Origin of the sequence: Neobacillus niacini (genome assembly GCF_019749295.1) — a bacterium.
Classification (GTDB): Bacteria; Bacillota; Bacilli; order Bacillales; family Cytobacillaceae; genus Neobacillus; species Neobacillus niacini_D.
Genome location: NZ_JACWFG010000026.1, coordinates 57,672 through 115,342 on the forward strand (window position 1 = coordinate 57,672; position 57,671 = coordinate 115,342).

Here is a 57,671-nt window from a genome sequence, read left to right on the forward strand (position 1 = left end):
TGATTATTGATCTAAAAATATGGGTAACGTCATATTCTTCCTGTTCTTTCCACATATACAACATACCTCCTCACGAATAGGTGTGAAAACCTTTATTTGTCTTGCGTCCTAAGTACCCACTTCTCACCATTTTCCTTAAGAGTGGTGCTGGCCGATATTTGCTATCACAAAACTCCTCATATAAAACTTCCATTACATGTAAACATATATCTAGACCAATTAAGTCTGCTAATGCTAATGGACCAATTGGGTGATTGGCGCCAAGCTTCATGGATTGATCAATTTCTTCTATCGAGGCAACTCCTTCATCCACTAAAAACACGGCCTCATTGATCATAGGGACTAAGATTCGATTAACAACAAACCCAGGTGCTTCATTCACTTCTATCGGAACTTTATCAATGGATTGGATAAACTCTTTACTTCTTACTAAAATACCTTCATTTGTGCGTGGGCTGCGAATTACCTCCACTAGTTTCATAATAGTTGGCGGGTTAAAAAAGTGTAGTCCAATAACCTGCTCCCTTTTCTCAACAAATGAGGAGATTTCACTAATACTAATTGAGGACGTATTGGATGCTAAAATGGTTGTTTCACTGCTCCGTTTGTCCATTTCTTTAAATACGGATTGCTTAATGTCTTTTCTCTCTGGTACGGCTTCAATCATGATATCAAAAGGAACCTCTGGCCATGTAGAAATCATTTGAATACGATCTAAAGAAGCCTCCATTTCCAGCTGACTTATTTTTTCTTTGTTTACTAATCCAGCTAACTGTTTTTCTATGATGTTTCTCCCTTTTTCTAGCTGCAGAGCTGATTGATCGAAAAGAGTTACCTCATGGTTATGCATAGCGATTACTTGTGCAATTCCTGCACCCATTGTTCCTGATCCAATTACTAATACATTTGACATGCTATTCCTCCTATTTTATAGGGTTATTGGGCTAAGCATCTTCCATTTAAAACATCGATTGCCCTAGCAATCGTTTTTACTAGTAAATAGGTTAACGTACAGACGAATACATCTGTACGTTAACTTTAGTTCATTTATTTTGTTGGACTGGTCTCAGGCTCTCTGACAATTTCAGCCGCATATTTCATTTTATCTCTCCAATTGATTGAACGCTGAAGGACTACCTTTTGTGCTTGTGGTGAGCCTGCACCGTGCATACATTCAATAATTGGGGTTGAGCCGGTCATATTTTCCACTAAGCGACCCATTTTAATTCGTTCGATGGCATCCACATTTTCACCGGTACGAAAGTATTTGTGCATATACGGAGCTACTCTAGGGTTATCGAACTCTTTTTCAGATGGAATGGTCGCTACAAAACCACCTGCAATATCTTGAGCAAGCTTCGTAACTTCAGGATAATAGCGGGCAGTATTTAATTTAGATGAATTGGCCAGTACAGGATCAACAAAAGCAGTTCCGCAGCCATTCTGCGAACAGTTGAAGGAACAGGCAAGGGCCCCGCTGTACATGGTTTCAACCAAATGAGCCATTTCTGAAAGCTTATCTTTTACGTGGCTGGCTTTCATCGTACCTTGCATCCCTGCAAGTGAAGCAGTGGCCCCGATTAAGACATCCAGATTCCCAGCCTTACATGCACCATAATTTTGGCGGTGGTAGGAGGCAAAACGATCAACCAGCTTGCCTGTAAATTTGGTCTCCTTGTATAGGAACACACGGTCCCATGGAACAAAAACATCTTCAAAAATAATCATCGCTTCCCCGCCAACGACTCCATATTTGGCATTTCCTTGATCAATCTTGCCTTCCCATTTACGGCTGTCGTTCACCTGTCGGCCAAACACATAAATAATTCCTTTTTCATCGGCTGGGACAGCAAAGGAAATGGCATAATCCTCATCCTCCGGCGACATTCCCATACCAGGCATCACTAAAATTTGATGCGAGTTAATAGCTCCTGTTTGGTGCATTTTAGCCCCGCGCACCACAATTCCATCAGGTCTTTCTTCTACGACTCGAACATAGAGGTCAGGGTCATGCTGTTCAGACGGTCTCTTAGAACGATCCCCTTTCGGATCTGTCATGGCCCCATCTGTCATATAATCATTGTTTTGTGTTTCAATCAAAAACTCTTTAAATCTCTTATGATAGTTCGTACCTAGTTCTTGATCCATTTCCCATGTTGTAGAGTAAAGAGTGATTAAGCCATCCATACCTACGCAGCGCTGAAAACAAGTCCCAGTAATCTGACCTGCAACACGCAGCATCATCGCTTTTTTAACAAGATCTTCTTGATTCTGAGGAATATGGGTCCAGCGGTTAATCTTATTCCCGGTTAGATGGGAAACAGCACTTCCAAGGTGCTGATACTCTTCTTCTGTTCCTAGTTTATAGGTAACAGCCGCAGCATTAATGTGCGGTCTCATCGCAGGATGATCCACCACGTTTTCAACCTTTTCCCCCATAAAATAAACTTCCTTCTTTTGCCTGCGCAGACTATCAATATACTGTTCTGGTGTCATCATAAATTTATTTCCTCCTTTAAACTTACAAATCGGTTTTTATAGCGTTTCTGGCTTCCCTGCAAGAATAATAAAACTGTAATCGCTTACTTTTATATCATGCAAAAATCATGCCAAAATAAAAAAACACAGCTTAAATAAGGCAACTTCATACCAACCTTACAAATATATGTAAAAATAAGGCACAATACAGGTGAAACTATCTTTAACAACTTAGTGCATGAATTATATCTTGAAAAAACTATACCTGATTCTATTATTTAAGAGAATTTTTGCAGAGGAATTCCTAATATAAAGAATTTCTACTATTTACTCACTGTTAGTAATTTCTGTTTAAATTCCAAGCAACGCAAAAGAATCCACTGAAGCCAATGACAGTGGATCGTGAAGTGTATTAATCGAATTGATTTAAGTGATCGTTTGCTGCACCTGTTCATCTGCATGATAAGAAGACCGAACAAGTGGACCTGATTCGCAATGCTGAAATCCTTTTGTTAAAGCAATTTCTTTTAACTCTTCAAATTCATCAGGATGGTAATATTTCTGGACGGACAGATGTTTTTTACTAGGCTGCAGGTATTGACCTATTGTAAGGATGTTCACATCATGAAGACGTAAATCGTCCATTGTTTCAATAATCTCAGCTTTACTCTCACCAAGACCAATCATTATGCTGGATTTTGTTGGGATCCTAGCATCAATCTCCTTCGCCCGTCCTAATAATTGAAGAGAACGCTCATAGGTTGCTCTAGCTCTTACCGACGGTGTTAGACGACGAACGGTCTCAATGTTATGGTTTAATATATTTGGATTAGCATCTAGTAACGTTTTTAAGCTTTTAAACCTTCCACCCATATCTGAAGGCAATACCTCAATCGTACAAAAGGGATTCTTCCTTCTTATCGCCCTGACCGTTTCAGCAAAAACAAAGGCACCGCCATCAAGTAAATCATCCCTGGCAACAGCCGTGATGACAACGTGTTTAAGATTCATGTTTTCGACCGATTCGGCTACCCGTTCAGGCTCCTGTAAATCTAGTTCTGTTGGGAGACCTGTTTTTACTGCACAGAATCGGCAAGCACGTGTACAAACATCGCCTAAAATCATAAAAGTAGCGGTTTTCCTTTCTGCCCAGCATTCGTAAATATTAGGACATTTCGCTTCTTCACAAACGGTATGGAGCTTTTTACTATTAATCATTTTTTTTATATCTTTATAGGCATTGTTCGTTGTTACTTTTGTTATAAGCCATTTCGGTTTTGGCTGACGTTCTTGTTCTATCATGATACTCCCTCCAATTCCTACATATGGATTGGGACATCTTCAGTATCAAGAGCCACTTCGGTAAAGATTTCACTTAATGATGGATGTGGCCGGATGGCATGAGCAAAGTTCATTTGTGTCGTTTCTAAAAACGTTGCTAATCCTGCTTCAGATATTAAATCCGTTACGTTCGGACCAACCATGTGGACCCCAAGCAATTGTTTTGTTTGTCCATCAAAAATAATTTTTGCGAATCCCTCTGCTTCTCCATAAACCAATGCTTTTCCAATCGCTGTAAATGGAAACTTCCCAACTTTAACAGTAAAACCTTGCTCCTGTGCTTCTTTTTCAGTTAAGCCAACACTTGCAGTTTGCGGATGACTATAAACACACTTAGGAACACTTTGATAATTCATCGGTGAAGGGTTTAACCCAGCTATATGTTCAACGGCAATGATTCCTTCATGTGAGGCAACATGAGCAAGCTGCAGTCCGCCAATGACATCACCAATGGCATAAATATGTGGAACGGATGTTTGATAATATTCATTCGTTCGAATGACGTTATTTTCTACCTTAATATCGGCATTTTCAAGGCCAATTGATTCAATATTTGCTTTCCGTCCAACGGATAAAAGAAGCTTTTCGGATTTTATTTCTTTCACTTTTCCTTTCACTTCTATGCTCACCTGAACACCATCTGAAACAGTAAAGACGTCTTGAACCTTGGCACTTGTATAAATTTTAAGCCCTTTTTTCTTTAATATTTTTTGCATTTCCTTTGAAATATCAGGATCCTCTTGAGGTAAAATTCGATCCAAAGATTCCACGACCGAGACCTCTACCCCAAAATCAAGGAGCATGGATGCCCACTCAATTCCAATTACACCACCGCCTACAATCACAATAGAAGAAGGGAGCTTCTCAAGTTGGAGGGCATGATCCGATGTAAGAGTGGTTTTGCCATCAATTGCAAAACCTGGGATATCCCTTGGAGCAGAACCTGTAGCAATGATTACATGTTTCGCTGTTACCACTTGCTTTTCTTGTTCTTTGGTAGTAATGGTCACTTCTGCAAGATTAATAGAGGCTGCATAAGCATCAGTAATTTCGCCATACCCTTCAAAGACGTGAATTTTCCCTTTTTGCATTAAGTATTGGATGCCTCGATATAATTGATCAACGACTGTTTGTTTGCGTTCTTGTACCTTTTGAAAATTCAGAGTTACATTCGATACCTCTACGCCAAAGCTTTCCATCTTTTTTGCTTGTGAATAAACTTCTGCGCTTCTAAGTAACGACTTACTAGGAATACAACCGCGATGGAGACAGGTTCCGCCTAGTTTGCCTTTTTCAACAATTGCTACATTTAATCCCAGTTGAGAGGCTCGGATAGCAGAAACATATCCGCCAGTACCACCTCCAAGTATGACTACATCATAAGTTACTGTCACTAGCAGTCCACTCCTTTTATTAACTAATGTTATTTTTTATTAGCTCTTTTATATTCAAATCGTATTCACTTGCCCATCGATATAACGTGCTGGCGGATACACCTAGTTTTTTTGCTGCCTCAGATACGGTCTTACTATTTTTTAACGTTACGATCATTGTGTCTTTCTTCGCATCTTGAGCAACGGATTGGTATAAACTAGTTATCTCTCTCTTTTCCTCATATGCTTCAATCATATAGTCAGGTAAATCTTCTTCTGTTACGGTTTCAGTCTCACAAAAGATTTCAATCTGTTCCATAACGTTTTTCATTTCTCGTAAGTTTCCTGGCCATTCATATTCATAAAAGAATTTCAACACACCTTGGCTAAACGTTTTTGTAGGTAAAAAGTGTTTGGTAAATTGTTCAATATCCTGCTTCCTTTTCCGAAGCGCAGGAATATTCACCGAAATGACATTCAAGCGATAATACAGATCTAATCGAAATTTATCTTCTTGCACTAATTGGAATAGATCTTTATTTGTCGCAGCAATAATGCGAATGTCAACAGGTTTCGAGTGGCTGGAACCAACTGGAGTTACTTCCTTTTCTTCGAGCACTCTCAGTAAATGGGCTTGCAGTTCTAACGGCATATCCCCTATTTCATCTAAAAAGATGGTGCCTCCGTGTGCGATTTCAAATTTTCCTTTTCTGCCGCCTTTTGCAGCATTTGTAAATGCCCCTTCAGCGTAACCAAAAAGTTCACTTGCAATTAAGTCCTTAGGAATGGCTGCACAATTTATGGCTAAAAACGGTTCAGTTTGTCTAGTGCTGCCATTATGAATTGCCTGAGCAAAAAGCTCTTTTCCGGTACCACTTTCTCCGATTATAAGTACGCTTTTATCCGTCACTGCAGCTTTCGTGGCAAGTTTTAATGCCCTTTTGAAGCTAGGGTCTTCTCCCACCAGCGATGAAAATGAATATTTCGCCGTTAGTTTATTCTGTTCCTTCTTCATTTTCTTGCGAAGAATGATGATGTTTCCAATATGGTTATCTCCATCAATTATTCTTCGAGAAGTAAACAATAGCTTATATTTTTCATCGTGAGGAAGATCAAATTCATTTTGTAATATAACATCATTCCCATTAATTGTTTCTTGTAAATATTTTGAGAGAGGCTGTAAATGTTCAATGTTACTTAGTTTATTTTTTACATCCAGAGCGGGTGGGATTTTTAATAGATGAGTTGCTATCTTATTGATACGAGTAATTTCACCGAGACGATTCACAATAATGACACCGTCTGAAATTGAATCGATGGCAGCACTAAAGTAGTTATTAATCATATATCTTTCTTTTTTCATGCCTTGCTGCTCAATTAATTTTGTAATGGTATCTGATGCTGTTTTCACTAGACCTAATGAATGGGGATGTGCTGAACGAACATAGCCGACTAATGTAATGACACCAATTAGCTCATTCGTAAAAGGATCCATAATAGGTGCACTTGAGCAATGAGAGGTATGCCAAGCAACGCAATAATGCTCTGCACCAACTACTTGAATAGCTCTTCCCGTCGCAATGGATGTTCCGATAGAATTGGTTCCAATTGACTTCTCACTCATCTTTACACCTACAGTAAAGTTTACTGAAGCTGCATTTAATGCGATTTCACTATCACCACATAAATCTAAAACAACACCTTCTTTATCTGCAAAAGAAATGAGACTATCTGTTCCTTTAACAATTTCAAAAAGATCATCCATAAAGGGTCTGATAAGGGAAAGAATGTCTTTGTTTTCCTCAAGTTTTTTCATTAGCGTTTTAGTATCACAAATAGGTGCTTGAATAACATTTGGATTTACACCATATTTTTGTGAACGCCTCCATGAGGAATGTATAACATGCCGAATTCCCCCTAAGTCAATCCCCTTCTTAAAATAATTTGTCCACGTCTTTTTTAACCATTTTTCTTTCTCAGACTTTTCGGATAATTCAAAGCGAGCCTTATACGTGTATACATTTTCGATTGTAACCACTCCCTAATCATTGGTTATCACAAAGCATACATCAGGATAAGGTTAGCAGCTCATTTTTAAGCCATTCATTAGGTTTAGTATTAAAATTCAATCATAACCTTTACTGAATCATGTGGTCTCATTTGCATTTCGAAAGCTTCCTTGGCATGATCAATCGAGTACACATGGCTAATCAATTCCTTTGTTTTAACCTTATTATCTTTTAACAATTCGATTGATTGAGCGAAATCTCCTCCAAGACATCCCAAAATTCTTGGTGCTTTATGGACAATTTTCGTTGTATCGAGTGCTGCTGTTTTCTCGGGAAGACCAACAAATGCGATTGTACCAGCACTTCTAACTAACTCAAACGATTGTTCAACTGCCGATGGTGCACCTGCAGCATCGACAACAATATCCGCCATAGCTCCTACATTAAAATGATAGGCACCGACGCCTACTATTTCCTTAACCCGTTCAAGGACATCTTCTTTCAATGCATGTATCACTTCATCAGCACCTAAATCTTTAGCTGACTGCAGGCGCATGTCTGATACTTCTGTCACTACTACTTTTCCAACGTCATATGCTTTAAAGACTTGCATAACCGCATTTCCTATTAATCCTGCACCCATCACTACAACCTGGTCGCCTTTTTTCGGTTCGCATTGGCTGACTGTTAATGCCGCGACTGAAACTGGTTCAATGGTAGCTGCTGTAAAAATATCTAATTCATCTGGGACAGGAAGGAAGCTGACACCATTGATGGCATTAGGGATTAATAGATATTCTGCAAATGCACCTTGAAGGCCATAGCCTGTAGAAGCTTTAAATAAATTTGGACATAACATGAATTGTTGATTCTTACACCAATAACACTGGCCGCATACACCTGAATGAAAACCAGTACCCCTCTGTCCTACTTCGATATCCTTAACATTTTGTCCTACTTTTGCAACCTCTGCTGAAAACTCATGCCCCATGATTTGACCTTTGTTAATGTACAAACCAGTACCATAGCTATGGACATCAGATCCGCAAATCCCACAGGCGTTTATTTTCAACAAAATATCATTCGGTCCTACTTCAGGAATATCTATGGATTCCGTTCTAATATCCCTGGGACCGTAATAAACAGCAGCTTTCATTTTGGCCATTTTCAACACTCCATTTTCTAATAATTAAATAAATCTCCTAATAACCAATAAGTCTTTCTGTCAGTTTATAAGCTTTATTTTTAAAATTTTTTTCTTTGGGATTCATATGTTAAATAAAAGAAATGAAATACTGTAAGAGAAATATCTTACAGTAAGTCTTCCACCCTTAATGTTTCAAGTGCTTGTTTAACTGCAGTTGTAAACTGGGCACCTGTCACACCATCGATAAAGCGATGATCAAAACAAATAGAAAGTGTCATCATTGGTGCAATAACGACTTCATTTTCATTATTCACAACCGGGACTTTTTTGATGGCTCCAGCGAAAACTATTGTTGATTGTGGAGCATTAATAATTGGTGTGCCCGCCTCAATACCCAGAGCACCTAAATTGGATACTGTTATCGTACCATTTGCGAAATCATCTAAAGTTAATTGGTTACGATTTGCCTTATCTGCTAAAGTTCTGATCTCTTTAGAAATGGCTGACACAGATTTATCTTCCACATTTCGTACCACAGGTACGACTAACCCCTGTTCACTGTTTACTGCTACCGATACATTTACTTCATCAAACACAATAATTTCATTGTTATCTAATCGGCTATTGACAATCGAATAAGTCTTCACAGCTTTACCAACCGTTTTTATAAGTACATCGTTCAGCGACACGTTTTCGAATTCCTTCTTGACTCTTAGCGCATTTTCCATGTTGACAGAAACCATTTGTGTAAACTGAGGGACACCGGTCCAACTTTTCAACATGTTTGCTGACATCGCACGTTGAACATGATTTAGTGCAATCTTTTCTTTTATCAAAATATCTGTTCCAGAGCTTGCTGAATTGCGCACATCATCCTCTGTAATGAGACCGCCTTTTCCTGTTCCCACAATATTATCAATTTCCACACCTAGCTCTTTCGCCAGCTTACGAGCTCGTGGAGAAATGCCGCCTCTATTAACGGCTTGTGTTTGCGGTCTTTTTTCTTCTTTTACAACAACTTGCGCAGTAGCTGCTACCTCATCATTTGCTGAAGCATTTTCATCGTACTTAGATAAATCCACTTCTTCATCTTCTTCTGCAATGACGGCAATAATTGTATATATAGGTACTTCAACTCCTTCAGGAACAATGATTTTCTTTAAAACTCCTGAAGATTGCGCTTCGATTTCTAATGTTGATTTTTCTGTTTCTAACTCAAATAGATAGTCACCTTTTTCAACAGTATCTCCTTCATTAACCAGCCAATTTGTGACCGTTCCATTTTGCATTGTTACACCTAAGCGCGGCATTTTTACTTCTAACATATTCTCCACTCCCATTCATTCACTAAATAATTTATATATCATTCTTTTTCGGTTTAAAGCAGTCCCATTCCTCCATCAATGTGGATGACTCTCCCTTGAATCATTTGTGCTTGTGGACTAGCCAAAAAAGCAATTGTTTCCGTTACGTCATCAAAATTAATCCCTCTACCGCTAGGATTTTTACTATTTTCCATTTGTACGTATTCTTCTGCCTTTCCTGGAAAAACCTTCTTTAAAGCATCAGTTAGTAAAGTCCCAGGCGAAACAATATTAATCCTAATACCCTTAGGTGCTAGGTCCAGTATCAAATAACGTACAATCGACTCGGTAAATGCTTTGGTTGTCCCTAATGCTGCATAATTTGGAATGGCATCCGTTGATCCACGACTCGATAATGCAATAATAGTAGATCCATATGATAATAATGGCATTGCTTCTTTTATTACTTCTATTAGCGAAAGATTGCTGACTGCTATTGCTCTCTGCCAGTCTTCAAATGAAACCTCCAACACATTTCCCTGAATAATAGCTACCGCACAGTGCACGATAAGATCAATGGATTCAACTTCGTTTTTTATGACTTCTAACATGCGTTTGATTTGTAACGGCTCTCCAACATCGGCTTTCAATAAATGACACACAGCCCCATGTTGGCGGATTTCATTTGCTGTTTCGAAAGCTGTTTGATCATCACTCACATAATTAACAAAAATTATATTTCCAGGCTGGCTAAAGCGGAGAGCAGTCGACCTGCCGATACCTTTACTTCCTCCGATTATGAGAACATTCATTAAGTTCCTCCGTTCACCTTTTTCGCTTTCCCTGGTATGTTAGAAGGCTGTTCCTCCTATTCGATAGGTATAGAAACAGCCTGCCTAACTATTAAGCTATTAATACTCCATTAATTCTTTAACAGTATCTACTATTTGCTTCTCACTAGGACGATAGAATTGCTCTAAGTATAAACTTTGTGCAATCGGTACATCTGGAGCCCCAATTCGTTTTATAGGTGCTTGCAGATCAAATAATGCATGCTCCGAAATTCTAGCAGCAATTTCTGCACCACATCCGCCGGTTTTTTGCTCTTCATGGACGATTAATACACGGCCTGTTTTCCGAACTGAGTTTAAAATTGTATCCATGTCAAGTGGCGCTAATGTACGAGGGTCAATAACTTCAGCCTCGACACCTTGCTTTGCTAATGTTTTAGCAGCATCTAGTGCAGTATGAACTTGTAAAGCTGTTGCTATAATGGTTACATCATTACCTTCACGTTTAACATCTGCTTTCCCTAATGGGATTAAGTATTCTCCTTCTGGTACTTCACCTTTCAAATCATAAAGTACTTTATGTTCAAAGAAGAGGACGGCGTTATTGTCACGAATGGCTGTTTTAAGCATGCCTTTTGCATCATATGGGGTAGAAGGAACCGCAATCTGTACACCAGGTGCGTGCATAAAGATAGCTTGTGGACTTTGGGAGTGCTCTGGGCCAGACCCGCCTGCAATACCGATTGGCAAGCGCAATGTTACTGGAATTTCCATTTGTCCACCATGCATATAGCGCCACTTGCCTAATTTATGAAAGACTTCATCAAATGCAACTCCAACAAAGTCTCCAAATTGCAGTTCAGGAATAGGCCTTAATCCACCAGTAATAGCCATACCTAATGCTGCAGCAACAATTGTTGACTCAGTAATCGGAGTATCAAAAACACGCTTTCCAAATTTTTCATAAAGTCCTTTAGTCGCTCCATTAATACCGCCAAACTTTCCAACGTCTTCCCCAAACAATACCGTACTTGGGTCTCGCTCCATTTCTTCCGTTAATGCTTCAAGAATCGCATCACGCATGGTAATCGTTTTTACTTTAACTTCACCTTTAGAAATTGTACTCATTCTTTTCATCCCCCTTATGCGAATAGTCCTTCATAAATTCTTTCTGGTCCTGGTAACGGTGCATCTTCAGCCTTTTTGATAGCAGCAGCAATTTCTACATCGACTTGTTCGTTTAAGGTTGCGAGCTCATTTTCTGTACAAATACCTTCTTCTAATAATCTAGCTTTGTAGTTCTTAATTGGGTCTCTATTTTCCTTCCAATCTTTTAAAACTTCTGGATTAACATAGTCATATGGATCTCCCTCAAAGTGACCGCGATGACGGAACGTTTGCGCCTCAATAAATGTTGGACCTTCTCCTCTTCTAGCACGTTCAACAGCTTCTTTCGTTGCTTCATGCATGAGGACAACATCATTTCCATCTACAACATAGTTAGGGATACCATAACCTTCTGCCCAATCCGCGATATGCTCTTTCACTGAATGTGTTTCAGAAACATGGCATGAAATTGCATATTCGTTATTTTCACAAATATAGACGATTGGTAACTTATAGAGACCTGCCCAGTTTAATGAACCATGCAACGGTTCCCTTGAAGCTGCTCCATCCCCGAAATAAACCACCGTTACTTGATCTGTACCTCTAAATTTTGAAGAGAAGGCAGAACCTACGCATATACCTAATTGTGAACCGATTGTTCCTGCCTGACCTAACACTCCCCTTGAAGGATCAGCACTGTGTACAATCCCTGCTCCCAAACCTCGTGTTGTTCCTTCAATCGTGCCCATAAAGTCACCATATAATTTAGAAAGCGGTACCCCTTTTGCAATTTTTTGATTACAACCTCGGTGATTATAGAAGATATAATCGTCATCTCTTAAATTATGAATAATGGAGCCCGCTGATAAGCCTTCAGATCCGATTCCTGAATGGTAGAATCCTGATACCTTACCATCTTGAATCAATCGAATTAAATCTTCATCAAATCTTCTAATTTTTACCATTGTTTGATAAAAATCCAAAAGAGATTTTTTACTGTAATCTTTTAAATTAGTTGGTTTTTGATATATTTTTGCCACTTGATTCACTCCTTTTATATAGTAAAAACTTACGAAAAGATATTTTGCGCATTGTTGTATACGTTTACAAAAGTATATCTATAAAAATATCTATTTGTCTACGAAACTTAATTACTAGACTGCGTGCCAACCGCCATCTACTGGCATAATTAAGCCCGTAATATAACTTGAATCATCAGATGATAAGAATAATGCTGCAGTTGCAATTTCCTCCGGCCTTCCAACTCTGCCAAGCGGCCCTGCTTCGTAGTTCTTTGCGATTTCTTCGATACTTAATACCTCTGCAATCATTGGGGTATCAATGGCTCCAGGACAAATACAATTGACCCGAATATTATACTTACCATAATCAACAGCCATGACTCTTGTTAAGGCAACAACACCCCCCTTCGATGCGGTATAAGCGTCAGCACCTGTCACACCTAGTAATCCATTCAAAGAAGAGTTATTAACAATGCTGCCACTTTTTTGCTTCATCATAATTGGAATTGTATATTTAGACATTAAATAGACCCCATTTAAATTAATGCCTAAAATGTTATTCCAATCCTCAAGCGGAGTTTCTAGCAAGGGAGCCATTTTATATTTTGAACGGGCAGAAAACCCGATTCCCGCATTATTAAACAAAACATCAATTCTTCCATAATGGTCAACTACTTGGCTAATAACTGACTGAACATTTTCTTCATTAGAGACATCCGTCTTCATAAAGATTGCCTCATAACCGTTAGCTATAATTTCCGCTTCCACACGCTTCCCGTTTTCCTCATTCCACTCAGCAATCACTACCTTTGCACCTTCACGAGCAAAGAGTTTAGCAGCTGCTTCTCCCTGACCGCTTCCTGCTCCTGTGATAATTGCTACTTTGTCTTTTAATCTCATAAAATCTCCCACTCCTAGTCTATTAAAATTCAAAACAAACCTTCACAGATTCATTCGCCTTTAATTGTTTTTCAAAGGCAGCTGTTACTTCGTCAATAGGATATAGGTGTGAAATTAATGCCTCCGCATTGACCTTGCCGCTGCTTAATAAATCAATAGCCGTTTTGAATTCTGTATTATAAGCAAATGAACCTTTCCAGCTTATTTCTTTTTGAACGAGTATGGTAGGATCTAAGGAGACATTCTCCTCAAATAGTGCTAGAGAGATGATTTTTCCCCCGTGACGGACAGCCTCCAATGACTGATTTACTGTTATCGGCACTCCGGCACATTCGAACACAACATCTACAGAAGCTCCTGCACCGTAGTTACCGGCCCCTGTAATTTCAACTAATCTTTCCATGACATTTTCCTCTTGGGCATTGATAACTACATCTACACCCAGCTCTTTCGCTAACTCCAGTCTTTTATTCGAAATATCGATTTGTGTAACATGACAGTTCCCAATCGTTTTAAGTACTTGTGCAACAAAAAGACCAATTGTTCCTGCACCAAAAACGACAACTTTATCTGCTAAATCAACATTCGCAAGCTTCACCCCATGGACAGCTACTGCCAGTGGCTCTATCAATGCAGCTTCTTTCGTTGAGACGTTGTCGGGTAATGGAAACACGACTTTATTCACCAACGGTTTAGGAACAATAATATACTCTGCAAAAGCACCAGGTCTTCCATAACCAATACCATCAACTAATCCATTCGCACATAGGTGCGGCATTCCTGCTAAGCAGTGTTGACAGCTTCCACATTCGATTAATGGTCTGATAACGACTTTCTGATCGATTGTTAATCCACTTACATTTGCCCCAATTTCTTTTACTACACCAGCAAATTCATGTCCCATGATTTGACCGGGATTAACATAAAGCCCTTTCGTATAGGTGTGTAAATCAGAACCACAAATCCCGCAATAATCAACCTTAATTAAAATTTCATCTTCTGTTGGTTTCGGTACAGGAATTTCAGTAACCTCTAGTTTTCTTGCTTCCTTAAAAATAGCAGCTTTCATAACTTCCTCCTTCTAAGCTCCTAAGTATGCCTTTTTCATAAAATCATCTTCTAATAAGGCTTGTGCATGTCCTTCAAGGGCTACACGGCCAGTTTCTAGTACATAGGCACGATCTGAAAGTTTCAATGCCATTCTGGCATTCTGTTCGATTAATAGAATCGTCATCCCCCTTTCTTTTAGTTCCAGTATGAGTTTTGCAATCTCATCTATAATCAATGGGGCTAACCCTAATGATGGCTCATCAAGCATTAATATTTTGGGTTTTGCAATAAGGCCTCTAGCAATTGCAAGCATTTGCTGTTCTCCACCGCTCAATGTCCCTGCCATTTGTTTAGATCTTTCTTCTAATCTAGGGAAACGCTTGAAGATCTCTTTAATCTCACCTGCTATATTTGACTTATCCTTCCTTAGGGTCGCACCCATTTCAATATTTTCAAGTACGGACATTTGTGGAAAAACCCTTCTTCCCTCGGGCACTTGAATAATTCCTTCTTTCACGATGCGATCCGGCTCCATTTTTGTTAAGTCTAAATCTCCTAATTTAATTGAACCTGTACGACATTTAACTAAGCCTGAAATTGCCTTTAACGTCGTAGACTTACCGGCACCATTCGCACCAACAATTGAGATCGTTTCACCTTCTTTTAGTTCCATTGATACATTTTCAATTGCAATGACATTCCCATAGTTTACTGAAACATTTTCGAGCTTAAGCATCGGGATCACTTCCTAAATAAGCGTTAATTACTTCTGGATTATTTTGAATTTCCTCTGGTGTTCCTTCTGCGATTTTTTCACCGTATACAATGACCGAAAGTCTGTCACAAATTCGCATCATCGCTTTCATATCATGCTCAATGATTAAAACCGATGTACCATTTTCTTTAATTTTGATAATAAAATCGGAGATTTCTTCCGTTTCGACTGGATTCATACCTCTCATCGGTTCATCCAATAAGAGGAGCTTTGGTTCCGTTGCTAGAGCAATCGCAATTTGCAGCATGCCCTGATGCCCATGATCCAAGTTCTTCGCAAGTTCATCAGCATATTTATCAAGATCAGCCAACTTTAATATCTCAAATGCCTTTTCTTTTTCATCCATTAAGGTTTTCGGAGATTTAAAGCTTTTCCAGATCGTCCCCCAAAAGCTTGGTGAGATTCGGCAATAGTTTGCCATGAGAATGTTATCAAGGACAGTACTCTCATTAAAGAGAGTAACATGTTGAAATGTTCTTCCTAATCCAAGCATCGCAATATGGTGCGGCTTTTTTTTTGAAATATCGGTATTATTAAAGATTACTTCCCCTGTATCTGCTTTAATCATGGAAGTTAGTAGATTAAATGTGGTAGATTTACCAGCACCATTCGGACCTATCAAACCGTAAATTTGACCTTCATTTACTGTGAAGGAAACATTGTTAACTGCCTGTACTCCACCGAAACGTTTACTAAGATTTTGCACTTGTAATAGTCCCATCAAGCTTCCTCCCTTTCTTTTTCATGGAAGTGGCTAACCTTTTAATACCTCCAACAATTCCACCAGGGAAGTACTTTATGACTAAAATGAGGACTAGCCCATAAATCATTAATCGTAGTTCAGTAAAGGTTGCAAGATATTGGCTTAATATTAAGAGGAAAAATGCCCCGAAAACCGGTCCAATTAACGTTCCAGCTCCACCGATGATGATAATAACAATGAGCTCTAACGATGTATTGACCGTAAACGATAACGGACTTGCAAAACCAACTAAGTGTACGAGTAAGGCACCGCCAAATCCTGCAATTACACAAGAAAGAGTAAAGACGAACTGTTTCATTCTTAAGATATCAATACCAATACTTTGTGCAAGGTTTTCATTTTCTTTCGTAGCGATGAGGGCTTTACCTACTGGTGAGGCAGCCAAACGATAGATGATAAAACCGATAATGATTAGAAAAGCATACACAAAGTAAAAGTAGAGCTTTAAATTAGGAAACAGTGCAGGTACACCAATTAACCCATAGACCCCGCCGGTTACACTTTCCCAGTTTGTAAAAATAATATTAACGATTTCTGCAAATGCAAGTGTACCGATAGCAAAGTATGTCCCCGTTAGTCGAAAGCTGGGTTTACTTATTAAATACCCAATAACTCCAGCTAATATGGCGGCGATAGGAAGTGACACCCAAAATGGAGCACCAAACTTCATCACCAATATGGCTGATGTATACCCTCCAATACCAAAATAGGCGGCATGGCCAAAGGATACATAACCTGTGTATCCCACAAGTAAATCAAGACCTAAAACGACGATAGCCCATATCCCAGCAACCACTAAAATTTGCAAATAAAATGCATTATTAATAAATAAAGGTAAAAGGAGCACGATGACTAAAACGATCAGTAACGATAGGAGCTTTTTATTACTTGTTATTTTACTCATAGGACTTCCTCCCGAATAACCCATTTGGCATAACCATTAATGTAAGGAAGAGAATTAAATATAATAAGATATTTGATAGAGCACTAGAGAAGTAGGTAACGCTTAAAGATTGGACGATCCCAATGGTTAAACCACCGACAATCGCACCTATTACACTTCCTAATCCTCCAAAAATAACGACAATAACCGCCATTAATAATGGTGCAAAACCCATTGCTGGATTGATAGACTGCATATCTCCCATCAATGTTCCTGCTACAGCTGCAAGTGCTGCTGCAATAAAAAAGGCAATTACACCCATTCGATTTACATTGATCCCCATCAACTGTGCAGCATGTTTGTCTTGAGCAACTGCTCTCATTTGTTTCCCTGTTTTTGTATGGAAGTTAAAGTAATGAAGCGCCACAATTAATATGACCGTAATAATAATGATGAATAAGCGCTGCTGGGAAATATTAAGTCCGAGAAAATTAAAGGTATTCTGTTCAAATGGTCCTTGAATCGATCGAATATTTGGAGTAAAGACATACATGGCTAGATTGGAAATGAAAAACAATAAACCAACTGTTACAATTAAAAAGTCTGCCTCGCCATGATTTTTCATTGGTCTAAAAACAAGTCGTTCCAAAATCATTCCAATTACTCCTGATGCAATCATAGAAATGACAATGGCCACAAAGAATGGAACATTTAAATACGACATACTAAAAAATGAAATAAATGCGCCGAGCATATAGATTTCTCCATGTGCCAAATTTAGGATCCGATAAACACTAAATATGACGGTTAAACCCAGTCCAGTCAGTGTATACGCAGATCCAACGGCTATTCCATTGACAATGCTTTGAAAAAATTCAACCATCCCTCTACCCCCTAAATCTGGTTAGGATATACAGACTCTATATCCTAACCAATTCATAAATTACTCTACGATTTCATTTGCAGCACCATAATATAGCTCTTCTAAATACGTAATTCCCGTATCCTTGACAACACCATCTTCAATTGTCAACATAAATTCCGGTTGAACTAACTGACCGTACTCATCCACCGTCATCTTAAAACGAACACCATCATATTCTGTCTTCTTAATTGCTTCAATAATCTTATCCGTATCTGTAGTGGTCCCTGCTTCTTCCAATCCTTTGAATACCATCATAGTCGCTTCATATGTCTGTGCAATTCCTGAAACTTGTGCATCCTTACCAAACTTCTTTTTGATTCGCTCATAAAGGGCATCAATTTCTGGAGTTGTTCCGACAGCTGCAGCGGAAAATGTAATTGCTCCATCAACATTAATTCCCTCTTCTTTTGCTGTGTCAGCAAAATGTTGAGTCCCCATGACATCGTTTCCAAGAAGTAGGATGTCGCCTTTTGTCCAGTCAAGTCCGCCTATTTGAAGCATTTCCTTTAACGGCGGGAGCATAAGTTCATACGAATAGGTATCTAAAATAACCGCATCCGGTTTTAGTTCTTTTAGCTTCGTTACAAACGGAAGGAAATCTGTTGTGCCCGGAGGGAATAACACATCTCCAGCCCATTCAAATCCATGTTTTTCTGAAGCTTCTTTTGCACCGGCAACCCCTTGTTTTACATACATTTCATTTCTTCCAAAGAGAGCTACACGTTTTACATCTTTAATACGGTCAACATCTAATCCTGCTTTTTCTAACACTGCAGGGTCATCCGCTAATAGTTCAATTAATGAATGCTTCTCAATCGCACCGTTATCTGTAAAGTTAAAGCCGTATTTTGCCCCAACAGATAGTAATGGAGTAGAAGCGGTTGCGTTGAAAACAATTACTTTAGCTGGATCGGTGATTTTTAATTCACCAGCTAATTGTGTGTTTTCTCTTGCACCAACAATCATATTAACTTTGTCATTATTAATAAGACGCTGTGTATATTCAACCGCTTTTGTTGGATCTTCCCCAACATCGTAGGGAATGAATTCCACCTTTACTTTTTTCCCATTAATGTCTAATCCACCCGCTTCATTGATTTCATCAATTGCCAAATCTACCCCTTGCTTTTCAGAAGTTCCTAATAAGGCAGCGGCCCCAGTTAAAGACATTAAACCGCCTAATTTAAATACATCTGAGTCACCATTTGAATTGGTTGATGTAGAGCTGTTACTGCATCCTGCAAGTATTAAAGAGAAGATTAATAGAGACATAAACGCACTCATCATAAATTTCTTTTTATTTATCATATATACCTCTCCGCGTTTTTATTTTTTGAAAATTACGTCTATTCTTCCTCTACTTGAATTTACTCTGTGGGTAAAATACAATTAAACTCTAGATATTTTTTAATTGGAAATTCTCTTACTGCCAGGTTTAGAGGATTTCCTTTTTTTACAGTTTGATTCAAATCCCCCCTAGTATTTCGCTCAAAATCTGCCACCAAAGAAAGGCTCCTCACCTCCTTTCAATAATCATTCGCGAGCTAATGGAAATTTTTCATATTAGGTAATAAATTGTTACTTCTTTCGAATTCGATGGTTGAGTTTCCGCCATGCCCTGGATAAATACTTATTTCCCCTGGCAGACAAAACAGTTTTGATCTAATTGAGTCTTTTAATCTATCTCTATCACCAAAAGGAATATTGGTGGGGCCAACTACACCTGAAAGTAATGTATCCCCTGTGAATAAATACTTGCCATTTAGAAGAAAACAGGTACTACCTGGTGAATGGCCCGGAGTATGAATCGCTTTAATGGTAAGAGCTCCACATTGAATCAATTCATCCCCCTGCAGCAATATATCTGGCCATTCGCTTACTATTGGTAATGTGGTTTCTATAGAACGATTTAGAGATGGTTCTAGCAGCCATTCGGCCTCCGATTGGTGAACGACCACTGAAGCATCCGTATAATCTTTAACCATTGTTAATCCTGCAATATGATCAAAATGACAATGTGTTAACAATATATAATCTACTTTTCTCTTCCTTACAAAGTCCATCATTTCAGAGGGATTTTCGCCTGGGTCAATAATAATGGAGAATGTCTCATCATCCGTGACCACATAACTATTCGTGTGAAGTGAACCCAACGTAAAACGTCGTATCGTCAAAGGTTTCATAGAAGCTTCCTCCTAATATCATTTAAAAACGAGAAAGCGTTTGCAAAAAGACCAAAACCTTCTTTTTCAATTTTAAATTTTATATGTCAGTCTTAATGCATTGACTACATACAAGTTAGAAGATTTTGTATCATCAAATGCTACACTTTTTATTAATGCAAGTACTGTGCCAAAATCCAAATCACTTAATTTTCTGAATTTACAAAGGTAAACACCCCTATCAATCTCTCCTTAGTAAGAATTTTCTTATCATTTTTCTTATTCTCAAGAGAAAAACAGGAGATATAGTCGAAAGGGTTGATATTCCTTATACTTATTGAGCTAACCAGCCTCCATCGACATAGATCGTTTGACCTGTAATAAAACTACTCGCGTCAGAAGCAAGTAACATAACAGCACCTTCAAGCTCTTCCGGATTTCCTAATCGTTTAAGCGGAGTTTTACTAATAATTTTATTTCTTACTTTTTCATTACTTAGTTCCTCCTGATTCATTTCCGTTTCAATATAGGCTGGGCCGATTGCATTGACAGTAATTCCATATCTAGCCCACTCTAACGAAAGGGATCTAGTTAAATTAATAACCGCTCCTTTACTTGCCGTATAAGCACTGATCCCTATATCACCAACCGCTCCTACAACGGAAGCAATATTAATAATTTTTCCATAACCTTGGGACTTCATCGTCTTAGCTGCTACTTGTGAACAAAAGAATAATGATTTGACATTCAAGTCCATCACCTTATCCCACTCTTCCTCTGTCACCTCTAACGCAAATTTTGTTTGAGAAATACCCGCATTATTTACTAAGATATCCACTGACCCAAATTCTTCAATTACCTTTGAGACCATTTCCTGAATGGAATTAATATTAGTTAAATCAGTAGATAAAGCAATCCCTTTATTGCCTAATTGTTTAATTTCATTGACCACCTGAGCATTTCTAGTTTTATCACGACCAACAACCGCTACATTTGCACCCTGCTTCGCTAAAGCTAATGCAATCGTCCTGCCTAAACCGCGGTTCCCCCCCGTAACAATAGCTGTTCTGTTCCTCAAATGAAAGATTTCCGGCATTCTTCTCACTCCTATTTTTTAGATATTCTTCGTATCCAATTACCAAGCAAGAATCATGCCAAATTGTAAAAATCAAGCCCCAGAAGGCATTGGAACTCTCATCTAAGAACTCCTTTCTTATATGGAGTAAGATGATCGGACCAAAAAAATGGGCTAAAAGATAAAAAAACTCTCTGAATATCTTTCAGAGAGGAGTATTTCTTATTATTAATAAGAATTTTTTTATTATCTTTATTATTGCTGACTATCCTATGTGAATATAAAAATGTATTTTCAATCCCGTTATTCATCTATTTAATTACTTTTCAGGGATTTCACAACCATCATCATCACAGTTAAGACCGTCTTGGCTGTTTAATACGGTAATCTGATTTTCTGCAATTACCTTTTTCAAAGCCTGAACAAACGTCTCAGTAGGCTGAGCACCCGTAAGGGCATATTTTTTATTAATTAGGAAGAATGGGACACCTGTAACCCCATATTGTTTGGCTGTTTGCTCATCAGCGCGAACAACGTCACTCATCTCATCACTAGCGAGCATTTTCGCTGCTTCTTCCCTGTTAAACCCCACTTCCACTGCTAGGTCAGTTAGGGTTTCATGGTCACCAATATGCTTGGATTCGGTAAAATACGCTTGTAAAATCCGCTCCGTCATTTCTTTCATGAGTCCCTTTTGTTTAGCAAACATGGTCAAACGATGGGCATCGAAGGTATTCGTTAAGATTAAGGTATCCATTTGATAATCCAATCCTACTTCCTTCGCCATCTGTACCATTCTTTGGGTGTTTGCCTTTGCTTGAGCGATACTCATGCCATATTTCTTGGCTAATCCTTCATAAATGTTTTCTTTAATATCCCGTCCTATTGTCGGATCCAATTCGAAGCATCGATACGTCACTTCAACGGGTTGGTCAATCTGTTTAAGGGCGTCCTCCAGACGCCTTTTGCCAATATAGCAAAATGGTCAAGCAAAGTCAGTCCACATTTCAATATGCATACTTGTCCCTCCAATTCATTATTCTCATATAGTATAGAAGGTAAGCATGTTTTTTACACGTAATTTGATTTAGTTTCACCAATTGTTACTACCTATTTATTACTATATGTTAACGGACATTGGGTTTAATTAGACTACTATACGCCTTCTGAAAGATATGGATTTATTTTTTTTATCATACTTTCTAACTCTTTTGATTGATTAAAATACATTTTCTTTGCATTTTTATCTTTTGTTTGAGAAGCAATGCTTTCTATATCTGCTTGTACCCTTCGCAGTTTAGCAGCAATGTCTGGCTTACGTTTTTCCTGTTGATTTTTTTTCTCATCCTGATATAAATCAACATACACACTTCCATCAGAGTTTATCTGTGCTAAAAAGACATCTTCTATTTTATTTGCACCTTGTTTCTTAATCTCACTGAGAAGCCAATCCTCGCTATAGTTTAAATAATTTAAGCGTTTGAGTAACAGAGTTCCATCAATAATAATCAAGGAAGGGGCATGATCCTCTTCCATGCTCAGACCAATATCACTTGGAGTCAGCGACTGATATTCAGGTTTTTTCAAAACACTAATCTGGCCATTTGTTTCCAAAATGGCCATTTCAACCTCATCAAGCTTGAACGCATCTTTTTCTCTTAAGCCATTCATTAGATCATCATAGGTCATCTTATGCTTAAAAAGATTTTTCTCCAATATATTCCCATTTTTAACTAGGATGGACGGACTGCTCTCTACCAAATCTCTAAACTTGAAGGATTTAATGGCACCATATGCAAGGATAACCGAAAAGAGCGTGTAAACCACTAATCCGATTAAGCCATTAGTAATCTTCATTTCAGTCTCAATTGCCATTGTAGAAGCCATATCCCCGATTACGATTCCAACCACATAATCAAAGAAAGTAAGGTGTGATATCTGCTTTTTACCAAGTATTCTTGCAAGAGTAAATAATACGATAAATGAAAATATAGCTCGAAGTGCTACTTCAATATAATCGGGCATTGCTAACCTCCAGGAATTATTACTCCACCTATTTTTCCCGATTTCATCGTAAATATCATTGTTTGCATAAAATAAGCAATTAGCACTATGCCTTTAGTAGAAGGATTAGAGATTTCCCGCATTTTTCATCATTTGATTTTCGGTCATGGACCTTATTTTCCTGATATCGAGACGGATAAGGAGTGAAAGAGTTAGAGCGACAATAAAGATTCCTGAAAAAATAACTAATGTCCCCTGATAGCTTCCGGTTGTTTCCCTGACCCATGATACAAAGATCGGTCCCGCTAAACCGGCCGCTGCCCATGCTGTTAAAATATATCCATGAATCGCCCCGAGCTGCTTGGTTCCAAATAAATCGCCGATATAGGCAGGTATTGAGGAAAAACCTCCTCCGTAACAAGTCATGATGATATAAACCATAATCGAAAACAGAATAGCTACTGTGATATTTGGAAGCATAAAAAAGGCAACAATTTGAAAAGCGAAAAATAGTGTGTAGACATTTGGTCTTCCGATGTAATCAGAGATGGTCGCCCAAACAATCCTTCCTCCTCCGTTAAATAACCCCATAATTCCAACCATGGTTGCTGCCCCTGCTGCTGACATTCCTACTAGTTCTTGAGCCATTGGCGATGCAACGGAAAGAATCGCTATCCCACAGGTAACATTGATAAATAACATCAGCCACAAAGCCCAAAACTGTCTGGTTCTGACTGCCTCATTGGCGGTTAACTGACGCAAATCTGTTTTTACTTTCATACGTTCTGATTTTTGACCTGCTGCCTCGATTTCCTTAGGTACCCAGCCTGCTTTCGGCGGAGCAAGATACTGAGCGGAACCAAAGATAATAATGAAGTAGGCCGCTCCTAGTAGATAGAAGGTGTTAGAGATTCCATAGTTCACGATTAAATAATTCATAATCGGACTACTGATTAAGGACGCAAATCCAAATCCCATAATCGCTAGTCCTGTAGCCAGACCTCTCCTGTCAGGGAACCACTTTACCAGCGTAGAAACTGGCGTAATATATCCCACCCCCAGCCCAATTCCAGCAATCATTCCATAAAACAGATAGAGTAGTATCAATGATTCTAATTGGATAGCAAAACCTGCCCCTGCCACTCCCACTCCAAAAAACACTGCGCTTAGCGTTCCAGCTGCTCTAGGACCAAACTTTTCTACAAAATGGCCTAGAAAGGCTGCAGATAAACCTAAGAATAAAATGGCCAAGCTAAACGTGAATGAAATTTGCTTTAATCCCCAGCCCATTTCTTGTTGAAGCGGTTTTGTGAAAACACTCCAAGCATAAACCGAACCAATTGAAATATGTATTCCAACCGCTGATAAAGCGATTAGCCAACGATTTTTTGTTTGCATTCTTCCATCCTTCTTTCCGCATTGTTTTGTCTTGTTGCCGATGATCCAAGTTATTCTTCGTAGGTAATCTTCATTTTTGAAGCTGCAACTTCAGCTCTCTCTCTTGCTTCATTCACAGTTACCCCATTGCTTAATGCAACTGCCATCCGTCGTCCCACTTTTGTATCCGGTTTTCCAAATACCCTAACCTGTGTATGTGGGATGGATAAGCTTTCAGCGATTCCAGTAATGTGGTAAGTCTTACTTTCCTTCTTGGCCTTAATCGTATGACTTGCACCAGGGCTCAATAGTTGTATATCTGGAATGTGATAGCCTAAAATGGCCCGAACATGCAGGGCAAATTCGGATAGATCTTGCGTAACCATGGTAACCATCCCGGTATCATGTGGACGAGGAGACACCTCACTAAAATAGACACCCGTTGAAGAAAGAAATAATTCCACTCCAAAAACTCCGTACCCGCCAAGTGCATCGGTGATTTTCTTGGCGATTTCCTGCGCCTCAAGAATTTGTTCCTCCGACATGTCATGCGGCTGCCAGGATTCTATATAGTCCCCATCTTTTTGCACATGCCCAATAGGCGCACAAAAAGTTGTTCCAGAAGCGGAGCGGACGGTTAAAAGAGTAATTTCAGAATCAAAATGGATAAATTCTTCCACAATCATCCGGGCTTTCTTCCCTCTTCCGCCTGCCATCGCCTCATTCCATGAACATTCAACATCCTCTATGGACCGGCAAACCGTTTGCCCTTTTCCAGAGGAACTCATGATTGGTTTAATTACACAGGGTGTTCCAATTTTCAGGACAGCATTCCTTAGTTCATATAGCGTGTCCGCAAACTCGTACTTCGCTGTTGGCAGTCCTAGTTCTTCACTTGCCAATCGGCGAATTCCTTCCCTATCCATTGTTAAGTTCACGGCATTTGCTGTCGGTACGATACGGAAACCTTCTTTTTCGAGCTCCACTAGTATTTCTGTCGCTATTGCCTCAATTTCGGGAACCACCAAATCTGGTTTCTCACTTTCTATTACTCTGCGAAGTTCTTCTCCATCGAGCATGTCCACCACATAAGAACGATGGGCCACCTGCATAGCCGGAGCATTTTCATAACGGTCTACCGCAATGGTCTCCACCCCAAGTCGCTGAGCCTCAATAATCGTTTCTTTTCCAAGTTCACCTGAACCAAGTAACATAATCTTTTTCGTCTGGGTATCAAACACCTAGCACAACCCCTATCGTTTGTCTTTTGATTATAATATCTTATATTTTTACCGATTACAAGCAAATATTTTCAACGAAACACGAATATTAATGTAAAAACAAATATTAATATTCGTGTTTAAAATGTAAGCGATATCGTAAATGTTATTTGTTGACAGTTTAGCTGAACACGTGTATCTTAACAGATAATTAAATATAAAATTACTCTTATCAAGAGAGGCGGAGGGACTGGCCCTATGAAGCCTCGGCAGCAGACTTTTCAATAGTACTGTGCCAATTCCAGTAGTGATTACTTGAAGATAAGAAGAGATTTGGTTATGGATTTCCCCCTCTTCTTATTTATTGAGAAGAGGGTTTTTTATTATATAGAAAGAAGGTAATGATAGATGACAAAGACACTAGTTAAAGCTCAATTCAAAGCAGACCATGTAGGAAGCTTTCTTAGAACAGAACCTATAAAAAAAGCAAGAAAGGCATTTGCAAATGGGGAAATTGATAGAGCCACCCTTAAGAATGTAGAAGATAAAGAAATTGAGAAACTGGTACAAAAACAAATAGACGCAGGTCTTAAATCAATCACCGATGGAGAGTTTAGACGTTCTTGGTGGCATTTGGATTTCTTAGCTGGCCTCGAAGGCGTAGAATTCTTTGAAAGCCAATATGTCAGTGCCTTCAAAGGTGCGAAAACAAGAAATAATGCCATTAAAGTGGTTGGGAAGATTGACTTCGATCACCACTATATGATTGAACACTATCAATTTTTAAAAGAAGCGGTAGAAAAATATGGGGATGGAAGCCAAGTGGCGAAGTTCTCGATTCCCAGCCCGAATATGCTATTTACTAGAATTCAAGGTGATGAGTATTATAAGAGCAATAAAGAGCAGTTTTACCAAGATACTGTCTCAGCATACAGGAAGGCCATTCAAGCATTCTATGATGCTGGTTGTCGCTACTTGCAATTAGATGATACGTCTTGGATTGATTTCGTTTCGGAAGAACGGATTACTGCTGTGGTTGAAAAAGAAGGTATGGACATACAATCTATCATCGAAACAAGAGTAGCATGTATCAATGACGTCATCGCAGACAAGCCGGATGATTTGGTAATTACGATGCACATATGCCGTGGAAACTTTAAATCCACCTATATTACAAGCGGGGGATATGATCATATTTCTGATGCGATTTTCGCTGAGTTACATGTAGATGGCCTGTTTTTAGAATATGATGATCAGCGTTCTGGTGATTTTGAACCCTTAAAAAGCTTCAAACGTCCTAATTTAACTGTTGTTTTAGGTCTATTTACTTCTAAATTTCCAGAACTAGAAAATCCTGACTCCATTAAAGCCAGGATTAACGAAGCAAGTAAGTTTATACCTTTAGAAAACCTGGCATTAAGTCCACAATGTGGCTTTGCTAGTACAGAGGAAGGAAATCTTTTAACAGAGGATGATCAGTGGAATAAAATCAAACATGTTGTGAACATAGCTAAAAGTGTTTGGGGTTCTATCTAATTTTTAAATGAACTAACCTCTTAAAAAGAGCTACCTATTAGGGGTAGCTCTTGATCCATTATAGAATGGTGTTTTTCATATTGGCGTACATCGTCTTTACAGTCTCATCAATTTCATTACGGGACATTCTCATCGCTTTTTCCGCACGTGCGTACCCAATCTCGGTTTTTCCTGCATTAAGGTCTTCAAAGATTGCATCGGCAAATTCATCTACTGGGGTGCCAAAGGTATGCAGGCCCTCTCCGCCTAAATCAGTATTCACAGCCGGAGGAGCAATCTCTATCACCTCAATACCTGTATCTTCAAGCTGGTGCCGTAAGCTCATGGTAAAAGAATGAACCGCCGCTTTTGTAGCTGAATAAATCGGGGCAATTGCCATTGGGGTATAGGCTAAACCGGATGTTACATTAAGAATAGCACTATAGTCTTTAGTGGCAAAGTACGGCGCAAATAGCAAGGAAAAATGAAAGGGCGCCTCGATGTTGGCGGCAATTTCTTGATTGTAATAGCTCCACTCTTCCTTCGCGTTCGTTTTAAGAACATGGTAACGCTGTTGAATGCCTGCGTTATTTACAAGTACATTCACATCAGGGTACTCGCTTGTTACCCATTCAAACAATGCAATACGATCAGATTCTTTGGTGACATCACATACGTGTGTATTCAGTTCGGGATATTTCTCCCTTGCTTCCTGGAGCTTTGCTTCGCTTCTGCCGCAGACAATAACTTTATTGCCTGCTTTTATGAATCTCTCGGCAAAAGCAAACCCGATTCCTGCAGCCCCTCCTGTTATGAGTACTGTATTCCCTGAAAGTTTCATCCTATCCCTCTTTCTTAGGTCGTTAAATACTTTCTCTAAAATAGTGTAACCCTTTTTATAATATCCCCCCCTGAATAAATAAAAAAGCATTCTGTTTAGGCACAAATGCTTAGTTAGCATAAAAATAATTGAAATTATCAAGTTTAATAGCTATATTTGATACAACGATAGTTCATGGAGAGTATGTTGATCTGCGTTTTATATGGAGGATTGAGCATTTTGAAGTTAGGACCACGCGTCATTAAATCGGGGATTGCTGTAACTTTTGCCTTATATATATGTTCCGTATTAAAACTTGAGTCCGCAGTCTTTGCTGGAATTGCTGCCATTTTTACGATTCAACCGTCAATTTACCGTACATGGAAACAAGTATGGCATCAAGTACAAACCAATATCATAGGTGCGATTACTGCCTTTCTGGGATTGTATTTTCTTGGCAATGACCCATTTGCTATTGGACTGGTCATCATTATTCTAATTTCGATTAGTTTAAAGTTAAAAATGGGAGAAACGATTTCACTTACGGTAGTTACTGTGTTAGCCATAATGAGTGCACCAGGAAACGAAGATTGGCTCTTTGCTTTGAACCGGTTTGTTGTTACTTTTATTGGAATGGCAACGGCTTTATTGGTAAATATCTTTGTCTATCCACCAAACTACAAGAAAAATTACGTAGAAAAAATTAATGAAATTTTCCAAAACCTCTCTATATTGATGAGAACTGCCATCTCAGACGAATTGACAGAAAAGTCCTTTAAGGACCAAATGGAACAATTAGAGAATAATATATTTCTATTAGAAGAACAATTTTTAATATTTGATGAAGAACGAGAGAAAATGGCCAAGGTAAACAATATGGATGTTCGAGAAATAGTCGTGTTTAAGCAAATGTTTAAATCACTTCAACAGGGATATATTGTCTTAGAGGATATTGATACCTTCTATTTTACCTGTAAGCCTACAGCTGAAGAAAATAAGCTCTTTGACCAACACCTAGAGTATCTAATCAAGTATCATGAGCTATTTCTATTAAAATATGATAGGAAAATAAAAATGGATTTACCTACATTGGAAGATGAAGAATTTATGAAACAAACAGAGGCCTTTTTAGAAAAAGTAATGCAATCATATAATACCGATCAGAAAATCCAAATGGCAGTTATTGGTGCTTCTATCTATAATTATGCCTTTCAATTGGACCGGTTGAATAGGCTGGTAGAACAATATATGAAAAAGTCACAATAGCAGAGGGCATAGCAAAGGAGCAGCTTATAAATATTCTGCTGCTCCTTTATAGCACAAAAAATATTAAAAAATTCCAAGAATATAGCTACGGCTTTAATTCACTTTTATGATTCATTGCCCTCAATTAAATACTCCAGTACTTCCTCCATCGATAAGCGCTGGACTTGGTTAATATTAATTTGTTCTTTTTCCAATGCCACTTCCAATATTTCCAGGTTATCCGTCACAATTTGTAACGGAATGGTATTGTAATAAATCACGTTTGGATGCTGTCTTATTGGTTCAGTGACATCGGAGACCCAAACTCTAGCCCAATGATCATAAATCTCATCTTTATTGTACGTATGGACGATACGGCCGCCATCTAAGACGATTATCTCATCACAAAGCTGATTGATTTCATCGACCGTATGCGTCGCAAGTACAATGCTTTTTTCACCGTCATCCATAAAATGAATCATATCCTCTTTCATTTTCCGCTGTGAAACAAGATCCACTCCGGCTGTCGGTTCGTCTAAAAGAAGCAGCTCTGGATGATGGCATAAAGCAAAAATAAACTCGACTTTTTTCTTTGTCCCTTTTGAACATTTGCTAAATTTCTGTGATATATCTATCTTATATCGTTTTACCAAATTCACAAACATTTCCTCATCCCAGTCTTGATACCAACGGGAAATCAACTTCTTCATTTCCATAATCGTTAAAAAATCATATGCTTCTAATAATTCTCCAGCATAACCGATTTTTTGCTTCCAATCGTCTTCGGTAATTTTCTGTCCAAACATTAGAATATGGCCGTCATCCTCTTTTAATAGATTCATTAGCAGTCGAAACAACGTACTTTTCCCCGATCCGTTTTCCCCCACCAATCCGATGACGACGCCTCTTTCTACTTGAAAATGAAGCGGGCCAAGTGTAAACTTCTTATATTTTTTCGTTAAACCTTCTACTTCAACAAGCAAGGTTTGCATCTTTATCCCCCATTTTTATAATATTTCTTGATTGATTCCTGAAAAATGGTGCCCAGTTCCTCCTCCGTACAGCCAAGCTGCATCCCCTGTTCAACTGCTTTTTCAAACGCTTCATAAACGACCTTTTGTCTCGTTTCTTCTTTACGTACATTTTCTATTTCACGAACAAATGTCCCTTTGCCCTGAACTGTTTTAATAAAGCCAGCGTTTTCTAAATTTTGATAAACTCTTCTCGTTGTGATCACACTGCAGCCCACATCACCCGCCAATGCCCGAATAGATGGGAGCGGTGTGCCAGGGAGAAGCTGCCCGCTGGCAATCAATGTTTTAATTTGCGTTTCGACCTGGTGATAAATCGGTTCTCTGCTTTCCTCAGACACATGGATTGGAATTTTCATGCGAAATCCCGCTCCCTTCTATAAATAATCTCGATTTTCTAAACGAGTCTTTAGCAGCTGATTCCAGCCATAGCAGCAAATAATACCCACTAGCATAGAAATAAGAGCAGCGATCCAACCAACCGATTTTACAATTTCAAAACTCGTTTCTACGATTCCTACTCCGTTTAGCATTAAAAGCAATTCTACCAGCACAAATAGGCCCATGAAAAGATAAGGAAGAATATGCAGCATTATACCCTTCATACCGTACTCGATATAAGGACTAATGCCGCCCACTACCATTGCAAATCCAAACCAAAAGCATCCGAAAGTCAGAAATTCCCCAACGGTCAGCAAGTTAAAAACACTCCCTGATATCCCAAACAAAACCGTTCCCATCATTCCGTAAAAGGCAACCGACATGATTACTAAAGTACTTAACATGAGAATGATTCTGCTTAAAGATAAGACCGCAACGGGTACCGGTAAAGAACGGAGAACTGCCATTCGCTTCCCATACGGATTCTGTTTAGCATTTTGAAAACTTAAATAAGGTTTCGCCATAAAAAAGGTCGCAAATGACGGGGCAATTCCTACAAAAAACAAATCTAAAGCGTAACGTTGAATAAAACCTGAAAATCCCTGTATTTCACTCCCATTTGAGCCTGACAGAAGAAATCCGGCAAATGTCCCGATAAAAAGACTGGCTATAAACGTGGCAATTAGGGCTCGCCACTGGTATTGATATTCTTTTTTAGCAAGCCAAACGGCATCTCTCAACATAGAATCACTCCTCTATTGATTTTCACTTTTGAAATAGTTGAGTATTCCGCGATCTTCCAGACCTAAAAAGTCGATACCAAAATAGAGCAAAACCGTAAAGACGATACTCCAAATGATAATACTCGCTGAAACCCAAAAGAACGTACTCTTCTTCGCCCCGCCAAATGACATGCTCGCTAATGCGGTTAAATGACTGCCGACTAATAGTGGTCCAAACATCGCCAACCCTGGGAGTCCGTACTTTTTCCATAAATGAAAAGCCCTCTTTGTGCGTTTTGTTTCTTTCGTTTCGTCAGTATTTTTACGTTTTCTCCGCCAATTTTGAAACTGGTCTACAAACTTTATTAAAAGAAAAACGGTCAAAATGTTTCCAATTAAGCCTAGCAAGAAAACAGGAAAAACCTCCAGACCGGCTATCGTTGCAATCGGAATCACTGCAAACCCTTCAAAAAATGGCAATGCCGCCAAAATAAAAACTAAAACATATCCCCAAATTACCTTCAAAACTTTTCTCCCCTTCGCATTCGTTTAGTGTATATGTGTGTATATCTATATACACAGTATATACACACTGAAATAATTACGCAACCCTTTTGATTTTTTTAATTTCAAAGCATTTTGTACTCTTTCGAAAGACGAGTTGGGTCTTTTGGTTCTTATCCTTAAAGATCTTACATTCATGTAATGTTTTAGTTTGTGATTTTTTTAAAGGATATGGGATAATGGCAATTGGAAAGGAGTGGGAAAAGTGCAAAAGATTTTGATTATTGAGGATGATCCTAAAATTGCTGAACACCTGCAATCCTACATAAATAAATACGGGTATGAGTCGTTCATCGTGGCTGATTTCGATCAAGTAATGGATGATTTTAAAAAGTACAAACCAGACCTTATATTATTAGATATAAATTTACCTAGCTATGATGGCTATTATTGGTGTCGTCAAATACGGAAGCAATCGATTTGTCCTGTTATTTTCATTTCTGCAAGGGTTGGCGAAATGGACCAAGTCTTGGCATTAGAAAATGGCGGGGATGATTTTATCACAAAACCGTTTCATCCAGAAATTGTGCTTGCGAAAATTCGCAGTCAACTTCGCCGGGCATATGGAGAATATGCTGTACAAGCTCAGGAGCGAGTGTTAGAACTTGAAGGGTTAAAGCTATTTCCTGAGAGGCTGGAGTTATCATTTAAAGGAGAAACCGTTACCCTATCCAAAAAAGAAGCTGAACTTATTGAAAGTTTAATCGATCGATATCCTCGTGTAGCCGGACGCGAGGATTTACTTGAAAAACTATGGGATGACCAAGTGTATGTGGATGAAAACACATTAAATGTTAACATTACTCGCGTCCGTAAAAAAATGGAGAGTGTTGGTCTTAAAGGAGCCGTTGAAACCGTGAGAGGCGCTGGGTATCGATTACATATTTCGTGGTTAGAGGCTGAGAATCAATGAAGCTATTTTTAAAAGAGCATGCTCTTCTCATTTTAGTCCAAATCTTTCAATTTTTTGTCATTCTTATGATTTATTATCTAGATGGCTATCATCATTTATTACCTGCACTTTATGCGATGTTCCTTGGTCTTTTTTTTCTTGGGGTATATTTAATCTATCATTATTATAGCCGTCGTCTTTTTTACAAAAGACTTACAAATCAACTAGAGTCCTTAGATCAATCCTTGCAAAAATCAGAACATACACCTATTTCTGAAGCACTTGACCAATTGTTAAAGAATCAATATAAGCATTATCAGGAGCAAATTAAAAGATTAGAATCGAGGCAGGAGGAGCATTTGAAGTTTATGGATCAATGGGTCCATCAAATGAAAACACCGCTGTCAGTCATTGAGCTCATTGCTCAAAATCTAGATGAACCAGAGTCCTCGAATATTCGTGAAGAGACACACAGGATGAAGACAGGTTTGAATACAATTCTTTATATGGCGAGATTACGAACCATTGAACAGGATTTTCATATTAAACCAGTTGATCTAGCAAAGCTGGTTAGTGATGTGAATCATGAAAATAAACGCTTCTATATTCGAAATCAGGTTTATCCTCAGTTCATTCAGGAAAAAGAAGGAATGATGGTCGAAACAGATGAAAAATGGCTATTCTTCATGCTTTCCCAACTAATAAATAATGCCGTTAAATATTCAAAGGGAAAAAGCAAGACTATCTCTATATCGATTTATGAGAGGAACGGTGAAGCCGTACTTGAAGTAATGGATTATGGCGTAGGAATACCTGAGAGTGATAAGCGTCGCATATTTGAACCATTTTTCACAGGAGAAAATGGCCGGAAATTTAGAGAATCAACAGGAATGGGACTGTATTTAACAAGGGAGGCTGCACAGCAGCTTGGACACACTATCGAAATCGATTCTAAAGCTGGGAAAGGTACAAGTGTTAGAATTATTTTTAGTGAAACCCAAAACATTACAACGCTGTAAGAAAAGTGAAAGAAAAATCGATTTTTTAATCAATGGATCAAGGGATATAATGGTCACAAGTTAAAGGAACTTGAATCGAAGGGAAAGGTGAACTTGTGATGTTGAATGTAAAACAAGTAAGTAAGATTTACGAAGGAAAAATTGCTTATCCTGCTTTAACAGATATCAATTTAACAATAGATGAAGGTGAGTTTGTTGGAATTATGGGGCCATCTGGAAGTGGTAAAACAACACTATTAAATATGATAGCAACGATTGATGAGCCAACAACAGGAGAAATTCTGATTAATGGGCATAATCCTCATCAACTAAAAAAGGATGCCTTAGCAAAATTTAGACGACGTGAGCTAGGCTTTGTCTTTCAGGATTTTAATTTACTTCATACCTTAACGGTTGAAGAAAATATCGTCCTTCCATTAACATTAGATGGGAAAAAAGTGAAGGAAATGAAGCAGAAAGCAAATGAAATCGCGGAAAAGCTAGGAATCAGCACCATTATGAAAAAACGCACCTATGAAATATCCGGAGGACAAGCACAGAGAGCCGCAGTTGCAAGAGCAATGATTCATGGCCCAAAGCTATTGTTAGCCGATGAACCGACAGGAAATCTTGATTCAAAGTCCTCAAGGGATGTAATGGAAATGCTGGAGGATATAAATAAAAAAGAACGGACAACGATGATGCTGGTTACGCATGATGCACAGGCTGCAAGCTATTGTAACAGAGTCGTATTTATTCGGGATGGAAAGTTTTATTCCGAAATTCATCGTGGTGATAACCGCCAAGCCTTTTTCCAAAAGATTATCGATACACTTTCTTTAATGGGAGGCGATGCACATGACCTTTCGACAATTCGCGTTTAATAATGTCATTCGTAATAAAAGGTTATATGCGGCCTATTTTCTTAGCAGTTTATTTACCGTGATGGTGTTTTTTACCTTTTCCATTTTTGCGAATCATCCTGCGTTAAGCGGCAATGAGATGAACGGAAGTGTGGCAAAAGGGATGAACATCTCTGCCGGAATTATATATGTCTTTTCTTTTTTCTTCATTCTTTATTCGATGAGCTCGTTTTTGCAATCGCGTAAAAGAGAATTTGGATTGTTAATGATCCAAGGAATGTCGATGAAGCAGATCCGTTTGATGGTTTTTTTAGAAAATATGTTGATTGGATTCTTTGCAACACTTGGCGGAATATTCCTTGGTGTCGTGTTTGCGAAGGGTATCCTGCTGATTGCTGAGAATGTGCTAATTATTGAGAGTGCATTACCCTTTTATTTTCCAACTCAGGCAATCATCATGACCTTTGTGTCATTTATTGTCTTGTTTTTCTTAATCTCTTTATTTGTTACGTATGTTCTTCGAAGTAAAAAGTTGATTGAACTAATTAAAGGAAATAAAATTTCCAAGGGCGAGCCAAAGGCGAACCTATTCTTAACCTTATTAGCAGTTTTACTCCTTGGAATCGGCTATACAACGGCATTACTTGCAAAGGGAACAATGGTTGTTGCTGTTATGCTTCCTGTCATTATCGTTGTTATCATTGGAACCTATTTATTATTTACCCAATTAAGTGTATACATTATAGGGAAATTACGAAAAAAGGAATCTATTTTCTGGTTTAAAACAAATATGCTTCTCTTTTCCGATTTGGCCTTTCGAATGAAGGATAATGCTCGCACATTCTTTATGGTCGCCATGGTTTCAACAGTCGCTTTTAGTGCAATTGGCACCTTATTTGGATTCCAATCATTCCTTACGTCAGGCATTAAAGATGTGAATGCTACTACCTTTTCTTATAAATCTTCTGAAAAGGAAACAGAAAAACAGGATGTTGAGTTTATTAACCAAACTTTAAAGGAAGAAAAGATTACTGCAGACTCAGAGCATATGGAGATGCACTACTATGAAATCGCAGATGACAGCAGACTCATAACAAAGGAATCTGATTTTAACGCTTTTGCCTCTTTAATAAATGAAAAGCAGGTAGAGGTAAAGGATGGTCAAGTAATCATTGTAAAGTATGAAGGACCAAATTTTGGCCAGAAAAGTCATCTTCCAGAGGAAAGTATTCCATTGGACTCAGGCGTTACATTAAAGCCAAATGAAGAAACTGTCATTTCCTCAAGAGCGTTACCAGTAAATGATTCTTATTATATTGTGTCGGATTCTGACTATGAAAAGCTCTCTGAACCAATACAAAACCAGAGCTTTTATGCTTGGCAAGTGACAGGTGGCGAGTCTGGAATAATGGCTGCATCTGAAAAGCTATATAATCATATAGAACGATATAAAATCATGTCTGTGGAATACGAAATCTATGAAATCATGAAATTTTACGGACCTATTTTATTTGTTGGATTATTTATCGGCATTGTCTTTTTTGTCTCAGCTGGTAGTTTCCTTTACTTCCGATTATATATGGACTTAGATGAAGATAAGCAAAAGTTCTTATCAATCTCGAAAATGGGTCTAACCGTGAAAGAGTTAAAAAAGGTATTAAACAGACAAACAGCGATACTCTTTTTCGCACCCATCATCGTGGCCCTTGTGCATGGAGCCGTTGCGTTAACAGCATTATCCCATCTATTTTTCTATAGTCTATTTAAGGAATCTGTAATGGTGTTAGGTGTATTCTTACTGATACAAATTATCTACTTTTTCATCGTCCGCCATTTCTATACGAAGCAAATTAAAAATGTACTTTAAAATATACTAATAAAGATTAAACCCAGAAAGAATAAAAAAGGATGTCCAAAAGCAAGGCTTTTGGGACATCCTCATTCATACTGATTATCATCTGTACCAGAGTAAGACTCTATCGCATTTTGAATCGCATTGTGCGCTTGACCAAAGGCTGCTCCAGAAGATACATCTCCTGCATTCTCCAATGCCACAATCGAATTTCTCGCTTGCGTTACCGCTTTGATACAGTTTTCAATCATATTACCTTTATCGCCATACTCTTCTCTTGCGGCCTGAAGCTGCAGAAGGCATTGATCTAAATTGTTCGATTGTGGATTATCATATGCTTTTTCTAGTTCCTCTTTCACTTGCTGCAAAATTTGCTTCATTATTTGTCCCCTTTTCATCGTATTTAGTAACCTATGGTATTTTGACCAAGGTATCCTAAAAATATTCGAGAAAAAGTACAAAGCAAAACGTTTAATACATGTAAGAAACAAGTTAAATATATTAACGTACAGACGAATAAATCTGTACGTTAACTATAGCTAAATTATTTTGTTGGACTGGTTTCAGGCTCTCTTACAATTTCGGCCGCATATTTCATTTTATCTCTCCAATTGATTGAACGCTGAAGGACTACCTTTTGCGCTTGTGGTGAACCAGCACCGTGCATACATTCAATAATTGGAGTTGAGCCGGTCATATTTTCGACTAAGCGTCCCATTTTAATGCGTTCGATGGCATCTACATTTTCACCGGTACTAAAGTATTTGTGCATATACGAGGCTACTCTAGGGTTATCGAACTCTTTTTCAGATGGGATGGTTGCGACAAAACCACCTGCAATATCTTGGGCGAGCTTGGTGACTTCAGGATAATAGCGGGCAGTATTTAATTTTGATGAATTGGCAAGTACAGGGTCAACAAAGGCCGTACCGCAGCCATTCTGTGAACAGTTGAAGGAACAAGCAAGGGCTCCACTATACATAGTTTCAACCAAATGTGCCATTTCTGAAAGCTTATCTTTTACGTGACTGGCTTTCATCGTACCTTGCATTCCTGCAAGTGAAGCAGTTGCTCCGATTAGAACATCCAGATTTCCAGCCTTACATGCACCATAATTCTGGCGGTGATAGGAGGCAAAACGATCCACCAGCTTGCCTGTATATTTGGTCTCCTTGTATAGGAACACACGGTCCCATGGTACAAAAACATCTTCAAAAATAATCATCGCTTCCCCGCCAACGACCCCATATTTGGCATTTCCTTGATCAATCTTACCTTCCCATTTACGGCTATCGTTCACTTGTCGGCCAAATACGTAAATAATACCTTTCTCATCTGCTGGGACTGCAAAGGAAATGGCATAATCCTCGTCCTCTTTCGTCATTCCCATACCAGGCATGACTAAAATTTGATGAGAGTTAATAGCTCCCGTTTGATGCATTTTAGCCCCGCGAACCACAATGCCATCAGGTCTTTCTTCTACTACTCTTACATATTGGTCAGGATCATGCTGTTCTGACGGTCTCTTAGAACGGTCCCCTTTCGGATCTGTCATCGCCCCATCTGTCATATAATCTTTGTTTTGCGTTTCAATCAAAAACTCTTTGAATCTCTTATGATAGTTCGTACCTAGTTCTTGATCTATTTCCCATGTTGTAGAGTAAAGAGTGATTAAGCCATCCATCCCAACACAGCGCTGGAAACAGGTCCCTGTAATCTGGCCTGCAACACGCAGCATCATCGCTTTTTTAACAAGATCCTCTTGATTCTGTGGAATATGTGTCCAGCGGTTAATCTTATTCCCGGTTAGATGGGAAACAGCACTTCCAAGATGCTGATACTCTTCTTCTGTTCCTAGTTTATAGGTAACAGCTGCACCATTGATGTGCGGTCTCATCGCAGGATGATCCACCACGTTTTCAACCTTTTCCCCCATAAAATAAACTTCCTTCTTCTGCCTGCGCAGACTTTCGATATACTGTTCCGGTGTCATCATAAATTATTCCTCCTATATCCTTCAAACGTTTTTAAAAGCGTTTCTGACTGGACCACTAGAATAATAGATAATCAAATAACCTTTACGAAAAGCCTTAAGGTACGATTCTTGGCTTGAAGTGTCCCTCTAGTTTTATGCCTTTGGAATAACCGGCAAGAGGATGTGCGATGGATATTTTTCACTATGATAGATTCGTTGGAGAGCGGATATTAATTCTTTGCTGTCTTTACCTGATTCACCAGTATTGGTATTACGGTCGAATCGCGGGAAATTGCTGCTTGAGATTTCGACGCGAAGCTTATGGCCTTTTTTGAATACATTACTGGTTGACAACAAGTCAATTTCATAGCAGTAGACTTCATTTGGTGTAATGAGAGAGGCTGGCTGATTTTTCTCTCTGTATTTAGCGCGGATAATCCCATCTACTATGTTAATTGCTTTCCCATTCGGATGAACATCGACAAGCTTTGCTGTAAAGTCGGTATCAACTGCAGTACTTGCTGCATATAGGACTACCTTAACCGGTCCGGTTACTTCCAAATCTTCTGCTAATGCCTCACTAGTGTAGACCAATATATCTTCCCGAGCTTCAAGATGCTGCTGGTCAATTGGACCCCGCGGGTAATTCGCAGGTAATAAATGGTTGCCCCCAAGACTTGGAACCGGATTGGCAGGGTCATAAACATAACTGTCAAAACTCTCTTCCTGAGGAAATTCAATCGATAAGGATCCGTCCCCATCCTTTGTATTTGCTCTCCCATTACTATCAAAATAAAACGGAGTATAAACGGTCCGTCGTAACGGCCACTCTTGTTCATCACGCCATTTATTTTCACCCATTACAAATATTTTTACAGGAGCCTCGTCCATAACACCGTTCTTGATCCCTTTTAACCAATAATCAAACCATTTCAATTGCAGACTCGTTAAATCTGTTTTCAGTTCCAACAGTAAACTGGATGCACTTAACCCAAAACTTAACTCTCCTACCTGCGGCGCAAATCCTGCATGCGCCCAAGGTCCAATCATCAGCATTGTATTCTTTTTATGTTTCCATGTTTCATAATGCTCGAGGTCTTGACCTAATAGAAGATCATACCACCCCGCCATTCCAAATATAGGAACATTGATCTCTTCTGATTTTTCTTTCACACCAATTTCCTGATGGTATTCATCTCTTATCTCGTGTTCCAAAATATCGTAAACAAAAGAGGCGAAACTATCTCCTAGTTTTAGCCATTGGCTATCCTGAATCGGTAATTGATTAAATGCGGCTTCTTCAATATGATCAATCGCGTGAACTAGCTTCATAAATTCCCGACCAAAGTCTTCTTTCCCTTTTTTCGCCCTTATAACGGCATTCGGTCCAATGGTTGATAACGACCATGAAATTAATAGTCCAAGTTCCAGCGCGCCTCCTCGATACATATACGCATCGGTTCCCCATGTAATCGGAAAAATGGCTTTTAGATGCGGCGGCTGCATGGCTGCAGCCTGAAACTGTGTCATCCCCTTATACGAAAGACCATACATCCCTACATTTCCATTTGAGTATGGTAAGGATGCGGCCCACTCTACTGAATCATATCCATCCTGATACTCATTTTTATAAATGTAAAAAGGCTCCCCTTTCGATTCGAACCGTCCGCGGACGTCTTGAATAATCACGACATACCCTGCGTGGGCAGCTGATATTGGGTCCAAAACCATCGTGGTGAGCGGGAGGAATGCCTTGTTGTATGGCGTTCGCTGCAGCAAAACGGGATATTTCCCTTCTCCCTCAGGCCGGAACACATCACCATACAATGTAGTACCGTCTCTCATCACAGCCGGGACATTTTTCTCATGAATAATTTTACTCATTACTGCCTCCTCCTTCCTTTATATTGATAACTATAATCACTAGAAAGAAAATATACTTAAAGAGGCTTATTCCCTAACAGAAAGTTTCTAGTTTTCACCCAAATATTCGATGGCAAGCGCCATATAATAACGAATTGATTCTATGAACTTATCAATCTCCACATATTCATTCGGCTGATGGGCAAGTGTTGGGATCCCAGGACCTAAGATGAAAGCAGGAACCTGCAAATGAGGGCAGTACACGGATGCGTCTGTATAATAATTAACACCTGATGGCTTTAATTCCAGGTTAAGATGCTTTTTACCCGTTTCAATTGCAAGTTTAATAAAATCATCGGATTCGCTTGTACCCACTGATGCCATATTGTTTAAGACTTTTATTTCATGATTTGCTTTTGATTTTGCTGTAATAGACCTAATCATATTCTCCAAATCTTTTATAATTTGCTCATTGCTCTGTCCGGGAACTGTTCGGATATCAACAGTCATCCTGCATTGATCAGGGACAACATTTGTTTTCACTCCGCCTTCAATCGTTCCAATATTTAACGTTGGATGACCTAATACGGCGTGAGGTGTATATTCAAATTGATAGGTTTGGAGCTGATTGATCAATTCATTCATCATTAAAATCGCATTAATTCCCTTGTCCGGCATGGAACCATGTGCTGTTTTTCCATATATGGTGATTTCCAGCCATAAACACCCTTTATGGGCATGGAAAAGTTGGTTTTCGCTTGGTTCTGATATAACAAGGGCAGTGGCCTTGTCGATTTGTTCCTTTTCGACCACCTTTTTTGCCCCAAAGCCATCCACTTCTTCGCCTGCCGTGCCGACAAACTGCAACTTGCCATTCAGCTTCACTCCTGCCTCATCCAAATACTTCAAAGCAAGAAGCATGGCAGCAACACCGCCTTTCATGTCAGTCGCACCACGGCCAAATACTTTGTTATCAACCACTTCCCCGGAATACGGGTCATGCTCCCATTTCACCTTTCCCGGTGGAACAGTATCCAAATGGCCGCTGTATACCAGGTATTTCCCATTTCTACCCCCACTGTGATAGGTCGCAAATAGATTTGCCCGGTTGTTCCCTAAGTCATCTACTTCAACCTGGAGATTGGTCGATTTTAGATAGGTTTGTATCGCCTCAGCAACCTTTTTTTCATTTCCTGGTGGATTCACACTATTAATCTGAATTAATGACTGTAAAAATTGAACCGCTTCTTTTTCATCAATTCTATCAAAAACTTTCGATTGCAAAACTGACATAAAAGATACCTCCTTGTTTAGATAAAACTGCCCGTTTTTGGGTGAATCTTTAAACGGACAGTATCTTCCTAAATCTAGTTTTAACTTGAATGCTCCCCAAGCCAATCATTCAATATTCCATTCAATTTCCCCGTCATGGCTAAAGAAACGTGACCAGCTTCCACACGTAAATAGGTTTTATCTTTACTAGAAACTAAATCCATCAATGGCAGGCTTTGACCCTCGGGAATAAGGGTATCGTTTTTTGAACTGACAACCAGCAGATTCTCTTTTATTTTTCCTAAATCGACTTTTTGGCCATGGATAGTGAACTCACCTTTTACCAGTTTATTCTCTTTAAAGAGATCGATGGTTAATTGGCGAAATGCACCGCCTGTTAACGGAACATGACCACTATTCCATTTATTCATCCGCTTCCACTTTTCTACAAACCGTTTATCATTCGCCCTCGCTAGCAATGTGACATATGGACTGTTATAAATGGGGGAAGTCACAGACCGGAACATCGACTCAACATATGAAGGGGGAATGACCCCGTATAACTCAATCAGTCGATCCACATTAAACCCATCACCTTTTAGTGCTTCCTCCCATTTATCAGGGAGCGCCGAAACACTAAAATCGATAGGAACGGTTGCAACAATCAGGTTTCTAATTGGTTCTTCTGCAATAGCGGCATACATTGCTGCAAATGTTCCGCCTAAACAATAACCGATCAGAGACACTTCATCCGCTTTTGAATGCCTTAATGTCCTCTTCACACCTTTTTGAATATAATCGGATATATAGTCCTCGATATTAATATCTTTATCCTCATGTCGTGCAATCCCCCAGTCTAATAAATAGACATCGTAGCCATTGTTTACTAACCCTTCTATTACACTTGATCCCGGGGCAAAATCCAGAATAGATGGGGTGTTAAATAAGGAATAAATCATAAATATAGGAATCTCATATTTCTTTTCAACAGGCGCATAATGCCACAGCGTTGCTTTATTTTTCTTCCAAATCGGCTTTCTTGGGGTGTGATTTGCACTAAGCTCTGGCCCCATGATGGCATTGGTAAATTCTGTCCAACGCTCGATTTCTTTTTCAAAATTGAAAGCTGACAGATCGTTTGAATTCTCCGTTTCTATTGCCAATATTCTTCCTCCTTCCGTTTATTTAGATAAAAGTGCTAATTCACGTTCCTTGTTAGAATTATTTTCTTCCAAGAGCGCCCTAAGACTAACAACCTCTTCTTTTAAAGTATTCATCTCAGCTAATTCGCTCTTTAACGCAAGAAGTTCAAAGTGGATTTCGTCTATCTTTTCCAACTCCTTTTTATTTCTTTGCTGCTCTTTTTTAAGCTGCTTGATTTGCTTATTGGTGTCATGGGAAACCTCTATTAAACTACGGAACTCTTTTTTTGAGGATTCGATGGAATCCTGGACATCCCAGATTTGTTCCTCTAGGGCATCAAGCTTTTCTTCTGTTTGGATTGATAGTTTTGCTGCATTTACGAGATCGTTTTTTGTTAATAACTGCAAATGTTCGGCCATTAACTGTTGATTCTTTTGGAACATCTCCTGAAACCGTATTTGCAGGTCTGAAGCTCCCTGTGAGAAGTTTACATATTCACGACTGTTTGTCCATAAATGGATCATGTCATTCGCTTGTTTTTCCCAGTTATTCGTAAAGCTTTTCCATGTTTCATATGGATCAAATGCTTTGTTGTCTGCCATTTTCAGATTCCCCTTTATTTTTCTGAGTGCTTAACTTACTGCTTTCTTTTCGTCTAATTTGGCAGAAACCGGAGTGGTTTTCTTTTCCCTTAGAATCATTGCACAAATTGCCGCGATGGCTGAAACGATAGCAAAAAAGATAAATACCTTGCTAAAATCCTGTGATCCATTTGCCCCAACACTAACTAAATAACCTGCGATTAGCGGGGAGACAAAGGAACCCAATTGGCCAATTCCATTTGCTAAACCTGTTGCACTTCCGACAATCTCTTTTGGATAGCGTTTTGGTAAATACGCATAGATGGAGCCAAAGTTTAAGTTTACAAAGAAGCCCACTAGCAATAACAATGTCAGTAAAAGACCTGTATTTCCTTTTTCGACGGAACCAAGCATCCAGAGAACTGGAATACTTCCAAGATAGCCAATTAAGGCCACCGGCTTCATTCGGTGAACAACATTATCCATCAGCCATCCCCCAAGCATCATCGCGAAGAATGCCACAATATAAGGCGCAGATGCTAACAAGCCCATTTCCTTAAGATTCAACCCATGCTGTGTAACCAGGAATGATGTTAACCATGTGGTTGTTCCCCAATAAACAGCCAGCTGGCAAAATAAGCACAATGTAAAGACATAGAAATTAATATCTTTAATAAAAACACCGTAGCTTTTTCTTTTTTCTTCCTTGGACATCGTTTTAGAGACTACATTCTCTTCCTCAACATCTTGATCCTTACTTAACTTTCCTTTTTCAATCATTTCTTTAGGTGTATCTGCAACAAAACGCCATAATAGGATGATGGCTAGCAGACCTGGAATGGCAAGAACATAGAATACCGGTCTCCAGGCACCGCTAAAGAAGTAGATAGAAATACTGGTTACGATTACTGGGACGATGGCAGGAGCTACGGCCCAAGATGTTGCAAAGAATGATACGGCTCTTCCTCTTTCCTTAGTAGGGAACCAGTTATTGATGGCACGAATGGCAGGAGCAAAATGGTGTCCTTCCCCAAGACCCAAGCCGATACGAAGAGCAATAAACTGCGCGAAATTTTTCACTACTCCAGTTAATGCCGTAACAAAGGTAAAGACTACTACGGCAATATACATGACTTTTTTGGACCCAATTTTATCAGCCAGAAAACCTGCGCTGATTTGTGCCGCTGCATAAGCAAAGAAAAACACAGAAGCCAGCTGTCCGACTTCAACTGGGGTTAAGTTCAGATCTTTTTGAATATATGGTAGAAAGGTTAGGACTGCCATCCGGTCAAAATAGTTAATAATATAGACCAACCAAAGAATGACAAGAACCCAATACCGATATCCCCATGCTTTTTTCATAATAGTAGACATTTTCGCTCTTCCTCCTAGATAAGCATCTTTTATTTAATTTTCTTTTGGCTGAAGATTTCTTAATTCATTCTTTAAGATCTTGCCGCCTGGGTTCCGCGGCAGTTCCGATACCAATTCGATTAGTTTAGGAACCTTATAATTTGCTAATCTCTCTGCTGCGAAGTCTCTAATTTCGTCCTTATCTAAGATTTCACCTTCCTTTGGGACAATCACAGCTTTTACTACTTCACCAAAAAGTGCATCCGGAATGCCCACGACAGCAGCTTCTAAAACCTTTGGATGATTATATAGAACATTTTCTACTTCGATGGAGAATATTTTTTCACCGCCCCGGTTGATTAAATCTTTTTTCCGATCGACAATATACACAAAACCATCCTGATCCATCCTTGCTAAATCCCCTGACCGCCAATATCCATTGAGAAAAGAAGTCTGGTTAGCATTCTCATTGTTCCAATACCCCTCGACAACCATAGGACCTTTTATAAGTAATTCACCTACTTCACCAGGCATACAAGGTTTATCTTCCTCGTCAACAACCTTCATTTCCCCAACAGGAACTGGCAATCCAACTGAATCCATTTTGGCATCGTCATACCATTTTGGCATAATCGTTGCGGGTGATGAGGTTTCAGTCGCTCCATATGCATTATGCAAGTGGGCGTTCGGGAAATATTTTTTCAGCATATAAATAGTTTCTGAGGACATCGGAGCCCCGCCATAGGCAATACAATTTACGTTTGCATAACTGTATAAAGAAAAGTGGTAATGGGACATCATCATTATGTAAATGGTTGGGACGTTAAACAAAAAGGTAACATGTTCCTCCGCCGTCAATCGGATGAACTCTTCGGTATTAAATCTCCTCATGATGACAGAAGTCCCGCCTATTCTGACCATGTGAAAAAACTGACCGATTAAGCCCGTAACATGGAATAGAGGAACAGCGAGTAATGTCTTGGCTTCATGATTGGTGTGTAACACCATTTCATAATTCATTGCGCTGTGAATTGCCCCTAAATGACTGCCCATTGCTCCTTTTGGCAGTCCGGTCGTTCCAGATGTATACATAATAAATAATGGATCTTCTTCCGATACAACTACTTCCTCGAAGCTGGATGTTTGTTCTACTATTTCATAAGGGAGATAATCTTTTCGTTTTGATGCCTGATTTCCAACTAAGAAGAAGTATTCAATACTTGAAATGGAATCCTCATCTCTCATGGTTTCAACCTTATGCAGGAATTCATCATCGACAAACAAAATCCTGCTGCCGGATTGTTTCAGCATAAAGGTAAGTTCTTTCTCTTTTAATCTTGTGTTTAGCGGCACAGCAATGGCTCCTAGTTTGGCACAAGCAAAGACAAGCAGGCAAAATTCAATACTGTTTCCTAATAAAAGGGCCACACGGTCCCCCTTTTTAACACACATGGATTTTTGCAAGTTCCCGGCAATTCTATCCACTTTAGCTTTCATCTCTTTATACGTTAACCGGACCCCATTCATCACCAGGGCCTCTTTGTCTGCAAATTTTTCTACAGATTTCTCGAGCATCGAGAAGAGATTCTGCGGCCTATTTTGGAACACCTTTACTTCACGATTAAAGTGGATTTCCTTGGTTATATTCATGTTCGTACCTCCTGCAACTTTTGGATTATCGTGCGGTCCATCCTCCATCAACATTCAGCACCTGGCCGGTAACATATTTTGATGTATCAGAAGCGAAGAAAACAACTGGTCCTACCAGGTCCGATGTTTCACCAATTCGTTTAATCATGGTAGAGTTGATAATTTTTTCCGACCTTTCCGGATCAGAAAGCCATTCTTTCGTCATAGGCGTGCTGATATACCCTGGTCCAATGGCATTAACCGTTATGTTATAAGGAGCTAATTCTTCTGCCCAAACTTTTGTTATTTGGTTAATGCCTCCTTTACTGGCAGCATAGGATGTTTGAAACGGCATTCCAATGGATCCTAGAATCGAAGAGATATTAATGATTTTTCCGTAATTTTGTTTCATCATCTGTTTTGCAACAGCCTGCCCCACGAGAAAAATCCCCTTCAGATTTACTTCCAACACTGTATCCCAATCACTCTCTTCTATCTCAGGAAGTGGTTTTCGGATATTCATTCCAGCATTGTTCACTAATATGTCCAGCGAGCCGTATTGCTCCACAATTTGACTAACCAGCTGATCTACTTGATCCTTTTTCGTCACATCGCAAGGAAAATATGCAGCGTTAATATTCTCTTTCTTTAGCTGTGAAACTGCCATAACCCCTTCCTCTGCTCCCCTGCTGGAAATAATCAGAGTTGCACCATAATGTCCTAAAGCATGGGCCATTCCATAACCAATACCTTTACTGCCTCCTGTTACAAGTGCAACTTTTCCATTAAGATTAAAATTTGGTATGCTCATACCCTTCTACCCCTTTCCGTCCTTGCTTACAATTTTAAAAACTGACAATACTGTCGATGTATCCACTTATTCTACTTGCAAATAACGTGCCAACTTTTTAATAAAATAGAAAATTATTAATTTTTCGACAATATCTCACAAAAACAGATAAAATTCTAACTATTTCCACTGTAAAAACATGGAATAATACAGGTGTAGATAATAAAAAAGCCAGCAAATAAATGCTGGCCTTTCAAAACTTTGATTCCTTTTTTCATCAGAGTGTTAAACCTAACTTTTTCATTTTTTTCACAAGTGCTGATTGACTAATTCCTAAAGCCTCTGCGGCACGCCGTGTTGTTTTTGATAACTCCATCTGCTCTCTTATCATTTTTCGCTCTACATTTGCAAGGGTTTCTTTCAGCTTTCCACTTTCAGAATTTGTGTAGCCCTTACTGTGAATCATATAAAGCGGGAGTTCCTTTACCGATATTTCATCCTGATCGGTCATGACAGCCAGCCTTTCAATAAAATTTTCAAGCTCTCTTATATTGCCGGGCCAGTGATACTCTTCAAAAAATTGTAGAATTTCAGGATGAAAGCGTTTATTTAAATGATTCTTGTCATTGGTTCTATTTAAAAAATAAAAAGCAAGCGGAACAATATCAACCTTCCGTTCCCTTAAAGGAGGTACCTTAATAGGAACGATATTCAACCGATAATAAAGATCTCTTCTAAAGTCATTTTTGTTAACCATTTCCTCTAAATTCATATGTGTGGCGGATATGACCCTGACATCAATTTTGATACTTTTGGTTCCCCCCACACGCATAATTTCAAATTCCTGCAGCACCCGTAAAAGCTTGACCTGAAGGTCGATTGGCATGTCCCCAATCTCATCCAAAAAAATGGTCCCTCCGTGGGCGAGTTCAAATAATCCGGGCTTTCCGTGGCTGTTTGCCCCTGTAAAGGCCCCTCTTTCATAACCAAACAATTCGGATTCCAGCAGGTGGCTTGGTATTGCAGCACAGTTTACTTTTACCAATGGTTTGGCTGACCGGTCGCTTTCTTGATGTATGTAGTTAACAATTACTTCTTTTCCGACGCCAGATTCCCCTAATATAAGAACACCTGAATCTACCTTTGCTACCTTTCTTGCCAGATGGAAAACCTTCATGATTTCTTGGCTCTGAGCGACAATCCCATCAAGGTGCATTTGTATTAATTCTCTTTTTCTTAATTCTTCAATTTCATTTATGTACTGATCTGTCATTTTTCTAGAGTGAAGCAGTTCTGATTTTATTTGATTTAAGTCCGAAATGTCCCTTACATTGGTGACTACATAGGCGATTTTCCCACTCTTATCAAATACTGGACTTCCAGTTACTAAGAGTTCCTTATCTCGAACGGATTGGATAATAGTCACGGAACTCCTCTTTTCTAAAACCTTTATTGTAACAGATTCAGAGACAATCCCCTCCTTAACCACAGACGTCATATTCTTTCCAAGTAATTCTTCACTTTTAACACCAGTAATCCTTGAGTACGCAGCATTTACCATGATTCCATCACCATTATGATCTGCCACGTAAATGCCATCATAGCTAGATTGAAAGATAGAAACTAGAATGTTTACAAGATCAGACTGGTTTATATGATCAAGTCTCATACATTCTGATAAATAATCTGTATTTATAGATTCGATTGTCAATCCATTCCCCCCTAATAAGTATTTGATTTTTAAAAAAAGGAAGTGATTTCTTTTCGAATCAAATTTTCCGCCTGATTCGATAATGAATCATCTTTGTTATATTATTCTACAAAAAAGGTAAACATCCTTTAAAATAGAAAAGCTTCCGCAGCAGTTTCTCTTGTATTAGGATATAAAACTTTATTAAATTTTTAGAATTCCTTTTCTAAAGTGTGTTTACAACTTATAATGTAATGATTAATCATTCTGAAATTTCTAATAAAAATTATGCCGAAAAGTAAGAACGTGGAGTGGTGAAAAGATGGAGACGAGACAAATTCAATATTTCCTTGAAGTAGCAAAAAGAGAGCATGTAACAGAGGCAGCAGATGCATTGCATATTGCCCAATCTGCCATTAGCAGACAAATTTCCAATTTAGAAAAGGAATTAGGTGTAGAGCTTTTTATACGTGAGGGAAGGAGCGTAAAATTAACACCTCTTGGCAAAATTTTTTATGAACGAATAAAACAAGTGTGGTATTTGATGGAGGATTCAAAAAGAGAGATTAGAGAATATTTAAATCCTGAAAAAGGGACCGTTCGTATTGCATTCCCGATTAGCATGGCAGCCCATACATTGCCTCACATCATTTATTCCTTTCGTACTCGTTTCCCTGAAGCAAAATTTCAAATGAGCAATGCCCTTTATTACAAATTAATCGATGGTGTTGTAAATGGTCAATATAATTTGGCGATGATTGCCCCCATGCCAAATCTGGAAAAAGAAAAAAAGATTAAAGGGGATATTCTTTTCACAGAAAATATCGTTGCCCTCATCCCTCTTCATCATCCATTATCAGACCGGCCATCCATTCGATTACGTGATTTAATAAATGACCCCTTCTGCGTTCTTCCTGATGGCTTTGTATTTCGTGAACAAGTTGTTCAAGCATGTAACAGTGTGGGTTTTTCACCAAATATAGCATTTGAAGGGAAAGATATTGACGCATTAAAAGGGTTAGTATCTGCAGGTTTGGGCGTAGCCTTAATGCCTGAGATGACATTGGTGGATAACACACCACGATCTACTGTCGTTATTCCCCTTTCAGATTCGAGACTTACTCGAACAGTCGGTGTTATTTACCCAGCCGAACGTAATCTGCTTCCAACGGAAGAACTGTTTTATGAGTTTCTGATTGAAACCTATGAACGATTGAATGAGTTTAAAAATTAGAAGGCTAATTAATCCATGTTACAACACTAAGTGTCACAACTCCATTTTCCAACAAAGAGTTCTGACACTGGTTTTTTTAGATCAACATTTTTAATGGAAGCTATTTTCATTTTGCTTTAAAAAGGCATGTTACCCATTCGTTACTTTGTTTCTTTTCCTTCAAAGTGAATCCTGCATTTATAAATAAAGTCTCTACCCTATGGAAATTCCATTGGAGCATACCTGAGGTTATAAATGTAGTGTCCTTGCATTCTAAAAGTCTTTGGGCTTTAAGGATATCTATATTTTCCTGTGTTCCGATATTAAGGAAGATCCAATCATATTTTTTATTGATTAGATTTTTATTCTTGATTAAATCACTTTGAAACACATTCACCGGTTTCACACTATTTAATTCACACTGATACAAAATTTCCCGTTTGACCGGCTGGATGTCATATGTATCAATCGTACCTGCACCCTTTAGCGCAGCCGCAACACTTAGTACTCCTGAACCCGCCCCGATATCCGCAACTCGCAGCCCTGTAAAATCATCTTGTAATATGAAGGACAAGCAGTCTTTTGTGGTTTCATGATAGCCTGTACCAAAATTCCCTTGGGAGTCTAGTACAATCCGCTTTTCTTTGTCGTAAAGATTCCTTCTATCCGGCGTCGTGATGATCCAGCCCTTCTCAAGGAAAATGTCATCAAATGTCTTCTGGTAATTCAGCTCGTTTACTTCCTTAACCACTAGACTGGACTCATCAATGGCTAATAATTCTACTAACTGACGTCGTTCCCTTGCTTCGATATAATTATCTATGTAGATATTAAGTTCTGTTGTTTCATCCCTTTTCTCAACAAAGGCATAGCCGTTGGCATCTGTGACGACATCTAATGGAACCTCATAAAACGTTTGGTAGTAGCCTTTTTGGTATAAATGAGTAATGACTCTCTCGATTTTTTTTGTCGGGAGTCTTACGGTTATTTCATACATTGTTAATTCTCCTAGCACCTGGCATTATAAATCATACTTTTTATCATTATCGCCAGTTGAACGGAAATGAAAACGTCTTACATGACAAACACTGAAAGCATGGTGAAGGAATTCACATCATGTTTCTATATAACTCTCAATTCATCAACAAAGAATAATTAAAATTTTTACAGGAACAATAGGTATGTAATAATTAATGGCAGGAGGCTAACATTGGTGAAGTCTAACAACGAGAAATCGAAGAGTGAATTAAATAAAATGGAAGAGTTTTTACTTGATAAAACCGATAATGTACAGGTTGACAAGAATATCACTTCCGCTAAAGATGGATTTCGGTACGATTACAATGATTCTTCTGATTTTAATGAGGGTAATCTCTAACCATGTTGAACTCATGATAAAATACGGTGAAACCATAAAAACAGACAGAAAACATTCCCTGTCTGTTTTTTCATGTCTCAACTAGTAATTTCTCTAAATTTTTTTATGCCATGTCTATTTCAAGTTCACGAATTGCTGTCACCTTAATGGTTTTAATCTCTGCAATTTGTTTATTGATTACCTCAGCTCTTGCTGCCATTGGTGAATCACTCTTCACAAAGCTGCCTTCTTTTAATGGCGAGATATAAATATACATTCCTTTTGCTAATAGGTCTTGTTTATGCTGGTACAGGCCGATTTCCCAAGTAGTATTATTACAAAAATTATCATGAATGAGCTCACCATCGATAAACGCATACCCAATATCGCCGACATAGTCAATTTGAAGAAGAAGTTCCTTTACATCGACAAAAGCCTCGGGCTGAAAATCAATCACAGCTTTATTTTGGTTGACCATTTTTACTTCTAAGTCTGTACAGGTTTCAATGAGTGTTTTCTTATTTACCTGGAATAAGCCATGGTTCCCACTAGAAATTTCCTCTCCCGCAATTACAATCGGGGAATTAAAACCAGGAAATGATTTTATTTCAACCGTCTCTAGACCTTCGCATTCTAGTCTTATCTTTTCTTCACTTACCAGTATGGCTGCATTCGTAATGATAACCTGTTCGTTCCCTTTATATTGAAACTTCCAAAAATTCAAGCTTTGTTCATATGTCAACGTACAAACATAAAGCCTTCTACCCGATTTCAATGTGATATCAACCAGACTAATCTCCTCATTACTTACTTGTATCAACGTATGTTCATCAGAAATGATATTTCCTTTATCTACACTTACCTCTAGGATCTCATCACTTTCAAAATAATACTCACCATTCATTCCTTTAGGAGTAAAGAAGAAAAAGTATGTTTCACCCTCATGGTCTATGCTTGTTAGTAATTGAGTGGTTGAATACTTAAGATTAATACCTTTCAAATCCAAATTAAATGGAAGGATACAGCACTCATCCTTCGTTAACGACATACTGCCGGTTTTAGGAAAGCATATTTCTTCATTCTCAAGGTTAACTGTAATTGAAAAGTCTTTTTGGTCTTTTGTTTCGACATGGTCCTGATAATTATTAATAAAAACAAATCCAGAATCTTGATGTGCTCTTACAGCAAACCTTAACGTTTCTATATCATATGGATCCAGATTTCTCGTATCATAGGGAAGGACTGTTTTCGTTCGACAGAAGCTTTCCTCCACAGTTTGATAAAAGTAGTGTTGACGCTTTAATCTTTTATATGACTCTCTTATTTGTCCAAATTCACCAATTGGCGCTTGGTAGTCGTAGGAGATTTTAGGTGTAGCATTCTCATTTAAGAAAGGTGTCTTTTTCCCCTTCGGATTTGAGCCGCCATGAAAAACATAGTAGCCAACAAAGTTACATCCACCGGCTACCTTCATTTCTGCCATCGCATCAACACTTTCATATGGCAGCTTGAATCTATATTTATAGAAAACGGTCATACCGCCTCCCATTTCACAGCAGGCAAATGGCAGACTCTCAGGACTATAGGCAGGATCAAACCCATAGTTCTTCTGATGGTTGTTATGGTAGTCTCTAAAGATAAATTCAGGAGTAGCAGGGTGCTCCTTCACATCACCATAGAAAATCCATGGCCAAAACGCGTAGCCTCCCCATAATGGGAGTACCTCTTCAACAGGTGCTGCTGCGCCTCCCCAGCCCGTACTCGTATAGATGGGTGTTTCTATTCCAGCTTGGATGGCTAACTCCTTTAGTTTAACAATATGTGCCTCTCCATCTCTGCCGCCGGGTAACCACTCATTACCGGTTCCATTGGTTATTTCCCACGGTGCACCTGCATGTTCATACTCATTCTCAATCTGGGTTCCGATGATAGGTCCACCCTCTTTAAAGAGATACCCTTGAATCTGTTTTCCGATTTCTTGATAGAACCTTTCCACATATGTCAAATATTCTTGATCATTTGAACGAAGCTCAAAGGGTCTCCCGAAGAGCCAATCCGGTATTCCGCCATTTCTTGCCTCACCATGTGCAAATGGACCAATTCTCAATATGACTCTCATACCATGCTTCCCGCAAAGCCTGACAAATTCCCTGAGGTTCTTATTTTCTTCCCATTCAAATATTCCTTGTTCCTCTTCATGATGATTCCAAAAAATATACGTTGGGATAATATTAATCCCACCCATTTTCATTTTAATGATTTCATCTTCCCATTTTGCACTATTATATCGGCTGAAATGGAACTCACCGCTTATGCCGAAAAACGGCCGGCCATTTTGCTCCATATAGTAGTTTGTAAAGCTATAACTTTCTCCTGCTAAATTGGATCCACCAAGTTTTGGCTCTAGTGGGTATATCTCTTTTTGCGTATTTTTAACATCGATACTATATGCTATCATAAAACACTTGCCTCCATCCAATTGGCAAACAGGTTTTTGACCTAACCCGCTTTTTGTTCTCAGTTATGACTGAATGTAAATTTTACTGGTGATTGAAAAATAGGCGGAGAAATTCCGGTTAGATTGGGAAATACCCATATTTCCTTAAAGATAAGCGGAGTTTTTCCGCTTATCTTATCCAAATCGTTGGATTTTGGTCTTATTTAGAGCCGTTAACCGGAATTTCTCCGCTTATATCTGCTCATTAAGCTGCCTCTATAGACATTAGGCGGAAAATCTCCGCCTTTTAATTCACAATCATCAACAATGAATAGTAACTTTTGTTTTAAACCCGTTCCCATAAAGAACGAGCAATCTTTGCAAACTGCAGTGCCTGTGTCCAGCGGTCGCCAACCTCTTGCCCGCGAACTGTAATCGCATAAGGCGGCGGCCCCAACTCGCAAACAAAAGGAAACACATCTTCTTTTTCTGCCGTTTGACGCCAACTGCGCATCCCTTTAAGCCACCAACGTTGAAAGTGTACTAACATCGGCTGTTCAAACGCGCTATCAAGGGCACCATCCCGACCAACGGGGATATCTATTTGTACCTGCTCCCCGTTCGATACTCGGGCATGTATGCTCTTCGTCCGAGGGAGTAGCTTCTGGAGTAGCTCCTCTGCCTCATCAGATACCGTCCGCATTTCCCCGGCAACAACATAATGGGAGAAGTCAACCGTCAGCTCAAGCCCAGGCAAGCGCTCTGTATACTCTACCGTGCGGAGCAGATCCTGAGTGATTGTGCCGCGATGTGTTTCAATATAAGCCGGGATGCCTGCAGACCGAGACAACTCCTCCATGTCCGCAAGCAATTGCACCGCTTGCTCTCCCACCAGAAACGGCCTCATTACCTGTACATTGACAAAATCTACCCTTCCGAACGATTTTGCCTTACAAAGAAACAACTTCAGTTCCTCCGCACTTTTTGGATAAGCGTTTACGCTATATGAAAGGTTGTATTTATCCAGCAACTCGTGCCATTTTTCGGCTTCCCTGCCCTCTACAAGCATCCCATTAATTCCGTCGTAGCCTGCTTCGGCGATGAAACGGACCTTCTCCTCCATACTCCATTCGTTACCAGCGCCGCTTTCAACTCCAAGTCCGTTCATCCCCCACCAAGACATTAGGACCTCGAGCCGTGGCTCATGCTTAGTGAAAATACGGGGCTTCATACTCAACGCCGCACGGACCTCCATCCGGATTACTTTCTAGTTCCAGTGGTGTTCCATCCGCACGGAACAGAGGACGATAATGTGTGGCAATGTGGGTAGCCGAACTGTTCGCGTAGTGGCAAATGAACGAGCGGCGGAAACAATCTTTCGTCTTATTACGATACGAGCCGTGAATCAGATTCCCATTGAAAAAGAGTACATCTCCCCTCTCCAGTACGGCCGGAATCGCCTTTTGATCTTTCGGTGGCTTCACATAGTGTGTAGTGAACGACTCCTTGGAATCGGATTCATCAGGACATACAATTTCATACGTATTTGTCTTTGGAACTACTAGCAGCCCGCCGTTCTCCTCATCCGCCGCATCAATTGCCGTCCAAGCAGCAATGCAGTTGCCTGGCTCGACCTTTAAGTAAAAGTTATCCTGATGAAGCGCCTGTCCACGTGCACCCGGGGGCTTGTAATAGAACATGCTTTGTGCCGCCAATGGTTCCTCCTCATACAAATCAGCCAGCACATCCATGACCGGTTTATGCAGCATATATCGTTTAGCAGTTTCATTAAAGCGGTGTGGATGCATAACTCTTGGATAACGCTTTAGCGGATCTGTTGTTTCCTTTTGCAAATCTGGCTCAAAATACCCTGGAATCACCTTATTACTAATATCCTCAAAAGTTTTGTCAATCTCCGCCAAGTGCTCCTCCACAAACAATCCTTTAACGATTAAATACCCTTCCGTTTCAAACTTTCGCTTTTGCTCATGCGTTAACACTCGATGATTATACACCATGTCTTCGCCCCCCTAATTCTACTGAAGTGATATTTATCACACCTTCATTATAAGGATGAAATATAGACTAGAAGAAGTATTAATCTTGCTAACAATGCATACGATTCTGCTATTTCTTCACTAGTACACCTTGTGTGCTTCTGTCAGTTAAGCTAGACTAACCTTATTAAAATAATGATAAAAAAAGGATGAGGATTATGGAATTAGACAGCCCCTCGAACTATGATGGATTGGCCAGCGGTATTGTGATCGCCGGACATTTCCACGAAAGCGACACCTATTCTACTGTACGGCCGGCAGGAATGAGTGACTGGCTTATCACTTATACGCTAGGCGGTGAAGGGTATTTCGAGGCAGATGGCTTAGAGGAGCATGTAATTGCCGGTGACGTTACCCTGTTAAAGCCGGGATCACCTCATCGTTACGGCACGCCTAAAGGAAAGAGCTGGCATTTTGTATGGGCACATTTTACTGGCGGATTAATGGACGCGAGTCTGCTGCCACTCGAAGCGCTGACCAACCGGCAGATTGATCAGCATGCGGTGAGGGAGCGAATCTATCACGCATTTCTGCGAATTTTGTCTGACTCTCGGGAACAAGGTGCTTATTGGCACGAGCTGTGCTTGGGCTCGCTGCGGGAGGTCTTGATGCTGCTCGCAAAACAGCAATCAAGCGGGTTTGATCCGCGAATTGAAGAAACGCTATTTTTGCTCGCCCAGCGGATGCAGGAAAGTGTTCGAGTTGAGGAGCTGGCCCGTAGTGTTGGGCTCTCCGCCTCGAGACTATCGCATCTATTTAAAGAAAATACAGGTGAATCCATTGTGGAGGCACTTAACCGCATGAGGATTAAGCAGGCTGCATTGCTTCTTGCACATACGAATCGGAATGCAACAGAAATAGCACATGACGTGGGCTTTCAAAATTACAACCACTTTACCCGGCAGTTTCGCAAATATATAGGGCTTACTCCAAGCGAATTCATCCATAACGTCCGGGCCAAAGAGTGAATAGCCTAACCCCAATTAAATTTCAACTCAGGTGATGCATAGGGGTTACGTATATTAATTAAAAACAAGTAAAGTCCACACCCACAAGCTTCATTTAAAATAAAAATGAGCTGCAATATTTGCAGCTCTCTTTACTTACCCCTTATGTTGCTGGAAACCGAATCGTAACGGCCGTTCCCTTCCCTTTTTCGCTGTCAAAGAGGATGGTACCTTTATACTTAGCAGCAATATTAAAGCAAATCATCTTCCCTAGGCTGTTCCTCTTCTTATTATTTAATAAATCCAAAACCTAAAAAAATCAAGCATACTGTTAAATAAAAATTTGATAATAACATCATATTAAATAAAGGTGGAAATTCAATACATACTGTAAAAGAGGTCTCAACCTGCAAAACTTTTTGGAGGAAATTTTATGACAGAAATTAGCCATCCCCTGGAACTAACATCAGCAGAAATAGCAAATCTATGGACTCAATACATGAACGATTCCTTATCAATATGTATTCTTACTCATTCAATCGAAAAGGCAAAAGACCAAGATATTAAAGAAATTCTTCAATTTGCCCTTAGTCTTGCAGAATCCCATATCGTTAAAATTACAGAATTTTTTAGTACAGAAAATTTCCCTATACCAAAGGGATTTTCAATAGAAGAAGACGTTAATTTAAATGCCCCTCCACTATTTACTGATGCATTTATGATAGATTATATGCACGTTATGACATTACTTGGATTAACCGGGTATGCAGGAGCA

The 57,671-nt window shown here is 39.2% G+C and carries 53 protein-coding genes and 1 riboswitch (1 of these 54 only partly in view); of the genes, 10 read left to right on the forward strand and 43 right to left on the reverse strand.

Features of this window, described 5'->3' with window-relative positions; genetic code table 11:
• Nucleotides 1–70 precede the first annotated feature (70 nt).
• From H0184_RS25155 to purT, 24 genes are all read right to left on the reverse strand, one after another.
• Nucleotides 71–913: a 3-hydroxyacyl-CoA dehydrogenase family protein gene (locus H0184_RS25155; RefSeq protein WP_221829926.1), complete on the reverse strand. Its 843-nt coding sequence runs from the start codon at nt 911–913 to the stop codon at nt 71–73.
• 134 nt (nt 914–1,047) lie between these two features.
• Nucleotides 1,048–2,499, reverse strand: a complete 1,452-nt coding sequence (locus H0184_RS25160; protein ID WP_221829929.1) for a 4-hydroxyphenylacetate 3-hydroxylase family protein — start codon at nt 2,497–2,499, stop codon at nt 1,048–1,050.
• A 405-nt stretch (nt 2,500–2,904) separates the two neighbouring features.
• The gene (gene lipA, locus H0184_RS25165; RefSeq protein ID WP_260631787.1) at nt 2,905–3,780 is read right to left on the reverse strand and encodes a lipoyl synthase; all 876 of its coding nucleotides are present in this window, start codon (nt 3,778–3,780) and stop codon (nt 2,905–2,907) included.
• 17 nt (nt 3,781–3,797) lie between these two features.
• Nucleotides 3,798–5,213, reverse strand: a complete 1,416-nt coding sequence (lpdA, locus tag H0184_RS25170) for a dihydrolipoyl dehydrogenase (protein ID WP_221829931.1) — start codon at nt 5,211–5,213, stop codon at nt 3,798–3,800.
• A 19-nt stretch (nt 5,214–5,232) separates the two neighbouring features.
• Nucleotides 5,233–7,230, reverse strand: a complete 1,998-nt coding sequence (locus H0184_RS25175; RefSeq protein ID WP_221829934.1) for a sigma-54-dependent Fis family transcriptional regulator — start codon at nt 7,228–7,230, stop codon at nt 5,233–5,235.
• An 80-nt stretch (nt 7,231–7,310) separates the two neighbouring features.
• Nucleotides 7,311–8,366: a zinc-dependent alcohol dehydrogenase gene (locus tag H0184_RS25180; RefSeq protein ID WP_221829952.1), complete on the reverse strand. Its 1,056-nt coding sequence runs from the start codon at nt 8,364–8,366 to the stop codon at nt 7,311–7,313.
• 146 nt (nt 8,367–8,512) lie between these two features.
• Nucleotides 8,513–9,673 (reverse strand): dihydrolipoamide acetyltransferase family protein, encoded by a 1,161-nt coding sequence (locus tag H0184_RS25185; RefSeq protein ID WP_221829955.1) that lies wholly within the window; start codon nt 9,671–9,673, stop codon nt 8,513–8,515.
• Nucleotides 9,674–9,726: 53 nt separating this feature from the next.
• Complete coding sequence (locus H0184_RS25190) at nt 9,727–10,464, reverse strand: SDR family oxidoreductase (RefSeq protein WP_221829957.1); 738 nt, start codon at nt 10,462–10,464, stop codon at nt 9,727–9,729.
• A 99-nt stretch (nt 10,465–10,563) separates the two neighbouring features.
• Nucleotides 10,564–11,571, reverse strand: a complete 1,008-nt coding sequence (locus tag H0184_RS25195; protein ID WP_221829960.1) for an alpha-ketoacid dehydrogenase subunit beta — start codon at nt 11,569–11,571, stop codon at nt 10,564–10,566.
• Between the two features lie 14 nt (nt 11,572–11,585).
• On the reverse strand, nt 11,586–12,590 hold the full coding sequence (locus tag H0184_RS25200; RefSeq protein ID WP_221829963.1) for a thiamine pyrophosphate-dependent dehydrogenase E1 component subunit alpha: 1,005 nt from the start codon (nt 12,588–12,590) through the stop codon (nt 11,586–11,588).
• 114 nt (nt 12,591–12,704) lie between these two features.
• A complete protein-coding gene (locus H0184_RS25205) occupies nt 12,705–13,472 on the reverse strand; it encodes an SDR family NAD(P)-dependent oxidoreductase (RefSeq protein WP_221829966.1) in 768 nt (255 codons plus the stop codon).
• A gap of 22 nt (nt 13,473–13,494) precedes the next feature.
• On the reverse strand, nt 13,495–14,541 hold the full coding sequence (locus H0184_RS25210) for a zinc-dependent alcohol dehydrogenase (protein ID WP_221829968.1): 1,047 nt from the start codon (nt 14,539–14,541) through the stop codon (nt 13,495–13,497).
• Between the two features lie 12 nt (nt 14,542–14,553).
• The gene (locus tag H0184_RS25215) at nt 14,554–15,258 is read right to left on the reverse strand and encodes an ABC transporter ATP-binding protein (protein ID WP_221829970.1); all 705 of its coding nucleotides are present in this window, start codon (nt 15,256–15,258) and stop codon (nt 14,554–14,556) included.
• On the reverse strand, nt 15,251–16,018 hold the full coding sequence (locus H0184_RS25220) for an ABC transporter ATP-binding protein (protein WP_221829972.1): 768 nt from the start codon (nt 16,016–16,018) through the stop codon (nt 15,251–15,253). Before H0184_RS25220 ends, H0184_RS25215 begins: the two co-directional genes overlap by 8 nt.
• Nucleotides 15,990–16,964 carry a branched-chain amino acid ABC transporter permease gene (locus H0184_RS25225; RefSeq protein WP_221829974.1) on the reverse strand — a complete coding sequence of 325 codons (975 nt, stop codon included), beginning with the start codon at nt 16,962–16,964 and terminating at the stop codon, nt 15,990–15,992. Before H0184_RS25225 ends, H0184_RS25220 begins: the two co-directional genes overlap by 29 nt.
• Nucleotides 16,957–17,826, reverse strand: a complete 870-nt coding sequence (locus tag H0184_RS25230) for a branched-chain amino acid ABC transporter permease (protein ID WP_221829980.1) — start codon at nt 17,824–17,826, stop codon at nt 16,957–16,959. The genes H0184_RS25225 and H0184_RS25230 overlap by 8 nt, the downstream gene beginning before the upstream one ends.
• A gap of 60 nt (nt 17,827–17,886) precedes the next feature.
• Nucleotides 17,887–19,176, reverse strand: a complete 1,290-nt coding sequence (locus H0184_RS25235; protein ID WP_221829984.1) for an ABC transporter substrate-binding protein — start codon at nt 19,174–19,176, stop codon at nt 17,887–17,889.
• 59 nt (nt 19,177–19,235) lie between these two features.
• Nucleotides 19,236–19,370, reverse strand: coding sequence for a hypothetical protein (locus H0184_RS27885; RefSeq protein WP_260631788.1), 135 nt, complete (start codon nt 19,368–19,370; stop codon nt 19,236–19,238).
• Between the two features lie 42 nt (nt 19,371–19,412).
• Complete coding sequence (locus H0184_RS25240; protein ID WP_221829986.1) at nt 19,413–20,051, reverse strand: MBL fold metallo-hydrolase; 639 nt, start codon at nt 20,049–20,051, stop codon at nt 19,413–19,415.
• Nucleotides 20,052–20,364: 313 nt separating this feature from the next.
• Entirely contained in the window at nt 20,365–21,126 is a 762-nt protein-coding gene (locus H0184_RS25245; protein WP_221829987.1) for an SDR family NAD(P)-dependent oxidoreductase, read from the reverse strand.
• 298 nt (nt 21,127–21,424) lie between these two features.
• Entirely contained in the window at nt 21,425–22,078 is a 654-nt protein-coding gene (locus H0184_RS25250; protein ID WP_313771828.1) for a DsbA family oxidoreductase, read from the reverse strand.
• Nucleotides 22,079–22,260: 182 nt separating this feature from the next.
• Nucleotides 22,261–23,130 (reverse strand): DUF421 domain-containing protein, encoded by an 870-nt coding sequence (locus H0184_RS25255; RefSeq protein WP_221829992.1) that lies wholly within the window; start codon nt 23,128–23,130, stop codon nt 22,261–22,263.
• Nucleotides 23,131–23,235: 105 nt separating this feature from the next.
• A complete protein-coding gene (locus H0184_RS25260; RefSeq protein WP_221829994.1) occupies nt 23,236–24,507 on the reverse strand; it encodes an L-lactate MFS transporter in 1,272 nt (423 codons plus the stop codon).
• A gap of 50 nt (nt 24,508–24,557) precedes the next feature.
• Nucleotides 24,558–25,727 carry a formate-dependent phosphoribosylglycinamide formyltransferase gene (purT, locus tag H0184_RS25265; RefSeq protein WP_313771827.1) on the reverse strand — a complete coding sequence of 390 codons (1,170 nt, stop codon included), beginning with the start codon at nt 25,725–25,727 and terminating at the stop codon, nt 24,558–24,560.
• A gap of 205 nt (nt 25,728–25,932) precedes the next feature.
• Nucleotides 25,933–26,034, forward strand: a riboswitch (SAM riboswitch).
• An 80-nt stretch (nt 26,035–26,114) separates the two neighbouring features.
• On the opposite strand from purT, the gene H0184_RS25270 reads away from it, so the two are divergent.
• A complete protein-coding gene (locus tag H0184_RS25270; protein ID WP_221829996.1) occupies nt 26,115–27,242 on the forward strand; it encodes a 5-methyltetrahydropteroyltriglutamate--homocysteine S-methyltransferase in 1,128 nt (375 codons plus the stop codon).
• Nucleotides 27,243–27,300: 58 nt separating this feature from the next.
• Here H0184_RS25270 and H0184_RS25275 read toward each other — a convergent pair whose 3' ends face one another.
• A complete protein-coding gene (locus H0184_RS25275; RefSeq protein ID WP_221830005.1) occupies nt 27,301–28,062 on the reverse strand; it encodes an SDR family oxidoreductase in 762 nt (253 codons plus the stop codon).
• A 219-nt stretch (nt 28,063–28,281) separates the two neighbouring features.
• Here H0184_RS25275 and H0184_RS25280 point away from each other — a divergent pair, with 219 nt between their 5' ends.
• Complete coding sequence (locus H0184_RS25280) at nt 28,282–29,307, forward strand: FUSC family protein (protein WP_221830006.1); 1,026 nt, start codon at nt 28,282–28,284, stop codon at nt 29,305–29,307.
• Between the two features lie 104 nt (nt 29,308–29,411).
• Here the strand turns inward: H0184_RS25280 and H0184_RS25285 are convergent, their stop codons facing one another.
• Genes H0184_RS25285 through H0184_RS25300 form a run of 4 tightly spaced genes read right to left on the reverse strand, consistent with a single transcriptional unit; the run spans nt 29,412 to nt 31,945 of the window.
• Nucleotides 29,412–30,278, reverse strand: a complete 867-nt coding sequence (locus H0184_RS25285; protein WP_221830016.1) for an ABC transporter ATP-binding protein — start codon at nt 30,276–30,278, stop codon at nt 29,412–29,414.
• Between the two features lie 2 nt (nt 30,279–30,280).
• A complete protein-coding gene (locus tag H0184_RS25290) occupies nt 30,281–30,676 on the reverse strand; it encodes a GntR family transcriptional regulator (RefSeq protein WP_221830019.1) in 396 nt (131 codons plus the stop codon).
• An 18-nt stretch (nt 30,677–30,694) separates the two neighbouring features.
• Nucleotides 30,695–31,441 (reverse strand): hypothetical protein, encoded by a 747-nt coding sequence (locus H0184_RS25295; protein WP_221830021.1) that lies wholly within the window; start codon nt 31,439–31,441, stop codon nt 30,695–30,697.
• Nucleotides 31,442–31,453: 12 nt separating this feature from the next.
• Nucleotides 31,454–31,945: a small multi-drug export protein gene (locus H0184_RS25300; RefSeq protein ID WP_221830023.1), complete on the reverse strand. Its 492-nt coding sequence runs from the start codon at nt 31,943–31,945 to the stop codon at nt 31,454–31,456.
• Nucleotides 31,946–32,189: 244 nt separating this feature from the next.
• Between H0184_RS25300 and H0184_RS25305 the strand changes: the two genes are divergently transcribed.
• From H0184_RS25305 to H0184_RS25320, 4 genes are all read left to right on the forward strand, one after another.
• Nucleotides 32,190–32,897, forward strand: coding sequence for a response regulator transcription factor (locus tag H0184_RS25305; protein WP_221830025.1), 708 nt, complete (start codon nt 32,190–32,192; stop codon nt 32,895–32,897).
• Nucleotides 32,894–33,895, forward strand: a complete 1,002-nt coding sequence (locus tag H0184_RS25310; protein WP_221830035.1) for a sensor histidine kinase — start codon at nt 32,894–32,896, stop codon at nt 33,893–33,895. The genes H0184_RS25305 and H0184_RS25310 overlap by 4 nt, the downstream gene beginning before the upstream one ends.
• 98 nt (nt 33,896–33,993) lie before the next feature.
• Nucleotides 33,994–34,758, forward strand: a complete 765-nt coding sequence (locus H0184_RS25315) for an ABC transporter ATP-binding protein (protein WP_221830037.1) — start codon at nt 33,994–33,996, stop codon at nt 34,756–34,758.
• Complete coding sequence (locus tag H0184_RS25320) at nt 34,733–36,604, forward strand: ABC transporter permease (protein ID WP_221830039.1); 1,872 nt, start codon at nt 34,733–34,735, stop codon at nt 36,602–36,604. The genes H0184_RS25315 and H0184_RS25320 overlap by 26 nt, the downstream gene beginning before the upstream one ends.
• Nucleotides 36,605–36,675: 71 nt before the next feature.
• On the opposite strand, the gene H0184_RS25325 is transcribed toward H0184_RS25320, so the two are convergent.
• The 10 genes from H0184_RS25325 to H0184_RS25370 form a co-directional block, all read right to left on the reverse strand.
• Nucleotides 36,676–36,969 carry a hypothetical protein gene (locus tag H0184_RS25325; protein WP_221830041.1) on the reverse strand — a complete coding sequence of 98 codons (294 nt, stop codon included), beginning with the start codon at nt 36,967–36,969 and terminating at the stop codon, nt 36,676–36,678.
• Nucleotides 36,970–37,133: 164 nt separating this feature from the next.
• The gene (locus H0184_RS25330) at nt 37,134–38,585 is read right to left on the reverse strand and encodes a 4-hydroxyphenylacetate 3-hydroxylase family protein (protein WP_221830043.1); all 1,452 of its coding nucleotides are present in this window, start codon (nt 38,583–38,585) and stop codon (nt 37,134–37,136) included.
• A 132-nt stretch (nt 38,586–38,717) separates the two neighbouring features.
• Nucleotides 38,718–40,448, reverse strand: a complete 1,731-nt coding sequence (locus tag H0184_RS25335) for a CocE/NonD family hydrolase (RefSeq protein ID WP_221830049.1) — start codon at nt 40,446–40,448, stop codon at nt 38,718–38,720.
• An 87-nt stretch (nt 40,449–40,535) separates the two neighbouring features.
• The gene (locus H0184_RS25340) at nt 40,536–41,720 is read right to left on the reverse strand and encodes a M20 family metallopeptidase (RefSeq protein ID WP_221830052.1); all 1,185 of its coding nucleotides are present in this window, start codon (nt 41,718–41,720) and stop codon (nt 40,536–40,538) included.
• A gap of 80 nt (nt 41,721–41,800) precedes the next feature.
• Nucleotides 41,801–42,862: an alpha/beta fold hydrolase gene (locus H0184_RS25345; protein ID WP_260631789.1), complete on the reverse strand. Its 1,062-nt coding sequence runs from the start codon at nt 42,860–42,862 to the stop codon at nt 41,801–41,803.
• A gap of 18 nt (nt 42,863–42,880) precedes the next feature.
• The gene (locus H0184_RS25350; RefSeq protein ID WP_221830054.1) at nt 42,881–43,444 is read right to left on the reverse strand and encodes an MreC domain-containing protein; all 564 of its coding nucleotides are present in this window, start codon (nt 43,442–43,444) and stop codon (nt 42,881–42,883) included.
• 30 nt (nt 43,445–43,474) lie between these two features.
• Nucleotides 43,475–44,797 (reverse strand): MFS transporter, encoded by a 1,323-nt coding sequence (locus H0184_RS25355; RefSeq protein WP_221830056.1) that lies wholly within the window; start codon nt 44,795–44,797, stop codon nt 43,475–43,477.
• Nucleotides 44,798–44,830: 33 nt separating this feature from the next.
• Complete coding sequence (locus tag H0184_RS25360; protein ID WP_221830058.1) at nt 44,831–46,426, reverse strand: class I adenylate-forming enzyme family protein; 1,596 nt, start codon at nt 46,424–46,426, stop codon at nt 44,831–44,833.
• A 25-nt stretch (nt 46,427–46,451) separates the two neighbouring features.
• A complete protein-coding gene (locus H0184_RS25365) occupies nt 46,452–47,216 on the reverse strand; it encodes an SDR family NAD(P)-dependent oxidoreductase (protein ID WP_221830059.1) in 765 nt (254 codons plus the stop codon).
• Nucleotides 47,217–47,472: 256 nt separating this feature from the next.
• A complete protein-coding gene (locus H0184_RS25370; RefSeq protein WP_221830069.1) occupies nt 47,473–48,906 on the reverse strand; it encodes a sigma-54 interaction domain-containing protein in 1,434 nt (477 codons plus the stop codon).
• 301 nt (nt 48,907–49,207) lie between these two features.
• On the opposite strand from H0184_RS25370, the gene H0184_RS25375 reads away from it, so the two are divergent.
• Nucleotides 49,208–50,119, forward strand: coding sequence for a LysR family transcriptional regulator (locus tag H0184_RS25375; RefSeq protein WP_221830070.1), 912 nt, complete (start codon nt 49,208–49,210; stop codon nt 50,117–50,119).
• A gap of 106 nt (nt 50,120–50,225) precedes the next feature.
• Here the strand turns inward: H0184_RS25375 and H0184_RS25380 are convergent, their stop codons facing one another.
• Nucleotides 50,226–51,095: a 50S ribosomal protein L11 methyltransferase gene (locus tag H0184_RS25380; RefSeq protein WP_221830072.1), complete on the reverse strand. Its 870-nt coding sequence runs from the start codon at nt 51,093–51,095 to the stop codon at nt 50,226–50,228.
• Between the two features lie 213 nt (nt 51,096–51,308).
• Here H0184_RS25380 and H0184_RS25385 point away from each other — a divergent pair, with 213 nt between their 5' ends.
• Nucleotides 51,309–51,476, forward strand: a complete 168-nt coding sequence (locus H0184_RS25385; RefSeq protein WP_221830075.1) for a hypothetical protein — start codon at nt 51,309–51,311, stop codon at nt 51,474–51,476.
• 103 nt (nt 51,477–51,579) lie between these two features.
• On the opposite strand, the gene H0184_RS25390 is transcribed toward H0184_RS25385, so the two are convergent.
• The 3 genes from H0184_RS25390 to H0184_RS25400 all read right to left on the reverse strand — a co-directional run bounded on the left by H0184_RS25390 (nt 51,580) and on the right by H0184_RS25400 (nt 55,910).
• Nucleotides 51,580–53,913, reverse strand: coding sequence for a beta-galactosidase (locus H0184_RS25390; RefSeq protein WP_221830077.1), 2,334 nt, complete (start codon nt 53,911–53,913; stop codon nt 51,580–51,582).
• Nucleotides 53,914–54,238: 325 nt separating this feature from the next.
• Nucleotides 54,239–55,060: a sugar phosphate isomerase/epimerase family protein gene (locus tag H0184_RS25395; RefSeq protein WP_260631790.1), complete on the reverse strand. Its 822-nt coding sequence runs from the start codon at nt 55,058–55,060 to the stop codon at nt 54,239–54,241.
• 40 nt (nt 55,061–55,100) lie between these two features.
• A complete protein-coding gene (locus tag H0184_RS25400; protein ID WP_221830082.1) occupies nt 55,101–55,910 on the reverse strand; it encodes a phytanoyl-CoA dioxygenase family protein in 810 nt (269 codons plus the stop codon).
• A 197-nt stretch (nt 55,911–56,107) separates the two neighbouring features.
• Here H0184_RS25400 and H0184_RS25405 point away from each other — a divergent pair, with 197 nt between their 5' ends.
• On the forward strand, nt 56,108–56,917 hold the full coding sequence (locus H0184_RS25405; protein WP_221830084.1) for a helix-turn-helix domain-containing protein: 810 nt from the start codon (nt 56,108–56,110) through the stop codon (nt 56,915–56,917).
• Between the two features lie 412 nt (nt 56,918–57,329).
• Nucleotides 57,330–57,671 carry the 5' end (the start) of a DUF3231 family protein gene (locus H0184_RS25410; protein ID WP_221830093.1) on the forward strand. Its footprint extends 672 nt past the window's final position, so 342 of the gene's 1,014 nt are visible here — the first part of the coding sequence; the start codon lies at nt 57,330–57,332; its stop codon lies beyond the right edge, outside the window.

Excerpts from the sequence above, each read along its gene's own strand:
- H0184_RS25185 (WP_221829955.1), bottom strand. The coding sequence starts at position 9,673 with ATGTTAGAAGTAAAAATGCCGCGCTTAGGTGTAACAATGCAAAATGGA.
- H0184_RS25310 (WP_221830035.1), top strand. The coding sequence starts at position 32,894 with ATGAAGCTATTTTTAAAAGAGCATGCTCTTCTCATTTTAGTCCAAATC.
- H0184_RS25290 (WP_221830019.1), bottom strand. The coding sequence starts at position 30,676 with ATGAAAATTCCAATCCATGTGTCTGAGGAAAGCAGAGAACCGATTTAT.
- H0184_RS25335 (WP_221830049.1), bottom strand. The coding sequence starts at position 40,448 with ATGAGTAAAATTATTCATGAGAAAAATGTCCCGGCTGTGATGAGAGAC.
- H0184_RS25375 (WP_221830070.1), top strand. The coding sequence starts at position 49,208 with ATGGAGACGAGACAAATTCAATATTTCCTTGAAGTAGCAAAAAGAGAG.
- H0184_RS25275 (WP_221830005.1), bottom strand. The coding sequence starts at position 28,062 with ATGAAACTTTCAGGGAATACAGTACTCATAACAGGAGGGGCTGCAGGA.
- H0184_RS25325 (WP_221830041.1), bottom strand. The coding sequence starts at position 36,969 with ATGAAGCAAATTTTGCAGCAAGTGAAAGAGGAACTAGAAAAAGCATAT.
- H0184_RS25205 (WP_221829966.1), bottom strand. The coding sequence starts at position 13,472 with ATGAGATTAAAAGACAAAGTAGCAATTATCACAGGAGCAGGAAGCGGT.
- H0184_RS25240 (WP_221829986.1), bottom strand. The coding sequence starts at position 20,051 with ATGAAACCTTTGACGATACGACGTTTTACGTTGGGTTCACTTCACACG.
- H0184_RS25235 (WP_221829984.1), bottom strand. The coding sequence starts at position 19,176 with ATGATAAATAAAAAGAAATTTATGATGAGTGCGTTTATGTCTCTATTA.
- H0184_RS25400 (WP_221830082.1), bottom strand. The coding sequence starts at position 55,910 with ATGGTGTATAATCATCGAGTGTTAACGCATGAGCAAAAGCGAAAGTTT.
- H0184_RS25350 (WP_221830054.1), bottom strand. The coding sequence starts at position 43,444 with ATGGCAGACAACAAAGCATTTGATCCATATGAAACATGGAAAAGCTTT.
- H0184_RS25160 (WP_221829929.1), bottom strand. The coding sequence starts at position 2,499 with ATGATGACACCAGAACAGTATATTGATAGTCTGCGCAGGCAAAAGAAG.
- H0184_RS25405 (WP_221830084.1), top strand. The coding sequence starts at position 56,108 with ATGGAATTAGACAGCCCCTCGAACTATGATGGATTGGCCAGCGGTATT.
- H0184_RS25365 (WP_221830059.1), bottom strand. The coding sequence starts at position 47,216 with ATGAGCATACCAAATTTTAATCTTAATGGAAAAGTTGCACTTGTAACA.
- H0184_RS25210 (WP_221829968.1), bottom strand. The coding sequence starts at position 14,541 with ATGAAAGCTGCTATTTTTAAGGAAGCAAGAAAACTAGAGGTTACTGAA.
- H0184_RS25315 (WP_221830037.1), top strand. The coding sequence starts at position 33,994 with ATGTTGAATGTAAAACAAGTAAGTAAGATTTACGAAGGAAAAATTGCT.
- H0184_RS25180 (WP_221829952.1), bottom strand. The coding sequence starts at position 8,366 with ATGGCCAAAATGAAAGCTGCTGTTTATTACGGTCCCAGGGATATTAGA.
- H0184_RS25380 (WP_221830072.1), bottom strand. The coding sequence starts at position 51,095 with ATGTATGAAATAACCGTAAGACTCCCGACAAAAAAAATCGAGAGAGTC.
- H0184_RS25260 (WP_221829994.1), bottom strand. The coding sequence starts at position 24,507 with ATGCAAACAAAAAATCGTTGGCTAATCGCTTTATCAGCGGTTGGAATA.
- H0184_RS25330 (WP_221830043.1), bottom strand. The coding sequence starts at position 38,585 with ATGATGACACCGGAACAGTATATCGAAAGTCTGCGCAGGCAGAAGAAG.
- H0184_RS25295 (WP_221830021.1), bottom strand. The coding sequence starts at position 31,441 with ATGTTGAGAGATGCCGTTTGGCTTGCTAAAAAAGAATATCAATACCAG.
- H0184_RS25195 (WP_221829960.1), bottom strand. The coding sequence starts at position 11,571 with ATGAGTACAATTTCTAAAGGTGAAGTTAAAGTAAAAACGATTACCATG.
- H0184_RS25220 (WP_221829972.1), bottom strand. The coding sequence starts at position 16,018 with ATGGGACTATTACAAGTGCAAAATCTTAGTAAACGTTTCGGTGGAGTA.
- H0184_RS25215 (WP_221829970.1), bottom strand. The coding sequence starts at position 15,258 with ATGCTTAAGCTCGAAAATGTTTCAGTAAACTATGGGAATGTCATTGCA.
- H0184_RS25225 (WP_221829974.1), bottom strand. The coding sequence starts at position 16,964 with ATGAGTAAAATAACAAGTAATAAAAAGCTCCTATCGTTACTGATCGTT.
- H0184_RS25390 (WP_221830077.1), bottom strand. The coding sequence starts at position 53,913 with ATGATAGCATATAGTATCGATGTTAAAAATACGCAAAAAGAGATATAC.
- H0184_RS25270 (WP_221829996.1), top strand. The coding sequence starts at position 26,115 with ATGACAAAGACACTAGTTAAAGCTCAATTCAAAGCAGACCATGTAGGA.
- lipA (WP_260631787.1), bottom strand. The coding sequence starts at position 3,780 with ATGATAGAACAAGAACGTCAGCCAAAACCGAAATGGCTTATAACAAAA.
- H0184_RS25355 (WP_221830056.1), bottom strand. The coding sequence starts at position 44,797 with ATGTCTACTATTATGAAAAAAGCATGGGGATATCGGTATTGGGTTCTT.
- H0184_RS25320 (WP_221830039.1), top strand. The coding sequence starts at position 34,733 with ATGACCTTTCGACAATTCGCGTTTAATAATGTCATTCGTAATAAAAGG.
- H0184_RS25395 (WP_260631790.1), bottom strand. The coding sequence starts at position 55,060 with ATGAACGGACTTGGAGTTGAAAGCGGCGCTGGTAACGAATGGAGTATG.
- H0184_RS25285 (WP_221830016.1), bottom strand. The coding sequence starts at position 30,278 with ATGCAAACCTTGCTTGTTGAAGTAGAAGGTTTAACGAAAAAATATAAG.
- H0184_RS25155 (WP_221829926.1), bottom strand. The coding sequence starts at position 913 with ATGTCAAATGTATTAGTAATTGGATCAGGAACAATGGGTGCAGGAATT.
- H0184_RS25230 (WP_221829980.1), bottom strand. The coding sequence starts at position 17,826 with ATGGTTGAATTTTTTCAAAGCATTGTCAATGGAATAGCCGTTGGATCT.
- H0184_RS25340 (WP_221830052.1), bottom strand. The coding sequence starts at position 41,720 with ATGTCAGTTTTGCAATCGAAAGTTTTTGATAGAATTGATGAAAAAGAA.
- H0184_RS25360 (WP_221830058.1), bottom strand. The coding sequence starts at position 46,426 with ATGAATATAACCAAGGAAATCCACTTTAATCGTGAAGTAAAGGTGTTC.
- H0184_RS25255 (WP_221829992.1), bottom strand. The coding sequence starts at position 23,130 with ATGCCCGATTATATTGAAGTAGCACTTCGAGCTATATTTTCATTTATC.
- H0184_RS25190 (WP_221829957.1), bottom strand. The coding sequence starts at position 10,464 with ATGAATGTTCTCATAATCGGAGGAAGTAAAGGTATCGGCAGGTCGACT.
- H0184_RS25245 (WP_221829987.1), bottom strand. The coding sequence starts at position 21,126 with ATGCCGGAAATCTTTCATTTGAGGAACAGAACAGCTATTGTTACGGGG.